This window comes from Kitasatospora sp. CB02891 (assembly GCF_002803145.1).
In the GTDB taxonomy this organism is placed as follows: Bacteria; Actinomycetota; Actinomycetes; order Streptomycetales; family Streptomycetaceae; genus Kitasatospora; species Kitasatospora griseola.
Genome location: NZ_NNBO01000004.1, coordinates 288,357 through 346,027 on the forward strand (window position 1 = coordinate 288,357; position 57,671 = coordinate 346,027).

Consider the following 57,671-nt stretch of genomic DNA (forward strand, 5'->3'; position numbering starts at 1 on the left):
GCCCTGCGCCTCGCCGACCCGTCCGCCCCCGTCGACTGGCGACTGGGCGCCACCACCCGCAGCCCGCGCACCCTGCGGGTGCTCTGGTGAGCGGCCGGCGCGCGGTTCGGCGAACGACCGGCCGGTTCGTGCGCTGTCGATCCGTCAATCATGCGAGCCGACCGATCGGGTGAGTGCCGATCAGGAAAGCGGTGCCCTCGCCGATGCCATCGCTCGGCAAAGTGATCGCCAAATAGTCGCAGACAATCTTTCCTCGCCCGGACTTGCCGGACATACCGGATCGTGACTCCGCTCACAGTGCCGCTGTGCAGGTGCGCCAATCCCTAAGGTGCCGATTGGTCCGGGGGCAGATCGCCCTCGCGCACGGAAAGATGCACGTCAATGCCTAGAAACACCTCCGGGTGGCGCGCGGTGTCGCGCACCGCCGGGGCGACCGGTTGCCTGAGCCTGCTGCTCGCCGGCACCTTCGCGTTGCCGACCGCGGTGGCCGCACCGGTCGCCCCAGGGGCGGCACCCGCCGATTCCCCGGTGACGCTCCAACAGGCCCAGACACAGGCCCACGCGACCGGGAAGGACGTTGTGGCCACCGCCGCCACCTCCGAGACCAGCACGCTGACCGCCCACGCCGACGGGACGTTCACGCAGAACCAGTCGCTGGTACCGGTGCGCAAACGGGTCGGAACCACGTGGACCGACCTCGACCCGACGTTCCGCCGGAACGCGGACGGCACCATCACGACGACCGCCACCACCAGTGAACTCACCCTCTCCGGCGGCGGCAGGGGCCCGCTCGCCACGATGGCGCACCGCGGCAACGGCCTCGCGATCGGCCTGCCCGTGAACCTGCCGGCGCCGACCCTGTCCGGAGCCACCGCGACCTACCCGGAAGTCCTTCCGGGCGTGGACCTCCGGGTGACCGCGGACACCCGGGGCAGCTTCTCCGAGGTGCTGATCGTCAAGGACGCGAAGGCGGCCGCCAACCCCGCGCTCAAGAAGCTGACCCTGTCGGCCGAGCCCTCGGCCGGCCTGCAGCTGAGCGCCGACGCGGGAGGCAACATCATCGCCGCCGACCGCTCCGGCCATCAGGCCTTCACCGCGCCCGCACCGATGATGTGGGACTCCGCGAAGGCCGCGGCGCAGCCGGCGGCCGCCGTCCGGGACCGGGTCACCGGCCTCGCGATCGGCGCGCAGTCCGGCGCACCCGTCGAGTCCTCCGCGGCGGGCCCCGGCGACGGCGCCCACGCCGCCCCGATCGCGACCGAGGTGACCGCGGACGGCATCAGCCTCGTCCCGGGGGCGATGCTCGGGGCCGCGGAGACGGCGTACCCGCTGTACATCGACCCGACGTTCTACCCGTCGGCGGCCGCCGGCAACCGGCAGGGCTGGGCGCAGACCAACTCGACCTACCCCAACCAGGCCGCCTACAACACGAACGACGTGCTGCGGGTGGGCTACAACGGCTGGGAGACCCCGTACTTCACCGCCCGGTCGTACATGCAGGTCAGCGTCGACCCGGCGCTCTGGGACTCCAACGTGCTGACCTCCGAGATCAACTTCACGGGCGCCTGGTCCGGCAGCTGCACCGCCAACAACACCGAACTGTGGCTCGCTCCCTACGGGTCCGGCCTCGGCGGCTCGACCACCTGGAACAACGCCCCCGCGCCCAAGACGTACATCGGCAGCGACAGCAAGATGTTCCACGGCGGGGCGAACTGCGACCCGCGCGGCGTCGGCTTCGACCTGCGCGGCGTGATGGCCGACGCGGCGGCCACTCACCAGCAGAGCCTGGTGTTCGTCCTCAAGGCGCAGTACGAGGACAAGAACCGGGACAGCTGGAAGAAGTTCGCCAACACCGTCACCGTGTCGACCACCTACAACCACGCGCCCGACCGCTCCACCGTCCTGAGCACCTCCCCCACCACGGCCTGCGCGGGCGGCGACTGGGTCGGCGACGGCGACGTGTGGCTCTACGGCGGGGTGTCCGACCGCAACGGCGGGACGCTCGGCGCGACCTTCCACGTCGTCAACCACAGCACCGGCGCCCTCGTCGTCCCCGACAGCGACGCCAACCTCCTCACCGCGCAGTCCGGTTCGACCCTGGCGTACAAGGTGCCCAAGGCCAGCCTCCAGGCCGCCGCCGGCGGGCAGGTGATGCAGGTCGACTGGGCGGTGACCACCACCGACTTCAACCTGACCGGCCCGATGTCCGCCACCTGCAGCTTCCGCTTCGACCCCACCCGGCCGGGCGCGCCCAGCATCACCCCGCCGACCGGCGCCGTCGTCGCCACGGCGGTGCCGATCTCGCTGTCGCCCGCCTGCGCGCCGTCCTGCACGCCCGACCGGATTCCGAGCGGCTACCAGTACCAGCTCAACGGCGGCAGCCCGCTGACCGTCGACGCCAACGGCGGCAACGCCACCATCCAGGTCAAGCCGACCAGGCGCACCAACGTCCTGACCGTCACCAGCATGTCCCCGAGCGGCAACTTCGGGCAGTCCGCGGCGGTGACCTTCAACGCCAAGGCGCCGACGCCCGCCGCCGACGGCGACCTCACCGGTGACGGCGCCCCCGACCTGCTCACCGTCGGCGGCGCCCGCACGCTGCCCTCGGGCGTCTGGCTGGCCCCGGGCGCCTTCCAGAACCCGGCCGGCGTGGTCTCCGGGGCCGTCAACCTCGGCCAGTACGGCAACGGCGTCGACACCGCCGGACTTCCGGCCGCCTTCGACGGCGCCCAGGTGATCAGCGGCCAGTTCACCGCCAACAACCTGCAGGACGTGCTCGCGTACTACCCGGCCACCGGCATGGCCGTCGTCCTGGAGGGCACCGGCGACGGCTCGCCCATACCTGCCCAGCGCAACGGCACCGAGCACACCGTGCCGGCCGGCAGCTTCCAGGACATCAACAGCCAGAACCCGCTCCAGCTCGCCGCGGCGGGCAACACCTCCGGCAGCGGCACCGGCTACCCCGACCTGCTGGGCGTCTCCGGCGACAGCGCCGACGGCTACACGCTCAACCTGTACGCGGCGACCAGCACCCTCGGCCAGTTCCAGTTCCCGGCCGCGCTGAACGTCACCACCCCCACCGGCGGAGCCGACTGGGACAAGTGGACGCTGGCGACCTGTCAACTGCCCACCCGGAACGGCCCGAGCACCGCGCTGTACCTGTGGAACAGGTCCACCGGTGAACTCGACCTGTGGCAGGACCTCGCCGCCGACCCGAACGGCAACCTCACGTACACCGCCACCAAGGTCGCCACCGGCTGGAACACCGGCCGGGACCTCGCACTCCAGGCCGCCGACGCCAACGCGGACGGCACCCCCGACCTGTGGACCGTGGCCGCCGACGGCACCGCTGCGCTCCACACCCTCAGCCGCACCGCCCACACCCTCGACCAGCCGACCAGCGCACGGCTGGTCACCGCGAGCCACTCCTGGGCGCTGAACAACGGCACCGCGGGCGCGGTCACCACCGCGACCGACGCCACCGGCGGCCTCCCGCTGAGCGGTACCGCCGACACCACCTGGAGCACCGGCGACCTGTTCAGCCCCGACGCCCGGTTCAACGGCTCGGGCACGCTGACCACCGCCACTCCGGCGGTCGACCCGACCCGTGACTTCACCGTCTCGGTCTGGGCCAAGCCGGACAGCCTCGGCGGCGTCGTGCTCAGCCAGGACGGCGCACTGGCCAGCAGCTTCACCCTCTGGTCGGAACTGTCCACCCGGAGCTGGCGGTTCCAGATGCCGCGCACCGACTCCGCCACGCCCGCCCAGGACATCGTCGCCTCCAACGCCACCCCGGCCGTTCCCGGCGTCTGGGCCCACCTGACCGCCAGCTACCAGGCCTCCACCGGCCGGGAGACGCTGTACGTCAACGGCGTGCCGGTCGGCACGTCCACCCACCCGAGCAGCAGCTGGCCGAACAACCGCGGCCTGCGGGTCGGGGCGTACCTCTACAACGGCACGCCGTCGGTCAGGTTCGCCGGACAGCTCGCCAACGTCCAGACCTGGAACCAGACCCTGACCGACAGCCAGGTCGCCGCGCTCGCCGACCTGCCGCCGTCCCCGTCCGAGTTCCAGCTCACCGCGCTGACCAGCGCCAACAGCCTGCACCACACGGTGCGCAACGCGAACGGCAACTTCACCGACTGGGCCAAGGTCACCGACATGGCCTACAACCCCGGCACCGGATTCAGCTCGGCCGCCCAGGCCGAGTACCAGGGCACCACCTACCTGGCCGCCCTCGGCGGTGCGGACCTGCAGTTCCAGGTCCGGCCGTTCGGCGCCGCCGCCTTCAGCTCGCCGACCGGCACCACCGCGCCGCTCGACACCCTCGTCCCCGGCGGTTCCGTACGGATCGCCAAGGTGAATGCCGCAGCGATCGTCAACGGCGACTTCGACCTGATCGCCACCGGCACCGACGGCCACCTCTACGAGGCGCTGCGCCACCCCAACGGCAGCTGGGTCGGCTGGTCCGACCTCACCGCGAAGATCCCCGGCGCCCCCGGCCCGCTCACCGAGGTCGCCGCGGCCACCACCACCGGTGGTGACCTCCAGCTGGTGGCGCTGTCCGGCGGCAAGCTCTGGCACACCGTGCGGGCCGCGCCCACCGCGGTCTGGGCCGGCTGGGGAGACGTGTACGCGAACGCCAGCAACCCCGGCCCCGCCACCCATGTCGCCGCCTCGGGCATGGACGGCTACCTCCAGGTGATGGCCACCACCAACAACGGCAACACCGTGGTCCACACCCTCCGGACCACCACCGGCCACTGGGGCGCCTTCGGCGACGTCGGCGCCGCCATCGGCGGCATCCCCGGCCCCGTGGTCTCCCTCGCCATGGCCTCCACCGGCACCGGCTCCGGCACCACCATGCAGTTCGCGGCCCTGACCGGCTCCGGCACCATCTACCACGCCGTCCGCTTCGGCACCGGCTCCTGGTCGGCCCTCGGCAACGTCACCGCCTACGTCCTGGGCACCGTCAACGGCACCCCGGTCCAACTCTCCGCAGCGGGCGACTGACCCCACCCCACAAAGCCCAGTGGGCCCCGCCGTCGGTACGGCGGGGCCCACTGGGCTTTCACATCAGAGCGGATCGTCGAACTCCATGGTGCCGATCCTTCCGAGGTTCTTGGCCACGGCCGGCCAGTCCTCACCGGTCTGACGTCCGATCATCCGCTCCACGTAGGCCAGCACGCGGTCGAGGCGGCAGGTCTCCACCACCACCAGCCCGTGACCCGGCACCACGCCCAAGTCCTCGATCAGCCGCGAGAGGTGACGGGGCGTGCACACCGTGAACTGGAGGGACTCGCTGCCCGGCCCGTCCTCCGGGCCGACGATGGCCTGGAGCAGGAAGGCGAACGACTCGGGATCCTCCGGAGCGAACTCGTCCAGGTCGATGTCGGGGCTGCTGAACCCCCGGACGGTGGCTCTCACGGTGCGCCTCCCAGGCCGGTGACGTTGAGGTGGATGTCGCCCTGCATGGCCTTGTCCGACTGTTTCTCGAAGCGGTACTCGAGATTGGCCTGCCAGGTGGGGCCACCATACTGTGCCGGTCGGCTCGGCTTCCAAGCCGCTGGACGGTACTGCCGGAGCCCGTCGGCGCTGATGAGGAGTCCAGGGGTTCTGTCGGACTCGCGGAAACCCGGGCCGACCCAGGCCTCGCCGACCGCCTGCGCCTCCTCCGGCGTCACCTCACCGGCCAGTGCGTTGCCGCCCTCCGCCTCGGCATTCTTGACCATGCGAACGAGCTCCATCTCCCGTTCCACGGTGATGTCGAGTCCGCCGCCGGAGTCGGCCTGGTTGAGCAGGGTGTGGATGTCGTCGCCGAGCCCGCGCGCACCGTGGACCGCGAGCTCGGCGCTGGGAACGGCGATGGCGAGCCCGCCGGCGACGGACAGCGCGCCGACCGGACACAGGACCCCGGTGCCGCACTCCGCCACGCCACTGGCGGCGAGGGTGCCGCCGCCGACGGTGCCGATCGCCCCGGCCGCGGCCTCCGTGCCGTGCGCGAGCATGTTGGCGAAGGTGCCCGCGGTGTCGGCGATCCGGGAACGCATGTGCTGGTTCGCCGCGTTGTCCCGGTCGATCTGCTCCTGAGTCCGGCAGGTCGTGCCCCTGCCGACTCCCGAGCAGTGCTTCTTGTGGGTGTAGTCCCAGTACTCCTGCATGGTTCGCCGGATGGCCGTGACGTCCCAGACGCTCAGCGGGGGCTTCGCGGTGCCGCAGGCGCCGGGCTTGCAGCCGCCGCCGTTGTTGGGGGTCAGGCCCTGGCTTGCGCCCCAGACCTGGTTCGCGGTGCTGCCGCAGCCGCCGGGGCAGCCGCCGTTGTTGGGGTTGTAGCCGTAGCAGGCGCCCTCGGTGCCGCAGCCGTCGGGGATCAGGCCGCTGGGGTCGGCCTGGCCGATGGGGTTGGCGGCGGTGTAGCCGTAGCCGTTGAGGAGTTGGGACCGGGCGGCTTCGAAGAGCGGGTCGAGGCTGACGAAGCGTCCGGTGGTGGGGTCGTACTGGCGGGCTCCGAGGGTGGTGAGGCCGGTGTCGGTGTCGGTGGGCGCGTTGAGGAAGCCCCGGTTGTCGGCCCAGCCGACGGTGGTGCCGCGCGGCGCGCCGTAGGGGGTGAACTGGCGCCAGGTCGGGTTCTGCGCGGTGGAGTCGAGCGCGAGTCCGGCGGTGCCGTGCTGGTCGGTGATCTCGAAGGTGTAGCCGGTGGCGCCGCCGGTGGTCCCGGTGCGGACGGCGGTGCCGCCGCCGGGCAGCGGGTAGTAGCGGGTGCCGCTGAGCACGCCGCCGGTGAGGGAGAGCTGCTGGCCCGGCAGGTACAGCACGGTGGTGCCGGGGTCCTTCTGCAGCAGCACCGCGCCACTGGCGTCGTAGACGTAGGAGGTGGTGCCCGCGGTGCCGCCGGTGATGGAGCCTAGGCGGCCGGCGTCGTCCCAGTTCAGGTTCTGGGTGCCGCCGGACGGGGTGGTGCGTCTGACGGTGTTCCCGGCCGGGTCGTACTGGTACGAGGTGCCGGCGCCGGCGGCGGTCAGGGTGTGCGGCTGGTGGGTTCCGTTGCCGTCGTAGGTGTAACCGGTGGTGGTGTCGGCGCCGCCGGTGGTGGAGTGTTCGACCTGCTGGGTGCGGTTGCCCAGGGCGTCGAGGCTCCACTCGGTCCAGTAGGCGCCGCCCGCGATGCCGTCACCGACGGTGGCGTGCGCGGCCGTGGTGGGGGTCGCGGCGCAGGTGTCGGTGGCCGTCCAGGCCTTGGTGAGCCGGTCGAGCGCGTCGTACCGGTAGCACTGGGTCTCGACCGTGCCGGCCGAGCCGAGCCGGGTCGAGGTCTGCCGGGTGAGGTTTCCGGCCAGGTCGTAGCTGTAGGCCTGCTCGTCGACATTGGTCGGCGTGGCCGTGGAGCGGGTGACCAGCTGGTCGGTGAGCCGGCCGGTGTGCGGGTCGTACTGGTTGGTGATCCAGGCCTCGTTGGCGCCCGAGCCGAGGGTGGCCCGCAGCACGCGCCCGTAGGCGTCGTGCTCGACGCCCTGCGCGTAGCCGTTGGTGCCGCCGAGCGTGTCGGGGAGGTCGAGGTTGCCCGCGTAGCCGTGGGTGACGGTCTCGGCGGGGAGGCCCGCACCGGCCGGGTACACGTCCTTCAGGGGGAGGCCGGTGTTGGCGGTGTAGGTGTGCTGGAAGGTGTAGGTCGTTCCGAGGGTGGAGCCCTCGGCGGCGGAGGGGATCGTCACCGTCTGGCCCATCGAGGAGCCGAAGACGTTGAAGTTCTTCTCCTGCACGGTGTACGCCGCGCCGTTGTTGAACGAGGTCGCCGTGGTCAGGTGCCCGACGGGGTACTTCATCCCGGCGACGGCGTTGTTCGAGTTGTCGTAGACCAGCGCGGAGAGCTGGTTCGCGGCGGACTGCGCGGCGGCGGGGGCGGCGTAGGAGCCGGTCTGCCGTCCGAGTGCGTCGTAGGCGAAGCTGACGGTCTTCCCGCGCGAGTCGGTGGCCTCCAGGACCAGGCCGACGGCGTCGTACCGGGTCTGGCTGTGGCCGGCGTCCGGGTCGTCCTTGGCGGTGGCGCGGCCCAGCAGGTCGTACGAGGTGGTCCAGGTGGAGCCGCCGGCGGTGACGGTCGTCCGGTTGCCCCGGTTGTCGTAGCCGTAGGCGATGCTCTGGCTGGTGCCGCCGCTGACCGTCCAGCTGCCCGTGAACCGGTCCGCGGGCGCGGTCAGGGTCGGGGCCGAGGTGTACTCGGTGAGTTGGACGGTGCGGCCCATCGGGTCGATGGTGGTGGCGCTGGTGGTGCCGCCGGTCGGCGGGATCACGGTGACGCGGTCGCCGTTGTAGACGGTGCGGGTGGAGGAGACCACCACGCCGTTCTGCTCGGAGTCGTCGAGGACGACCCGGCCCAGGCCGTCGTAGCCGTAGAAGTCCTGGTTGGGCACCTGCTTCTTCAGGTCGGCCGCGGACACCGGCGTGGTGTTCGGCAGCGTGCTGTCGTCCCACCAGCCGTTGTACTTGGCACTGACCCAGCCGTGCGTGTCGTAGAAGGCGTCCGACACCATCCGGCCGCCCTGCGGGGTGGGCGTCTGGGTCTGCCGGGGGCGCATCATCGCGTCGTAGATCTGGGTGCTGACCTGGTACTGCAGTTCGTCGTTCAGCTTCTTCGACGTGACCGCCGTGACGCCGGTCCTGGAGATCGTGTACTCGTACACGAGGTTCGCCGGGGCGCTGGTCGGCCGGGAGGCCAGCCAGACTCCGGTGAGCCGGCCGAGGGTGTCGTACTGCTTGGTGGTCTGCACGCCGTTGGCGTCGGTCGCGGTCAGCGTGGTGCCGCGGGCCGGGTCGAGCACCGTCGAGCCGGTCTGTCCCAGCGCATTGGTGGTGGTGATCCCGGTGAGCGAGCCGGCGCTGTCGGCGGTGAACGCCGTGCTGGTCCGGGCGCCCTTGGCGTTGTAGCTGTCGGTGGGGCGGCCGATGCCGTCGTACACCTGGGTGCTGGTGGTGGTGTAGGTCAGGTTGCCGCCGGTGGCGCCGGTGGCGGTCTGCAGCACCGAGACGTCGCCGAGGGTCGGGACGTTGGCCTGCGGGAACGCCGGGCCGGCGGGCTGCGGCCAGGTGGCGGCGGTGGCGGGCGCGTCGTAGAAGGTGCGGCCGGCCGAGACGACCTGGTCGGGTCGGTTCACCGAGGCCGGCGCGGTCAGGGTGTTGACCGATCCCGGTACGGAGGCGGGCGAGCCCTGGGTGAAGCCGGCGCAGGCGACCGAGTCGGTCTCGGTGGCGGACACCAGGCCGACCAGGTTGAGCGCCGTGTTCACCGGCGCGTAGCCGGTGGTGACGCACCGGTCGTATGCCGGGTCGGCCGGGACGGTGTGGCTGTACACCGCGGTGACCAGCCCGAAGGTCGGGCTCGACACGGTGCCGTCGTACGACGTGTCGGTCTGGGTGGAGCGCCAGGTGGTGCCGCCGGCCCCGGTGATCGCCTGGCGGCTCCAGGACTCCACGGGCTTCACCGTGGTCGCGGTCAGCGTGGGCAGTCCGGACCTCTCCCGGCTCGCGGTGGCCGGGGAGACCCAGTACGAGGTGATGGCGGAGTGGTCGACCGAGCCGCCCTTGCCGGTGTACGCCGTGGATTCCAGGGTGCGGCCCTGGAGTTCGGGCAGGTCCTCGTGCCGACCGCCCTGGGAGTCCGTCAGCAGCACGGCGGCGCCGCCGTTGTTCCTGGACATGCCCTGGTGGAAGACCGTCCGACCCATGGTCTGACGATCGTTCACCCCGTCACCGGTGTACGAGGTGACCGTGCCGAAGCCGCGCCACTGGCCGTAGGTGCGGTACTTGGCGCGGACCAGCTCGTTGTCGTCGTAGTGCCAGGCGGCCTGCTCGTACTCGTAGGACGACGCCTGGACGGGCGCGCCGCCGGTCGGGTCGCTCTGGGTGACCTTCTGGACCGCGTACTTGTTGAACCAGTCGGTGATCGGCGCCAGGTAGCCGGACGGGGTCCAGCTGACCGGGTAGCAGGACGACGTGTTGGCCGCCGGATCGAGCTTCACCGGTGCGGTGCACGGGCTCGGCTGGTAGTACTGCACGCCGGTGACCGAACCGGTCTCGTTGGTCACCGAGTTGATCCGGAAGCGGTACAGCGCCGGCAGTCCGTCGGCGGTGGTGTCGACGCGGTTCTGCAGGCCGGTGCCGCCGAAGCTCACCGAGGGCATGGTGAGCGGGGTGGCCGAGCCGGTGCCGCGGCCGTCGCTGCCGGTGCGGGTGATGGACGACAGCCACAGGGTGGCGCCGCCGTCACCGGCGGGCGGCATGGTCTGGTCGAGCGCCCAGCTGTCCACCGGCTGGTAGGCCGAGGTCGCCGGGGAGTACTGCCGGGTGGTGATGGAGGTGAGCCGCACCGTCGAGAAGAACGACGGCGAGTGCACCTGGCAGGGGGAAGAGGTGCATATCAGGTCGTAGGGGACGTCGGGCCAGTTGGCCTTCGTCGTGGTGTTCAGCGGGCTGCACGGCGAGGTCACGCAGCGGTCGCCGGTCGCGAAGTCCACCCGGTCCGGCACTGTGCCGTACGCGTTGCCGTCGGTGAATCCGTAGTCGACGTGGTCGACGTGGGAGTCCCGGACGTACGCGGTCGGCGCGGTGGCGTTGTTGGCGCCGTAGTTGTTGACGTCCTGCTTGTAGTAGTAGGACATCGCGTTGCCGTGCAGGTCCTTGACGTAGTCGAGGTTCCAGCGGCGCCCCATGGTGCAGACCGAGGCGGAGAACCCGGCCGCGTTGTAGCAGGGGTCGCCGGCGTGCGCGGAGTAGACCGGCAGCCAGTCCACCGAGTTGGTCGCGGCCTTGCCGCTCGACCAGCCGGGCAGGTGGTTCAGACCGAAGGAGAACACCGTGCCGGTGCGGTCGGTGACCGTCCAGTAGTCGGTGTTGTAGGTCCCCGAGCCGTTGCCGGACCCGGTGACGTGCTTGACCACCTCCCCGCTGTCCTCGGCGGGCTTGTACACCTGCTTCGCGGCGTCCCAGACCAGCGAGGTGGTCGCCCCGTTCAGCGAGAGGGTGAGGATCTCGCCGTTGTAGCAGTTGTCCGAGGTCGCCGCCGGGGAGGCGGTGCCGCCCGGGTTGTCCGAGCAGGGGACGAAGGAGCGCTCGATGAACGACTCGGCCATGCCCCAGCCGTCGCCGATCCACGAGGACTGCGCGTCGGAGGCGGCGGTCTGCCCGTCCACCGATCCGGAGTCGTAGCCCAGGGCGACCTTCGGCGCCAGCGAGGAGGCGGACGGCGGGACGGTGATCGGGTACGAGTAGCCGAACGAACCGGACGAGGAGCCGGCCGACCACGAGCCCGAGGCCGCAAGGCTCGTGGCGCCGTAGCTGCCGCTCGCGCCGCCGCCGTCGTCGCCCGCTCCGGCGAGCGCCGCCAGCACGACGGGCGCGCCCGCCGCGGCGGCGGGCTGCGTGAGGGAGGCCGGGACGGCGCCGCCGGAGCCCTTGCCGACCCCGTCCAGCCGGACCTCGGCGGACACCGACTTCGCGGCGCCGTCGTTGGCCGACCGCAGCGGGGTCTGCGTCAGGCACTCGGCCCGCTCGGGAGTGGTCAGCGCACAGGCCGGCAGCTGCACCAGCCGCAGCCGGGCGCCGTAGCCGCCGCCGAACGCCTCGGCGAAGGACGAGTAGTCCAGGCTCACCCGGGCCCGCCCGGTGCCGCCGTCCCGCGAAGTCACCGAGAACAGCACGCCGTTGACTCCGGCCCGGTCCGCTGCGCCCCGGTCCTGCACGGCGACGTCCACCGCGGACGGCCCGGTGTAGCCGGCCCCGCCGGCGATCGTGACCGGAACCCCGCTGGGAGCCGCCAGTTCGGCCGCGCCGCCGGACGGAGCGATCCGGACGGTGGCGGCCGCCGCCTTCGGGAACGCGGCTCTGGTCGGCCGGAACTGACGGTCCGCCTGGTTCTCGGGCTTCTCGAAGCGGCTCGGCAGGGCCGAAACGCCCTTCACCGCCGGGGTCCTGGCGATCTTCGGCGCGCTCGCGCCGCCCGCCCCGGTGCCGGGGTCCAGGGCGGGGGCCGCGCCGATCGAGGACAGCACAGCGGCGCTGCAGACCGCCAAGGACGTCAAAAGTCTTGTTCTGCGGCGAACTTGTCGTCCGCCACGAATTGCGCTCACGTTCCGAACTTTCGGTAGAGATGGTTCATGCAGGTCAACCGGCATGCAGGCGCCGCCCGACCAGGGGCGACCATCCCATTGGCGAGCCAAGGATCAGGTAAAGGTTCGTCAAATTCGTTGCCACCAAGCCCAATCAAGTCGGACGCGGGCCGACAAAACGGCCAGTGATCCTCGCCACAGCGCCGAGGCTTCGGGCGGAAACTACTCTTTCGGGGAATTGACGGGGCGTGTCCGGTCGAATCGCCCACAACGGTCGGTAAGGTGACGCACTGTCGGATCCCGGCGGCGGTGCCGGTGCCTTTCGTACGGATGGCAGACAGGAGGTCCTCCGTGGCCGTCCCCACCCCCGACTTGCTGCTGTTCCCGCACTCCGACCTGCACCTCGCGCTGACCGGGACGCCGCCGCTCACCGTCACGCTGGCCACCCGTGAGGTGGCAGTGCCCATGGCGAACGGATACACCGTCACCCCCGTTCCGCCGGGCCAGTGCGTGTTCGAATTCTTCGCCCCGTTCAACGACAAGGGCCACCGCTTCGACGGCCTGCCGGTGTACGACAGCGCGACCGGGCGGATCACGGCCACCACGCCGGGGGTCTTCCTCTTCCAGGCGCATGTCGGGACGCAGTACCTGGTCGGCCGGCTCCAGGTGCACCGGTCGGTGGTCGGCTGGTGGTTCGGGAACGACTCGATCACCACCGCGCTCGACAGCACCGTCGCGCACGCCCAGCCGTCGCTGTACGCGAAGTTCAGCGACGACGCCGGCGCGGGGACGGACCTGATCGGCGACATCACCGGCCACGGGTACGTCCAGCTGGTGCCCGCCGACACCCGGCAGCTCGCCGTGTCGCCGACCGGCCGCCTGCGCGGCGTGCTGCCCACCCAGCCCGGCGCCCCGTGGGTGCTGTCCGGACTGTTCCCCGGCCTCGGCGGCGCGCAGCTGCTGAACGTGTGGGTGGTCGACTACGCCGCCCAGCACGCGCTGACCTTCGAGCTCGGCGGCGGCGACCCGGCGACCGTCACCGACAAGCACAACGTGCTGTTCCTCGCCGAGGGCTTCCGCGACCAGGACCGGGCGAAGTTCGACGCGCTGGTCGCCCGGGCCATCCACGAGATGTTCGAGAAGCCCGCGCACGAGCCGTACGGCATGCTGCGCGGAGGCTTCAACGCCTTCAAGTCCTTCACCGCCTCCCAGCAGCACACCGTCACCTGCGGCTACCGGGTCGCGGCCGGCGAGGAGCGGATCGAGGCGGGCCAGGCGAAGGGCACCGGCTTCCCGATCCCGTCCAACCGGATCGGCGGGGGCCCGCTCTACACGCTGGAGGAACTGGTCCGGCTGGTCGGGCTGCCGATGCGCGGCGACCAGCGCACCAACCTGGTGGCGACCTGGCAGGCCCAGGACCTCGACATCGACCCGACCAGGATCAACGACGACCTGGTCAACGCCTGGAAGCAGCACCAGTCGGTCGGGATCCTGCACGCCCGCGACACCTTCTTCGGCCTCCGCCTCGGCCAGCGGCTCGCCGACCGGTTCTCCGGCAACGGCCCGGTGGCCAAGCCCGCCGCCGACACCGTGGGCGACCCGGGCGTCAAGGCCTTCGTCGCCCGGCTGTACGAGTTCTACCGGACCAGGTCGACCCGGAACCTCGTGCTCGACCCGCGCCGGCACCCGCCCGAGCTGTACATGGACCCCACGGAGCTCAACCCCGCCACCACGCTGATGCGGTACGTCGCCAGCCTGAAGGTCACCGGCTCGCCGGCCGCCGTCGGCGCCGTGTGGCAGCCCGACGACCAGAAGTTCCAGCCCAGCCGGGGCCTGATCGCCCTGATCGCCAACGACGGCCTGGACGGCGGCACCAACTTCAACGTCCGGACGGTGACCGCCCAGACCGTCAACACCGTGCAGGGCGTCGCCTACGTCTACGCCAATGCCACCGACAAGCGGGAGCTGCGCCGCGACCCGCCGGCCGACACCGAGGTGAACTTCGACGAGGTCATCGACACGATCTCCCACGAGTTCGGCCACAGCTTCAACCTGCTCGACGAGTACGAGGAGTTCCGGGGCGACGGCGGGCCCGACGAGGAGCAGCCCGCCGACCTGCTCGGGGACAACGTGTCGAGGCTCGGCTTCCTGCGGGTCGGCCCGGCCCCCGACGACCGCCACATCGACCCCGGCAAGGTCAAGTGGTTCCAACTGCCCCGGATCAGCACCGCCGCCGCCCTGCTCGCCGACTCGGTGCCCGTCACCAGCCCGGCCGCCGGCCTCAAACTCACCATCGGCACCCGGAACACCGCGGAGTGGCAGCAGGTCCAGAAACTCGCCGCCGAGGTGCGGCTGCGCAACTTCGGCATCGCGCCGGGCGGCCAGCAGCTCCCGCTGGACAGCACCCCCGCCCACTACCTGGAAGGGCTGAGCGTCGCCCAGGTGCTGCCGGGCGAAGGCGCGATCGTCCTCACCAAGGCCGGGACCACCACCTTCCCCACCTTCCAGAAGGGCTCGATCGTCTTCGTCCCGCTGAAGGACAAGCAGCACCAGCCGCTCATGGTGGTCGAACCCGAGGTGCTCGCCTTCCTCCGGGCCAACCACAACCCGCTCAACCAGGACCCGAACCACGACGACACCAACCCCAAGGAGGACAACCCGGTCGACATCCCGGACTTCAGCCCGCCCTGCAAGTCCGCCCGCACCATCGGGATCTACGAAGGCGCCGACACCTTCGCCGGCGCCCACTACCGGCCCACCGGCCGCTGCAAGATGCGCATGGAGACGGACTTCTGCCACGTCTGCGCCTGGCTGATCGTCAACCGGGTCGACCCCACCTTCCACGCGCTCCTCGACCGGAAGTTCTACCCGGAGTCCAAGGCGGAGAAGAAGAAGCATGAGTGAGCCGGGCACCTTCGAACGGATCCTCGCCGAGATCGGCCAGGCCCTGCTGCCGCTGCGCGACGGACTCGCCACCCCCGCCGCGTTCAGCGCGCTGCTGCGCCGCCTCGGCTGGACGGCGACGGCGATCCCGCAGCCGTTCGTCGACCTCCGGGGTGCCGTCGAGACGCTCTACGACAGCCTGCACACCCTGCTCGGCGACGGCGGGCTGAACGTCGACGGCACGGTCGGCGACGGCGGGGCCTCCGCCGCGGTCTCCTTCTCCCCGGACGACGTGAAACGGGCCCTCGGCGCCGTCCAGGCACTCGTCAAGGGCATCCGGGCGATCGCCTCCGCACCGCCCGCGTCCATCCCCGACACGCTGCGCGCGGACGGCTTCCTCGCCCTCTTCCCGGGCCAGCTCCTCGATCACCTGGTCATCACCTACCTGCAGCGCTACCACCCCAACCTCGGCTTCGTGCTGCGCAGCCTCGGCGTGGTGAAGGCCGGGTACGCCCCGCCCACCGGGAACCGCCCGCCGTACGTGCACCTCGCGCTCGACCTCGGCGACCTGCCCCGGACGCTCGCCGACCCGGCGCAGGTGCTGAAGGACGCCTTCGGCTGGGGCACCGACGCCTTCGACCAGCCCGCGCTGCTCTCCCAGCTCGACAACCTGCTGCGCACCATCGGCGCCAACGTCGACACCGAGCGGCTCGCGCCGACCACCGCGCTGGCCGTGCAGGGCGCCACGCCCGACCCGCTCGGGCCGCGGCCGCGGACGCTCGCCGCCGTGCTGTTCCAACGCGTCCAGCCCTCCGCCGAGATGGCCGCCGCGATCCGGCTGCTGCCGCTGCCCGCCACCGCCGACGGAGGCCCGCCGGGGCTCGCCCTGCTGCCCTCGTTCACCGGCCGCCAGGGCTTCCGGTTCGAGCTCGGGCCGGACATCGCCGTCACCATCCGCGGCGACCTGGACCTGCAGGGCGGCGTCGCGCTGCTGGTGCGCCCCGGCCGGGGCGTCGACATGGTCCTCGGGTTCGAGTCGTCCTCCGCGCCGGTCCACGCCAAGGGCTCGATCGACGTCCAGGTGGAGCGCTTCGGGCCGACCGACCAGCCGCGGGTGCTGTTCGGCGAGGCCGACGGCACCCGGCTCCAGGTGCGCCGGATCTCCGGCGCCGGCGGGGTCCGGCTGGTCCGGGACGCCGTCGACTTCTTCGCCGAATTCGGCCTGGAGGGGCTGGAGTTCGTCCTCTCCCCGGCCGGCGCGGACGGCTTCGTCGGCGCCGTGCTGCCCGCCGACGGCTTCACCCTCGGCGCCGACCTCACCGTCGGCCTCTCCTACCGGCAGGGCTTCTACTTCCGCGGCACCTCCAACCTGGAGATCCAGCTCCCCGCGCACCTGGAGCTCGGCCCCCTGGAGATCCAGGGCCTGACCATCTCCGCCTCGCCCGACGCGAACGGGCTGCCGATCGGCCTCGGCGTCTCCTTCCGCGCCCAACTCGGCCCGATCACGGCCGTGGTGGAGCAGGTCGGGCTCAACGCCGAGCTGGCGTTCCGCTCGGACGGCAGCGGCAACCTCGGCCCGGTCGACCTCTCCTTCGGCTTCCGACCCCCCAAGGGCGTGGGCCTCTCGGTGGACGCCGGGGCGGTCAAGGGCGGCGGGTTCCTGTCCTTCGACCCGGACCGCGGCGAGTACGCGGGCGCCCTCGACCTGGAGTTCGCCGGACTGGTCGAGCTCAAGGCGGTCGGCCTGATCAGCACCCGGATGCCCGACGGCACCGACGGCTTCTCGCTGCTCGTCGTCATCACCACCGACTTCGGCGCCACCGGCATCCAACTCGGCTACGGATTCACCCTGTTGGCCGTCGGCGGCCTGATCGGGCTGAACCGCTCGATGAACCTGCAGGCCCTGGTGGAGGGCGTGCGGACGGGCGCCGTCCAGTCGGTGATGTTCCCCAAGGACGTCATCGCCAACGCCCCGCGGATCCTCTCCGACCTGGCCCGCTACTTCCCGCCCGAGCAGGGCCGGTTCCTGATCGGGCCGATGGCGAGGATCGGCTGGGGGACGCCCACCCTGGTCAGCGTCTCGCTCGGCGTCGTCATCGAGATCCCGCCCGGCGACATCGCCGTGCTCGGCGTGCTCCAGTGCCTGCTGCCCAGCGCGGACCTGCCGCTGCTGGCCCTGCAGGTCGCCTTCGTGGGCGCGCTGGAGGTCGACAAGTCGAGGCTGTGGTTCTTCGCCACGCTGTTCGACTCGCACGTCCTGACGATGACCATCGACGGCGGGATGGGCCTGCTCGTCGCCTGGGGCGACGCACCGGACTTCGTGCTCACCGTCGGCGGCTTCCACCCGTCCTTCAAACCGCCGCCGCTGCCCTTCCCGGTGCCCGCCCGGCTCACCGTGGACATCCTCAACCGGCCCGGCCAACTGATCCGGGTCTCCGGCTACTTCGCCGTCACCAGCAACACCGTGCAGTTCGGCGCGGCCGCCGAACTCCGGCTGGGATTCGGCGGATTCGGCGTCGAGGGCCACCTCTCCTTCGACGCGCTGTTCCGGTTCTCGCCGTTCGCCTTCACCATCGCGATCTCCGCCGGGGTCACCCTGAAGGCCTTCGGCGTCGGCGTCTTCGGCATCGACCTGAACTTCGCCCTGGAAGGCCCCGCCCCCTGGCGGGCGCACGGCCGCGGCTCCATCTCGCTGCTGTTCTTCGAGATCTCCGCCGACTTCGACATCACCTGGGGCGAGGAGCACAACACCACACTGCCCCCCGTCGCCGTACTCCCGCTGCTGGCAGGCGAGTTCGGCAAGATCGAGAGCTGGCAGACCCAGCTGCCCTCGGGCGGCGTCAACCCGCTCGTCACCCTGCGGCACCTGCCCGACACCGACCAACTGGTGCTGCACCCGCTCGGCACCCTGTTCGTCCGCCAGCGCGCCGTCCCGCTGGACGTCCGACTCGACCGGATCGGCGCCCAACGGCCGAGCGACGGACGGCGGTTCGGCATCACGCCCGCACCGGACAGCGGCCTGGCCCGGGTCTCCGTCACCGGCGAGAAGTTCGCCATGGCGCAGTTCCAGGACATGGACGACGCCGCCAAGCTCTCCCGCCCGCCGTACGAGAACCAGGACTCCGGACTGGAACTCACCGCGGCCGCCGGCACCCTGCTCTCCCCGCGGGTGGTCCGCCGCAGCGCCCGCTACGAACTGCACGTCATCGACAGCGGGGTGCCCGCGACGGCCGCCGCCGCCCGCCGGGTGGTCCCGATGGCGGCCCGCTCCGCCGTCGACGCGCCGAAGCGCTTCCACGACGTCAGCCCCGCCGTGTTCAACCAACTGCTCCAGGGCAGCAGCACCAGCCGCTCGCCCATCTCGCAGCGCGAGACCCAGCTGCGCCGGCCGTTCCCGGTCGACCAGACGGTACAGCTCACCGACCGGCGCTTCGTCGTCGCGAACATCCGCAACAACGTCCAGGCGCACCCGCCGGCCGGCGGCCTCGCCGCGGCGACCTTCCGCAGCCGGGCCACCGCCGAGGACGCCCTCGCCGACTGGATCGCCCAGGACGGCGCCCTGGCGGGCCAGTTGCACGTCATTCCGGAGGAGGAAGCGGTCGGCTCGCCCGCCACGCCGGGCGGCTGGGCCTCCGTCGGCAGCCTCCCGACGCCCGCCCGCGACATCGAGGCGGTCCGGCTGACCAACGGCAAGGTGCTGATCGCCGGCGGCGCCGACGCCACCGGCACGGCCCTGGCCGCCGCCGCCCTGTTCGACCCCGTCGCCGCCGCCTGGACTGCCGTCCCGTCGCCCGCCACGGCCCGCCGCCGCCACAGCACCACCAGGCTCGGCGACGGCCGGGTGGTGCTCGCGGGCGGCCGCGGCGCCGACGGCGGGACGCTCGGCACGACCGAGGTCTACGACCCCGCCCCCGGCACCTGGTCGTCCGCCGGGGCCCTCACCACCGCCCGCCACGGACACACCGCCACCGCCCTGCCCGACGGCCGGCTCCTGGTGGCCGGCGGCACCGACGCCGACGGCAGGGCACTCGACACCGTCGAACTGCTGGACCCGACCACGGGCGCCTGGTCCGCCACCGGGCCTGCCATGACCGACGCCCGCACCGGCCACCGGGCCGTCCTGCTCCCCGACGGCCGCGTCCTGGTGGTCGGCGGCGCCCTGCCCACCGGCGGACCGGACGCCGCGACGACGTACTGCGAGCTGTACGACCCGGTCGCCAGGACCTGGACCCCGACCGGCAGCCTGCTCACCGCCCGCAAGGGCCACCGCGCCACCCTGCTGTCCGACGGCCGGGTCCTGGTCACCGGCGGCGATCCGGCGCCCGGTCCGGGCCCCTACGACCCGCGCAGCCTCGCCACCGCCGAGGTCTGGGACCGGGCCACCGGCGCCTGGACCGCCCTCGGCCCGCTCCCCGGCGGCGGCCGGCGCGGCCACCACTGCCTCGCCCTGCGCTCCGGCCAGGTCCTGCTCATCGGCGGCACCGGCACACCGTCCCTCGACACCGGCTTCCGCCACACCGCCCTCCTCGACCCCACCCTCACCACCTGGACCACCACCGGACCCCTCGCCACCGGTCGCACCGACTTCGCCGCCGTCGAACTCGCCGACGGCCGCGTCCTGGCCACCGGCGGCGCCACCCGCTCCGGCCCGGCCGCCCCGGGTCCCGACCCGGTCGAACTGGCGGCCGCCGACGAGGCGTACGTGCCGTGACGGGGGAGGGGGTCGAGACCATGGCCGGTTCCGGGGGCCGCTGCGGGGCGACGGCGCCTGCTCGGACGGGCCGTCACCACCGGTGCGCGCGGCCCGCGAGGACGGGGAGACCGGTGACCTCGGCCGGCGCGGGGCCGGTCGCACCGGGGGGTGCCGCACCGTCGCCGTCTTCGGCGACCGGCGGCCCCTCGGCCCGGGCCCGCACAGCGCGGCGGTCGACGGTGGGTTCGGCGCTGCCGCCCCGAGGGCCGGTGCGCCCGGACCGGCCGTCACCGCCGGGGCGGGCGGCTCATGACGACGGGGGGCTCCCGGGCCAGGGCCGGTGCCACGGCCGGGTACGGGGCCGATCCCGCCCGTGCGCACCGCGCGGGCTCCGGCGGCCCGTCGGTGTTTGGTCTGCGGTCTGCGCAGCGCGGCGGTGGCCGACGAGCCCGGCCCTCCGGCTGTGGTCCGACGGACCGTCATGTTCGGGTCGGGCGACCGATGATGACGGTCGGCTCGCCGGACCGACCGGTGCTGCGTCCCGAGGCCCCACAGTGGGGCGGGCTGCTGCGGCGGTGGTTCCGCGATCGTGGTCGGCTCCACCGCCGCGCGCGCCCGGCCATGTCACCCGGGCCCCGACGACCGGTGCCGCCCGGGCCCCGGCCCCAGAACGCGGCGGCCGTCGGCCGGTTCGGCTCCACCGCCGTGCGGCCCGCGGCGGTCGGCCGGGCCGGCCCGCGAGCGGTGGTGACGGGAAGTCCGGTGCGACGACCCGGTTCCACCGTCCCGGCCTGCGCAGCGCGGTGGCCGCCGACCCGCTCGGTGCCCTCCGAGACCCGCCTCCCCCGACGACGGAAGGTTCGATTCATGAGCAGTCCCACTGTGGCGGCCGCGGCGAAGTGGACCGCCGCCCACGATCTGGCTGCGGCCACGGCCTGGTTCGGGCAGCACGACGGGCCGGTCGTGCTCAAGGGCACCGGGAAGGTGCTGGTCGTCGGCGGGGTCGATGCGACCGGGGCCGCCGTCGGGCGGGCCGCCGTCTACGATCCGACGGCCGACACCTGGACGGGGACGGCCACCCAGCCGTCGCCGCGGCGGTTGCACTCGGTGACGGCGATGGCCGACGGCAAGGTGCTGGTGGCCGGCGGGATCGGGGGTTCCACCGCGCCGGGTCTGGCCTCGGCGGAGGTCTACGATCCGGCGGCGGACACCTGGACCCCGGTGGGGACGATGAGTCAGGCCCGGTGGGGGCACAGCGCCGTGCTGTTGCCGAGCGGCAAGGTGCTGGTGGCGGGTGGCAGCGCCGTCCGGGCCGGGACCACCGTCCGGGCGCTGCGGTCGGCCGAGCTGTTCGACCCGGCGACGGGTGGGTGGGCCAAGGCGGCGGATCTGACGGACGCGCGGTCCGGGCACGTCGCGGTGGCGTTGAACGGCAAGGTGCTGGTGGTCGGCGGCACCGCGTCCGTCGGGACGGACCAGGAACCGGCGCTGGCGTTCTGCGAGGTGTACGACCCGGCGACGGACAGTTGGAGTCCGACCGGCAGTCTGCTGCGCCCGCGCGCCCTGCACCAGGCGGCGGCGCTGTCGGACACCACGGTGCTGGTGACCGGCGGCCGCGCCCCGGGAGCGGGTGACGACGGCACCTTCGACCCGTTCAGCCGGCGGACGGCGGAGAAGTACGACCTGGCCACCGGCGTCTGGACGGCCGCCGCGGACATGCCGGCCGGACGCGCCCGGCACCGGGCGGTCGCGCTCGGCCCGGGCGCGGTGCTGGTGGTCGGCGGCACCGGCAGCGACGCCGACGAGGCCGGCTACCGGAGCGTCGTCCAGTACGACGCGGCCGCCGACACCTGGACCGCCCGGCCGGGTCTGCTCACCGGCCGGTGGGGGTTCGCCGCCGCGGTGCTGTCCGACGGCCGGGTGCTCGCGGCCGGCGGCGCGGCCCGCACGGGCCTGGCGGCCGCCGACCCGACCGTCACCGAACTCACCGCCGCCGCCGAGCTGTTCGACGGGAGCGGCGCATGACCGCGAACGGCTACTCGTTCCTGCCCTGGCTGCGTTCCGGCCTGTCCACCCGGATCACCCAGGACCCGGGGACGTCGGCCCGCGCCACCGTCCCCGTCAAGCTGCTGCTGAGCGGCGAGGCGCTGGACGGCACGCCGCTGAGCCAACCCGTCGAGCGGGCGGTGCAGTTGTACGGGCCGGGCGACGTCGTCGGCGTCGAGGCGCGGGCGATCTCCCGGCGGGAGCCGCTGCCGGGCACCACCAACATCGAGCCCAACTACCTGGCGCACATCGAGTTCTACGACGAGGACTTCCCCTGGCGGTACAGCCCGGCGGTGCCCGACGGCTCCACCGACCGCCTCGCGCCCTGGCTGGCGCTGGTGGTGCTGGCCGCCCGGAGCGACCCGTCGGGTGCGCCCGCCGAGTTCGCGGAGGGCGCCGGCGGCACGCCGCTGCCGTTCGTCACCGTCACGGACCCGAACGCCCTGCCGCCGGCCGAGCAGCTCGGCGCGTGGGCGCACGTCCACGTCAACGGGTTGCTGGACGACGCGGTGGCCAGGGAGCTCGGCGGGGCCGGCGACCCGGTGCTGGGGGCGCTCGCCGAGGTGCTGCGGACCGACCCGGACCGGGCCTGCTCCCGGCTGGTGTGCCCGCGGCACCTCCAGCAGGACCGGGCGTACGAGGCGTTCCTGGTACCGGCGTTCGAGACCGGGCGGCTCGCCGGGCTGGGCTTCGATCCGGCGCTGTCGCCGGGCGCGCTGTACTCCAGCTGGGGCCCGGCCTATCCGGACCGCAAGGGCGTGGGCCAACTGCCCTACTACCAGCGCTGGGCGTTCACCACCGGTGCCACCGGCGACTTCGAGTACCTGGTCCGGCTGCTGCAGCCGCGCCGCCCGGACCCGCAGGTCGGCCGGCGGGACCTGGACGTGCACCGTTCGGCGGGGCCCGGCCTGCCGCCGATCACCGCCCCGGCGGCGATCGGCGGGGTGCTGAAGCTCGGCGGCGCGCTCCAGCTGCCCGACCAGCCGGTCGACGCCTGGGAGAACTGGGACAACTGGTACGACCGGCCGCCGCCCGCCGCGCCCTACCCGCACCCCTTCGAACAGGCGATGGCCGACCTGGTCAACCTCGCCGAGGCGTACCGGAGCACCACCCCGGCGGCCGCGCACGCCGCCCTGCCCGCCGCCCGGGCGCAGTCCCTGTCGGCGGGCGTCGACCCGGTCATCACCCCGCCGCTGTACGGCCGTTGGCACGCCCTCACCGCGCACCTGCTGATCGACGACGCCGGGCAGCCGCTGCCCTCGCCCGCCAACCGCAACTGGGTGCACCGGCTGAACCTGGACCCGCGCCACCGGGTCGCCGCGAACTTCGGCACCCGGGTCGTCCAGGCCCGGCAGGACGAGTTCATGGACGCCGCGTGGGCGCAGCTCGGCGACGTCCTGCAGGCCAACGCGAAGATCCGCGCCGCCCAGTTGGCCCGTGAGGTCGGGCACCGCCTCCAGGTCAAGCACCTGTCGCCGCCGGCCGCCCCGGCGGGGGTGGCGCCGCCGCCGCCCACCGGCAAGTACCTGACGCTGACGGCGCCCGCGCACCCCCGGGTCACCTCGGCCGCGGCCGGGCCGGCCGCCCGGTCAGCCGCGGCGGACACCCCCGCGGAGCAGCTGGCGGTGGGCTTCCAGGTGGCGGCCAGTCAGGTCGCGGCGGCGCCGCTGTCCGCCACGATGCGCCGCCTGGTCCGCCCGGGCGCCCGGTTGATGCGTTCGCTGACCTTCCCTCCGGACCAGCCCGCCGAGGCGCTGGTGCCGCGGATGGACGCCGAGACCGGGGCCGTCACGGCGGCCGCGCCGAAGGTCAAACCGGCCGCCCTGGTGACCCCGGACCAGCTCGACCACGAACTGCACCCCGGGGCGGGCCTGCGAGCGGCGGCCGACCCGGTCGACGCGCTGCCGCACAGCGCGGACTTCGTCCTCAAGGACATCGGCGACCCCGTCCCGCCGACCACCGGCGGCGACGTCGACAGCCCGGAGGCCCAGCGGTACAAGGCGGCGCTGCGCGAGCTCTACGGAGGCTGGGACGCGGCCGCCGCCGTCGGGCAGGCCCCCGCCCGCGAGCGGCTGGGCGTGGCCGCGACGACGGACGCGGTGCTGCAGGGGCTGCGCCCGGACACCACCGTCCCGCGGTGCCTGCTCGGTTCGGTCGACGTGCCCGACCGGCTGCGCCCGTTCGCGGAGAGCTTCACCGAGGCGATGGCCTACCCGGTGATCGACCTGCCGATGTACCAGTCGCTGATCGACCTGTCGGCGGAGGTCTTCGCGCCCAACCTGGGCCTCCTGCCGGCGAATTCGATCACCCTGCTGGCCAACAACCGGCGCTTCATCGAGTCCTTCCTGGTCGGCCTGAACCACGAGATGGCCCGGGAGATGCTCTGGCGGGAGTACCCGACTGACCAGCGCGGCACCCCGTTCCGCCAGTTCTGGGACCCGCGGGCCGGCCTCCCGGTGCCCGGCGAGACCCCCGAGCAGCGCCGCGAACGGCTGTACGACATCAGGCCGATCCACCGCTGGGGGCCCGCCGCGCTGCTCGGCGAGAACGACAACCGGCAGCAGCCGGGCGCCGCGCAGAAGGACGACCTGGTTCTGGTCGTCCGCGGCGAGCTGCTGAAGAAGTACCCGAACACCGCCGTGTACGCGCAGCGCGCGGCCTGGCCGCTGGACGCGAACGGCAACCCGGTCACCACCGGGGAACGCATCCCCGCGCCGCTGCCCGACGAGGACCACCCGACGCCCGACCTGGTCCGGATGCCGCTGTACGAGGCCAAGGTCGAACCCGACGTCTACCTGCTGGGCTTCGACCTGGACGCCGCCGAGGCCCGCGGCAATCCGCCCGGCGACCCCGGCTGGTTCTTCGTCCTGAAGGAGCGCCCCGGCGAGCCCCGGTTCGGCGTCGACGAACCGCAGCCCGGCCCGCTGCCGCCGGTCGAGGTGTGGAACGACCTCACCTGGCAGCACGTCGACCCGGACCACCTCGGCTTCGTCGAGTTCACCGACGCCACCCACGTCCCGCTGGTGCCGCTGGACAGCACCGAGGACGACCCGCAGACGCAGCAGCAGCACGCCGAGGACGAGGCGCTGCCGCTCTGGTACTCGCGGCTGAGCTCCGCCGACATCGCGTACATCCTCTTCCAGGCGCCGGTCATGGTCGCCGTCCACGCACAGGAGATGCTCCCGGTATGGCCGACAACGCCCTGAGCGACGACTTCCCGGTCCTGCTGGGGCCGGTCCGGGTCGAGACCCGGTTCACGGCGACCGAACTGCTGGTCCGGGTCTTTCCCGACGAGTGGTCGGTGGACAGTTTCGAGCCCCGGCCCACCGAGGCCGAACTCGGCGCGCTCGACGCCTACTTCACGGCGCTGTGGCGCACCGGCGGCTCCGCCGTCGGCGACCGGGCGGCCTGGCAGGAGCTGGTCGGCCGGATCGCCGCCGGCCGGGCGACCTGGCTGCTGCGCAGCATCCAGCCGGCCGACCCGGGGGACCGGCCGATGCCGGTCCCGGCCGGCGCCACCGTGCTGGTGGTGTTCAGCGACACCGCGCTGCCCGCCGCCGACCGGCAGCCGACCGTCGACCACTGGACGGCCGTGTGGCGCGCCCACGGCGACCGCGCGAAGCTCCGGGCGGCCGACAGCGCGCTGCTGGCCGCCGTCGGCGCGACCAGGGCGGCCGTGATCACCGCCCGCCGGCCCGCCGGCATCGAGGCCGCCCCGGTGCAGAGCGGCGACGCCGTCCTGGTGGCCTTCCTGGTGGTGCCCCGGCCGCCCGCCGACGGCATCGCCCCGCAGTCCTGGACGGTCGCCGCCCGGGCCGGCCTGCTGCCCGACACGTTCCGGCTGCTGGGCTGGGCCGGCGGGAACAAGGTCCTCGACCTCGTCGGCAACCCCGTCCCCGCGACGCTGCCGGTCAGCCCCGACCCGGGCAACAGCGATCCGATGACGGTCGACGAGACCACCGGCGTGCTGACCGTCCCCGACGAACTGCGCTGGCTGACCGACTTCGACCGGGCCGTCACCGTCGGCATGGGCTTCCGGATCCCGCTGACCGCCGACCTGGCCGGCGGCCTCGACCGGCTGGTGGTGCTCGGCCTGCGCGGGCAGTCCACTCCGGCGCAGTCCGCCGCCGACCTGACCGACCTGCTGACCCGTCAACTGCGCAGCCCCGCCGGGCTCGGCCTGCTGCCCCAGGGCACCCCCACCAACAACAGCACCCAGGCGCCCGCCGGACTCGACCCCGCGCAGGAGGCCGACGCGGGCCTGCGCTCCGCCGCCGGCCTGCGGGCCGCCGTCGCCGGAACGGACTGGACCGGCCGCACCGACGGGCAGAGCTTCGCCGAACTGCTCGGCATCGACCCCGCCGACCTGGCCGGCCTGCCGGGCGCCGACGGCACCGACCAGCGCGACGCCCGCGCCGCCGGCACCGCCCTGTGGCCCGCCACCTGGGGCTACCACCTGCAGACCGCCCTGCACCCGGTGTTCTCCCGGGCCGTCGTCGAGCAGACCCGCGAGTTCCACCTGCGGCACGTCTCCGGCCGCGGCCCCGTCCCGACCGTGCGGATCGGCCGCCAGCCCTACGGGATCCTGCCGACCACCGCGTTCTCCCGGCTCGCCTGGCCGGACACCGACCCCGTCGCACCGCACCGCCGCGGCCTGTACACCGTGCTGGAGGCCGCCGCCGCCGACTGGCAGGCCGCCACCGCGAAGGTCGCCCACCTCGGCGCGCCCGCCGCCGACGCGCACCAGCACCTGCTGGACATCCTCGCGGTGCACCCCACCTCCGCCGAGTACTACCAGCGGTACGCGCAGAGCGTCGAGGACGTCTTCAACCGGGAGAACCTCGGCGCGCTCGGCTCGACCGTGCTGCCCGGCCTGGAACGGCTGAACCAGCCCGGCCCGATCCGCGCCCTGCTGACCCGCTTCGGCCACCCCGACACCGGCGCCGCCCAGGACCCGGACCTGATCCGCCGGCTGTTCGTCGACACCCAGCACCCGCTGCTCGCCCCGCCCGTCGACGACCGCCCGCTCTCCGAGACCGCCCCGATCCGGCCGTACACCGCCGACGGCGCCAACTACCTGAAGTGGCTGGCCTCGCACGCCCGCACCGACCTGGAGACCGTCCGCACCGAGGCCGGCTTCCCCGAGGACGACCTGCCGTCCGCGCTGCTGTACCTGCTGGCCCGGCACGCGCTGCTGCTCGGCTGGGCCGACGCCGCCACCGAACTCGCCATCGCCGCCGGGATCGCGAGCCCCGCCGAGAGCGCCGCCGCCGACCCGGCGTTCATCCACGTCAGGATCCCGGCGCAGGGCCGGACCCTGCCCAGCGAGAGCCGCTTCCGCCGGCTCTACTCGCCCGCGCCGGAGATCACCGGCGACCCGACCCGCCTGGTCGTCGACCACATCCCCACGGTCCTCGGCACCGCCCCCGGCACCGCCCGGCTCGCCGAACAGGCCGACGCCCTCGACCTGTTGGCCGACCTGCCCACCGCCCGACTGGAACGCGTCCTCGCCGAACACCTGGACTGCGCCACCTACCGGCTCGACGCCTGGCGGCTCGGCCTGGCCAACGAACGCCTCGCCGAGCTGCGCTACGGCCCCGACGGCACCGCCCCCGCCGTCCGCGGCGTGCACCTGGGCGCCTACGGCTGGCTGGAGGACGTCCGCCGCCGCGACACCGGCACGCTCGGCGAAGTCACCCTGACCGGGCCGCTCGCCCAGGTCTTCCAGGGCGCCGAGCCGCTGATGCACGACACGCTCAACGGCGGCCACCTGCACGCCCCGTCGCCCGGCCAGGCCCGCACCGCGGCCGTCCTGCGGGCCGGCTACCTCGCCAACGGCTCGCCGCAGAACCCCGGCTCGTTCGCCGTCGACCTCAGCTCCGGGCGGGTCCGGATCGCCCTCGGCCTGCTCGACGGCATGCGCCAGGGGCAGTCGCTCGGCGCACTGCTCGGCTACCGGCTGGAACGCGACCTGCACGACAGCCACGAACAGGCCGAGGTCGACTTCCTGATCGCCGCGCTGCGCCTGAAGTTCCCGCTGCGGGCCGGCCGGATCGCCGACACCGTCCCCGGCCAGGGCGACCGGCCGGAGCCCGCGAACCCGCTGACGATCGATCAGGTCGAGGCCCACAACGTGGTCGACGGTCTCGCCCTGGTCCGGCACCTGACCAGGGGCGACGTCCCGCAGACCTACCCGTACGGCCTGGACGGCCTGCCCGCCGTCGACCCCACCCAGCAGGCCGTCGTCGACCGGGCCGTGCAGGACCTGCTCGACGTCCACGACGCGCTCGCCGACCTCGCCGTCGCCGAGAGCACCCACCAGGCGCTGCTCGGCAACCCCGAACGCGCCTCCGCGACCCTCGACGCGTACGCCAAGGAGGGCCTGCCGCCCGAACCCGCCGTGGTCGGCACCCCGCGCAGCGGCACCACCCTGACGCACCGGCTCGGCCTGCGGCTGACACCCGGCCTGAAACCCGACAACGGCGCGCCGCCGCTCGCCCACCAGACCCCCCGCGCGCAGGCCGAACCCGCCGTCAACGCCTGGCTGCCCACCGTCCTGCCGACCGCCACCGGCGTCGTCGCCGACGTCACCTGGACGGACCCGCTCACCGGGCTGGCCCGCCACCGCGTCGTCAGCCAGTTCGACCTCGGCCTGCAGCCGATCGACCTGCTGTGGGCGGTGCGCCCGGCGGGCGCGAGCACCATGACCGACCTCGACGACCGGATCGTCGGAGCGGTGATCGCCACCGACAGCCCGCGGCCCGACGTCGAGCTGACCATCCACTACACGGACCGGGTGGCCGGGCAGCTCACCTTCTTCGAACTCTCCCCGCTGATCGCCGCGTTGCGCTCGCTGCTGACCACCGCCCGGCCGCTGCGGCCCACCGACCTGGTGCCCGCCGCCGGCCCGGTGCCCGCCGACCGGGCCGCCGACCGGGCCGTCTCGCTGCCCCGGGAACGGCCGGCCGCTGTCCGGGCCTCGCTGGACGTGCTGCGCACGAGCGTCGAGAGCTACCTCGGCACGCTGGCGCCGCTCTTCCCGGCCGGCGCCCCGCCGCAGCGGGCGCAGATCCTCGCCGCCGTCGACACCCTGCTCGCCGGGTACGCCGCGCTGGTCACCACCGCCGGCGGCTTCGGCATGGTCCGCAGCGGCTGGGGCGAACTCGCGATGTGGCGGCGCGGCGTGTTCACCGACGTGCTGGCCGCCGTGGCCGACGCGGCGGCCCGGATGACCAGGGCGCTGGCCAACGCCGACGTGCTGCTCGCCACCTACGACGCGCTGCCGGTCGCGACCTCCGCCGCCGAGCGGTTCCGGCTGCTGCAGCAGGCGGAACGGCTGATCGCCACCAGGCCGACCTCCCCGCTGCCCGCCCAGCCGTCCGCGCTGCGGGCGATCGTGGCGAGCCGCCGCCAGGCCTTCGCCGGCAAGCTGCAGTCGCTGCGGGCGGAGGCCAGGACCGTCCGCAACACGCTCAGCGGGCTGCTGGCGGAGGTGGCCGGCAAGCTCCCGCTGACCGACTTCGACCCGACCGACCTCAGCCTCCAGCCGTTCCAGGACCGGGTGGTGCTGTTCTGCCGCGACCTGCTGGACCGCGCGGGCGCGCTGCACACCGAGGTGCTCGCCCGGCTGGCCGGCGCGGACCAGGCGCTCGCCGTGTACGACGCGGCGGTCGCCGGGCCGGACCAGGTCGCGGCGGGGCTCGACGCGCTGAAGGCGCTGCTCGGCCAGGACGCCCTCGCCGTACCGGAGTTCACGCCCGACCCGCAGCTCGCCGCGGACTGGGCGAACGCCCTCGCGGGCAGCGGCGCACTCGTCCAGCACCTCACCCGGCCGCCGTTCGGCCGGGACTTCCCGATCGACGACTGGGTGCACGGCGTCGCCCGGGTCCGCGAGAAGCCCCGGCTGTGGGAGCTGGTCGTCGAACTGAGCGACGCGCTGCGCGGGCCCGGCGGCGTCCTCGGCGGCCTGCTGGGGTCCGCCGAACCGCAGCTGACGCCGATCCAGCTGCCGCTGCGGCCGGGCGACCACTGGCTGGCCATGGAGTTCGCCCCCGGTACGAGCATCACCGAGGACAAGGTGCTGTTCACCGCCCACTACGCGCCCGACCCGCCGATCCCCACCGCCACCCGGGTCGGCCTGCTGCTCGACGAGTGGACGGAGGTGATTCCCGCCGAGCGCGAGACCACCGGGATCGCCCTGCACTACGACGGGCCGGACTCCCAACCGCCGCAGGCCATGCTGCTGGTGGTGCCGCCGGTCCGCACCGGCGCCTGGAACACCGACGACCTGGTCGCCGCGATCGGCGAGACCCTCGACCTGGCGAAGTCCCGCGGCGTCGAACCCGAGCACCTCGACAACACCGCCTACGCCCAACTGCTGCCCGCCACCGTGATGTCCGCGACCCGGCAGCCGATCACGATCTCCACCGACCTGGCGATCGCCAACCAGCGCTGGAAGGCCGCCCATGCCTGAGCCCCGCATCGCCGACCTGCCCGAGGCGCTGGCCGGCCGGTCGAACCCGGCCGTCGGCATCTGGAACCGGCTGGAGGGCCGGCCCCGCACCACCGACTTCCAGCGCGCCCTGCGGGCCGAAGTGCGGGACGCCCTCTGGCTGTTGACCCGGCAGTGGCAGCTCGGCGAGTTCCGCGCCACCGACGCCGGCTCGCCCGTCACCGCGACGTACTCGATCGCCGGCACCCGGCCCAGCCGGTTCCGCCCGTCCGGCGGCGCCGTCGAGCCGCTGCCGGACGACCGGCCGCTGGAGGCGCTGGCCGAGCGGCGGCCGCCCGCGTTCACGGCGGGGAGCGACCCGATCGCCTTCGACCTGCGGCTGGCGATCGGCCGGCGGTGGCTCAAACTGCTGGCCCGCGACCCGGTGCTGGCCAACATCGCGTTCGACTTCCGCGGCCAGTACGTCCGGCTGTACCCGATCGCGCTGCCCGATCCCACCACCGACGCGGACGCCGCGCGGGTCTCCGACCCGGAGACCTGGGCGAGCCTGCAGGCCGTCGCCGGCCGCCGGATGGACGGCTACCTGCTGTACCGGCACCTCAAGGACGGCGGCCGCGCCTCCGACGGCATCAACGACATCCTGCACCTGCACTACCCCGCGCTGGACGCCCTCGGCGCCCGCCTGGTCGCCTGGTTCGACGACCTGATCGACCGGCCCGACGCCGACGCCACCTGGGACCCGCGCCACCTGGAGCACCGCTTCTCGGTGGCCGGCACCGCCCCGGACGGCACCGAGAAGGTGCTCACCGCGCAGGAGTTCCCCGGCGGCCGACTGGACTGGCACGCCTTCTCGGTGGACCCGGACCACCCCGTCGGCGGCGCCGAGCCGCCGCTCCCGCCGATCAACCGCACGGTGTTCCCCACACAGCTGCGGTACGCGGGCATGCCGCTGCCGCGCTGGTGGGCGGTGGAGGACGGCGGCACCAACTTCGCCGCCGTGTCGCCGGACAGCACCGACCTGGCCCGGCTGATCTTCCTGGAGTTCGCGCTGGTCTACAGCAACGACTGGTACCAACTCCCGTGCGAACTGCCGGTCGGCACCCTGGCGTCGATCCAGGGCCTCGCCGTCACCGACGTGTTCGGGCAGCGGCTGTGGATCACCCCGGCGGGCGCCGGCCCGGACCAGGACTGGCAGCGCTGGTCGATGTACACCCTCGACACCCTCGACAGCGGCCCCGACACCCCCGCGGACACCAGCCTGTACCTGCCCGCCAGTGTGCCGAAGGTCGCCGACGGCCCCGCGCTGGAGGAGGTGTCGCTGATCCGCGACGAGAACGCCGACCTGGTCTGGGGCATCGAACTGACCGTCCCCCGCCCCACCGGCGAGGGCCGCCGGGGCAGCGAGGTCGCCGCCGAGATCCGGGCCCGGCACCTGCGGCTGCACCCGCCCGTCCCGCCGGACGCGCCGCTCGCGCCGATCGCCTACGAGGCGATGAACTCCGTCCCCGAGAACTGGATCCCGTTCATCCCGGTGCACGTCCCCGGCGACAACCGCACCGTCCAGCTGCAGCGCGCGGCGATGCCGAACGTGGTCGACGGGCTGCCGCCGGTGCAGCCGAGGACCTCGCTGCTGCGCGAAGGGCTGGACGCGACGCCCCCGCACGGATACTTCGTCAACCAGGAGGAGGTCCCGCAGACCGGCACCCGCCTCGCCGTCGCCTACCACCGCACCCGCTGGCAGAGCGGCCGGGTCTGCGTCTGGCTGAGCGCCGCCCGCGGCGTCGGCCGCGGCGAGGGCGCCAGCGGACTCGGCTTCGACCTGCTGATCGACACCCCGGCGCCGCCCGCGAACTGACTCCGCATCGGAGCCGGGCGGCGGCGGTTCGCGGGCCGGGGGTTCGTAGGATGGGACGCAGCTCCTCCGGGAGGGAGTCACACCGGAGGGGACATGCCGGAACACGCGAAGCCTCGGCTGCTCGGGCGGGACCGCGAGGCGGCGGAGCTGGAGCGGCTGCTTCGGGAGGTCCGCGAGGGGCGCAGCCGGGTGCTGGTGCTGCGCGGCGAGGCCGGCGTCGGCAAGTCCGCGCTGCTCGACCGACTGGCGGCGCTGGCCGGGCAGTTGCAGGTGGTGCGGGCGGCCGGGGTGGAGGCCGAGGCGGAGTTCGCGTACTCGGCGCTGCAACGGCTGTGCGCCCCGCTGCTGTCCGGGCTGGACCGGTTGCCGCCGGTGCAGCAGGACGCCCTGCGGGTGGCGTTCGGGCTGAGCGCGGGCGCGGCGCCCGAGATGCTGCTGGTCGGGATGGCGGTGCTCGGCCTGTTCGCGGAGGCGGCGGCCGACGCCCCGCTGGTGTGCCTGGTCGACGACGCGCAGTGGCTGGACCTGATGTCGCAGCGGATCCTGGCGTTCGTCGGGCGGCGGCTGGACTCCGAGTCGGTGGCGCTGGTCTTCGCCGAGCGGGTCGTCGACGGGACGGGCGACGAGGGCTTCGCCGGGCTGCCGGACCTCGCGCTGCGCGGGCTGTCCGACGCCGAGGCCCGGACCCTGCTCGACCGAGTGCTGCTCGGGCCGGTCGACGCCCGGGTGCGGGACCGGATCGTCGCCGAGACCGGCGGGAACCCGCTGGCGCTGCTGGAACTGCCCCGGGGCCTGTCGCCCGCGGAGCTGGCGTTCGGCTTCGGCGGGCCCGGCGCCGGCCCGCTGGCGACCCGGGTCGAGGACGGCTTCCGCCGCCGGGTGGCGGCGCTGCCCGCCGACACCCGCGCCCTGCTGCTGGTCGCCGCGGTCGAACCGGTCGGCGACGGGCCGCTGCTGTGGCAGGCGCTGCGCCTGCTGGGCGTAGGGCCGGAGGCGGCGGCCCCGGCCGAGGCCGCGGAGCTGATCTCGCTGGGCGCCTCGGTGCGGTTCCGGCACCCGCTGGTGCGCTCCGCGGTCTGGCGCGGCGCGGACGCCGGCGCCCTGCGCGCCGCGCACCACGCGCTGGCCGGGGCCACCGACGGCGGGCGCGACCCCGACCGGCAGGCCTGGCACCGGGCGCACGCCGCGCCCGGGCCGGACGAGGAGGTCGCGCTCGCGCTGGAGCGCTCCGCCGACCGGGCGCTGGCCCGCGGCGGCCGGGCGGCCGCCGCGTCCTTCCTGGAGCGGGCCGCCGCGCTCACCCCCGACCCGAAGGGCCGGGCGCGGCGCGCGCTGGCGGCCGCGGCGGCGTACCTCGCCGCCGGCCTGACCGGCAAGGTGCCGGACCTGCTGGCCGCCGCCGAACTCGGGGCGCTGAACCCGCTGCAGCAGGCCGACGTCCACCGGCTGCGGGCCAGGGCGGCAGCCCAGACCGGCCGGGAACTCGGCGTGGTGCGGCCACTGCTGGACGCGGCGGACCGGCTCGGCGCACTCGACCCGGCCGCCGCGCGGGAGACCTGCCTGATGGCGTTCGGCGCCGCGATCTGGGCCGGCCGGCACGACGACGGGGCGCTGCGGCAGGTCGCGGAGGCGGCCCGCGCGCTGCCGCCCGGCGACGAGCCGGCGGGCGCCCTGCTGCGCGCCCTCGCCGCCTGGACGGTGGACGGGCCGGCCGTCGCGCACCCGCTGCTGGCCCGGGCGCTGCGCGCCGTCCCCGACGTCGACGACCCGGCCCTGCTGTGGGCGGCCGCGAACGCCGCCGCCGAACTGGGCGACCTCGGGGCCTGGCTGGACGTCACCGACCGGGCGGTCCGTACCGCCCGGACCACGGGCGCGCTGTCGATCCTCGCCACGGCGCTGCCGCACCGGGCGGTCGCGCTGGGCTTCGCCGGGCGCTTCGCCGAGGCCCGCGAGCTGCTGGCCGGGGCGACCGCCGTCGAGAACGCCGCCGGCCCGGCGGCGCGGCTGGCCGCGACGGCCGTCATCGGCGCGTACCGGGGCCGGGAGCGGCCGGCCCTGGCCGCGATCGAGGCGGCCGAACGGGAAGGCGGGCGGAGCGGCCTCGGCCGGCTCACCGCCACCGCGGCCTGGGCGCGGGCAGTGCTCCACAACGGGCTGGGCAACTATCCGCTCGCGCTGGACGCCGCACTGAAGGCCGCGGAGTACCGGGACCTGGCCGTGCACCACTGGACGTGCGGCGAACTCGTCGAGGCGGCCGTCCGGGCCGGCGACCCGGACGCGGCGGCCCGGGCCCGCGAGCGGCTCGCCGACCACGCCTCGGCCGGCACGCCCTGGGCGCTCGGCGCGCTGGCCGTCGCCGACGCCCTCGCCGGGGCGCCCGAACAGGCCGAGGACCGCTACCGCGCGGCCGTCGACCAGTTCGCCCGCGGCGCCCTCGCCGGGGCCGAGGCCCGGGCCCGGCTGCTGCTCGGCGAATGGCTGCGCCGCCAGCACCGCCGGGCCCAGGCCCGCGGCGAACTGCGCGCCGCGCACGAGGCGTTCACCCGGATGGGACTGGAGGCGTTCGCCGAACGGACCCGGCGCGAACTGCTGGCCACCGGCGAGACGGTGCGCAAGCGCACCGTCGAGGGCCCGGTCCTCACCCCGCAGGAGGCGCAGATCGCCCGCCTCGCCGCGACCGGCCACCCGAACGCGGAGATCGGCGCGCAGCTGTTCCTCAGCCCGCGCACCGTCGAGTGGCACCTGCGGAAGGTGTTCGCCAAGCTCGGCGTCTCCAACCGCCGCGAGCTCGACGGGGCACTGACCGGGCGTTGACGGGGCCCGGTCGGAGGCTCACCGGGCTTTTCCTCAACGTTGATTGACGAGTGATCAGCGGGGTTCGGGCGCTCATTCTCTCCTGCGTCCGGTCCGGCCGCATCCGTCGAACGACTGCCTCCTCGATCGGCGTCGGATGACGGATGCGCCGCAGTCGGCGGGTCGGTGACAGTGGTCGCGCGATTCCCGAAATTCGAGGAGAGACACATGAATCGACGGCTTCTGAGGCTCGCGGCGGCAGGATTCTCGCTGGCGGCGGCCGCGGCCGTCAACGCACCGGCGAGCGCCTCGGCCGGCCAGGCGGTCGGCGCGACGCCGACCGCCGCCGGTTCCGTACCGTTCGCCTGTACCCCGTTCCAGCCCTCGGCGCCGGAGGGCGCCTCGGTGGAGTCGGTGACGGCGACGGCCGTGCCGGCGGGCACGTTCCAGGTGCCGGGCAGTCCGCCGCTGGGCGGCGGCCAGGTCCCCGACGTGCCGGCGCACTGCGAGGTGACGGTCACGCTGACCCACCCGGGGGCGAACGACCACGCCAAGGTGCAGGTGTGGCTGCCGGAGTCCGGGTGGAACGGGCGCTTCCAGGCGGCGGGCGGCGCCGCGTACGCGGCCGGGAGCATCGGCTCGGTGGCCGCGGCCGTCAAGCAGGGCTACGCGGCCGCCACCACCGACGCGGGCGTGGACACCAGTGGCCTGGACAGCAGTTGGGCGCTGAACGGGCAGGGCGGGATCAACGCCGCGCTGCTGGAGAACTTCGCCTCGCGTTCGGTCCACGAGATGGCGCTGGTCGGCAAGCAGATCGTCGTCGGCGTCTACGGCCACACCGCGTTCCGCTCGTACTTCAACGGCTGCTCCACCGGCGGCCGCCAGGGCTACCTGGAGGCGCAGAGGTACCCGACCGACTTCGACGGCATCAACGCGGCCTCGCCCGCCGTCAACTGGAACCAGTTCGAGGTGGCCACGCTGTGGCCGCAGGTGGTGATGAGCGAGCAGCACACCTACCCCACCGCCTGCGAGTTCAACGAGTTCAACAAGGCCGCGCTGAAGGCCTGCGACAAGCTCGACGGCATCGCGGACGGCCTGATCAGCGACCCGAACCGGTGCGACTTCGACCCGCGGCGGCTGATCGGCGCCAAGGTGGTGTGCGACGGCAAGGAGTACACGATCGGCGCCGCCGACGCCGAGGTGGTCCGCAGGATCTGGGACGGCCCGCGCGACGGCAGCGGCAGGCGGCTCTGGTACGGGCTGCCGGTCGGCGCCGACTTCGGCCCCCTCGCGTCCAGCACCACCACGGACGGCGTCACCACCGGCGCGCCGTTCATCGTCCCCGCCGAGTGGGTCGCCAACTTCGTCAAGAAGCAGCCCGGGTTCAGCTCGGCGAACCTGACGTACCCGCAGTTCGAGGAGATCTTCCGCACGGCCCGCGCCGAGTTCGACCCGGCCATCGGCACCCGCGACGCGGACCTCTCCGCGTTCCGCGACGCCGGCGGCAAGCTGCTCACCTGGCACGGCGACGCCGACCCGGTGATCCCCACCGCGGGCACGGTCGACTACCGCAAGCGCGTCGAGGCCCGGATGGGCGGCAGCGCGAAGGTCGACGACTTCTACCGGGTCTTCCTGGCCCCCGGCGTCGCGCACTGCTCGCTGAACGGCGCCGACGACCTGGCCGCGCTGACCGCCTGGGTCGAGCAGGGCCGGGCCCCGGGCGTGCTGCACGCCACCCTGCCCACCGCCGACGGGCGGAACGTCGCCCGCGAGGTGTGCCGGTACCCGATGGTCTCCCGCTACGCCCACGGCGACCCGAACGCCGCGAGCAGCTTCCGCTGCGTCAAGCCCTGACGCGACCGGGCGGGCCGGTGCTGCGGCCGCCGGCCCGCCCCTTCCCAACTGCGGACAAGGAGTGGAAGTGGACAGAAGCGATCTCTTCAACGGCTCCGTGGACTCCGGACCCCGGGCGCCCGTCCGATCCTCGTCGCCCCTTCGGGACTACGTCCTGCACCGGCTCCCGCAGGACCTCTCCGAGGTGGCGAGCGGCGACCTGTCGTACCGGCAACTGGCCGACCAGCAGCGGGAGTTGCTGGCTTCGGTCGGTCCGCTCGGGGACGATCCGGGGGCGGCCCGGGTCACCCAGCTCGACCTGCTGTTCATGCTCGGCGGGTTCGTTCCCGCCGGGCCGCAGGCCGCGCCGCGCGAGCTGACGGAGCTGATCTCCGCGCAGTGCGCGCGGTTCCGGTCGCTGGACCCGTACCTGAGCTACGAGCTGCTGATCGACGTGAACTGCGAGGAGTACCGGCGCAGCGGTGACATCCGGGTGTTCTCGCCCGGGCGACTCGGCGCCCTGGAGCGGGACTTCTACCTCGGCCACCACCTGTCCGAGCCGTGGATCAGGTCCGCCGCGTACGGCCTGCGGACGCTGGTCACCGCGCCGGACGCGGTGAAGCCGGCGGCGGTGCTGGACGACGCCGCCCGCTGCGTAGCGGAGTTCACCTCGCACATGGCGAGCTACCGTCGGCTGTCCGGGGAGGCGTTCGGCCGGTTCCGGCACTTCCACCTGGGCCACCCCGGCGGTCCGCGCGGCGCGAGCGGGGCGTTCATGCCCAGCGTGCAGCTGCTCGAACTGGTCCTGCTGCCGCCGACCACGGAGTACGGCAGCTACCTGGACCTGGCGATGTCCTACTTCCCGTCCTGGGCCCGGCCGGTCCTCGCCCGGTGGCGCAGCGCCTCCAGCCTGGGCGTGAACGTGCGGCAGTCGCTGCGGGACGGCAGGCTCGCGCTCGACGGCGACGGGATCGACCGGCTGGTCCGACTCGTCGACAGGTTCGTCGACTTCCGCATGGTGCACCTGGGCATCACCCGGCGCATGCTGCCGGAGGCGTTCGAGGACCGCACCGGGCTGACCCGCCGGGAGATCGGCGCGCAGGCCGGCGAGCGCGACGTCCTGAACGCCGAGCACCCCGGCACCTCGGGCTTCGGCGTGCGCCACGTCCTCACCAACGGCGTCCACCGGCTGCTCGAACTCCGCCGGGACGTCCTTTCGCTCAAGGCCGTTCCGACCGACCGGTGAGGAGACGACATGTCAGCGTTCCGGGTGGCCGTCGTCGATGCGTTCGGCGCGGCCCACGGCCACGTCGATGCCTTCGGCGCGGTGGGCGGCGAGGTCGTCCAGGTGCAGAGCACGCCCGAACTCCCGTTCGGCGTCGACCCGGTGGACGAGGCGAGGTTCAGTCGGGTGCTGGTCCACGACGGCGATGTCGACGCCCTGGCCGCGAGGCTGGCGGCGCTGCGGCCCGTCGCGGTGCTGCCGGGCCGGGAGACCGGGGTGGAGCTCGCCGACGCGCTCTCCGAGCGGCTCGAACTGCCCACCAACGGCACCCGGCTGAGTGCCGCGCGCCGCGACAAGTACGTGCAGATCGAGACGCTCAGGGCGCACGGGGTGCCCGTCATGCGCCAGTTCCGCACCGCCGACGAGGCCGAACTGCGCGCCTGGCACGAGCAGTTGGCCGGCGTGGCGGTGGTCAAGCCGCTGCGCGGCTACTGGGGCGACGGGGTGTCGTTCTGCGACACCCCGGAGGAGTCGGTCGCGGCGCTGCGGCGGCTGCGCAGCCGGGGGACGGTCCACGGCGAGCCGATCGAGGAGGTGGTGGCGCAGGAGTACCTGGTCGGCGCCGAGTACATCCTGAACACCGTCAGCAGTGCGGGCCTCCACCAGCTGACCGACGCCTGGCGGACCGACCGGATCACCGCCAACGGGGTGCGGGACCTGGTGGTGGCCCAGGTGCTGATGCGCTCCGACGAGCAGCCCGTCCCCGAACTCGCCGCGTACGGACGCCGGGTGCTGGACGCGCTCGGCATCCGGCACGGCGCGGCCCACCTGGAGATCAAGCTGACGCCGGACGGCCCGCGGCTGGTCGAGGCGGGCGCCCGGATGTCCGGACTCCCGTACTACACGGCCGAGTTGCTGGGCGAGGGCCAGCTGGAGTGGATCGTCGACGCCTACGCCCGCCCGGAGCGGTTCCGGGCCCGGGCCGGCCGGGGCTACCGGCGGCGGCACGCGTTCGCCTGGGCCGCCCTGGTCGCCCCCGCCGCCGGACGGCTGGTCCGCTACCGGGCGCTCGACCGGGTCCGCGAGCTGGAGAGCTTCCGCGACCTCACCGTGCTGGTCGAACCCGGCAGCCCGATCGGCCCGACCACGTACGACCGGGGCTACCCGGCCACCTTGACGCTGGCGCACCCGGTGGACGCGGTGCTCCAGCGCGACCTCAACACGGTGCGGTACCTCGACGGCGCCGGCATGTACGAGATCGAGTGACGGGCCGCCGGGTGTCACAGGCCCAGGTCCGCCGCCAGGCAGGCGAACCGGACCGCGAGGGCGTCGGGGTCGTACCCGGCCGCCGGCCGATCCGTGGGCGGGCGCTCCTCGACCATGTCGGCGAAGGCGATCCGGTGCGGGAGCGCGCCGAACCGGGCCCGGCGGGCCTCCGCCGCCGGCTCCCGGCCGGTCACTGGCGCACCGCCAGGCGCTCGGCGTCCAGCACCGCCCGGGCGAACGCCGTCGGGGCCTCCTGCGGCGCGTTGTGGCCGACGCCGGCCAGCACCCGGTGCTCGTACGGGCCGGTGAAGAACCGCCGGTACCCGCTGCCGTCGGTGGAGGCCAGGAACGGGTCGAGGGCCGGGTCCAGGGCGATGGTCGGCACCGCGATGGCCGGCCGGGCAGCGAGCCGCTGCTCGTACGGGTCGTAGCGGCGTTCCCCGTCGGCCAGGCCCAGGCGCCAGCGGTAGTTGTGGATCACGATGGCGGCGTAGTCGGGGTTCTCGAAGGCCGCGGCGGTGCGTTCGAAGGTGGCGTCGTCGAAGTCCCAGGTGGGGGAGACCTCGTCCCAGACCAGTCGGCACAGGTCGTGCCGGTTCTGCCTGGTCTCCATGGCGACGCGGCCGCGGTCGGTGGCGAAGTAGTACTGGTACCACCAGGTGTGCTCGGCCTTCGGCGGCAGCGGGTCGCGCTGGGAAGCGACGTCGGTGATCAGGTAGCCGCTCACCGACACCAGGGCCCTGACCCGCTCCGGCCACAGCGCCGCGATGATGTCGGCGGTCCGCGAGCCCCAGTCGAAGCCGGCCAGCACCGCCTGACGGATCCCCAGGGCGTCCATCAGGGCGACGACGTCCAGCGCGATCGCGGACTGCTGCGCATTGCGGGGCGTGGTGGGCGACAGGAACGCGGTGGTGCCGTGGCCGCGCAGGTACGGCACGATCACCCGGTGGCCGGCGTCCGCCAGCAGCGGGGCCACGTCCACGAAGCTGTGGATGTCGTACGGCCAGCCGTGCAGCAGCACGACCGCCGGCCCGTGCTTCGGCCCGAGCTCGGCGTAGCCGATGTCGAGCACGCCGGCCCGGACCCGCTTCAGGTCGGCGAACGCGGTGTGGGCGCCGGGGGCGATGCCCGGGACGGTCGTCGCCGGTGCGGCGGCCGATGCGTCGGCCGGCAGGGCGGTGGCGCCGAGGCCGAGGCCGACCGCCGTGGTGAAGGTGCGCCTGCTGATCATGTCCAGTTCCTTTCCGGAGAAATGTGGGGAGGCGTCATCCCGCGGCGCGGCTGAGCGCGTCGCGCAGGGCCGCCCGGCTGGTGACGCCCAGCTTGGGGAAGACGCGGTAGAGGTGCGAGCCGACGGTGCGCGGCGACAGGTGCATCCGCACGCCGATCTGCTTGTTCGTCAGGCCACCGGCCGCCAGGTCGGCGACGCGGCGCTCCTGCCAGGTCAGCGCACCCGGCTCCGCGGCAGAGGCTCGGCGCGCCGCCCGGGCGGCGAGCAGTTCGGCCGGGGTCGGCGCGTCCCCGTCGGGGCGGGCGGCGAGCGGCAGTTCGGGCAGGGCGGCGGCGTCGAAACGCGACGGGAGGCCGTCGCGGACCGCGACCAGCAGCTGCACCGGGCGGCCGGTCAGGCGCCGGCCGACGAAACCGCAGACGTCGGCGCTGGCGTCGTCCAGCCACTGCCCGTCGTCGAGGACCAGCAGCAGGGGCTGCTGCTCGGTGGCCAGCGCCAGCAGGCGCAGCACGGCGATGCCGAGCGTCATCGCCGACGGCGGGTCGCCCCGCCGCCCGCCGAAGACGGCGTCGAACACCGCCCCGGTCCCGTCGTCCAGGCGGGCGGCGTCGGCGAGCAGCGGGTGGAGCAGCTGGTGCAGCCCCGCCCAGGGCAGTGCGGACTCCACCTCGACGCCGACCGCCCGGACGACGGTCCGGCCCTCCTGTTCGGCGAGCGCGGCGGCGTGCCGCAGCAGCGCGCTCCGGCCGGCGCCCGCCTCCCCGCGCAGCAGCAGGGCCCCGCCCGCGGCGGACCGGACGAACGCCGCGAGCTCCGCCTGCTCGTCCTCGCGGCCGATCGCCGTCGCGCCGCCGCACTGTCCCCACCCGGTCATGGCCGCCCCGTTCCCGTTCGTCGTCGTCAGCTGTCCAGGCCGGCCGCGCGGGCCATGTGCGCGGCGTACCACGCGGGCCAGTCGGCGTCGGCGTGGCCGAGCTCCTCCTCGTACGTGCCGTGGGCGGCCGCCGCGTCGCGCAGCGCCGACTCGAGGGCGGCGGCGGAGCGGTGGACCACGTGGCTGATCCGGCCGGGGCCCCGCACGGTGACCTCCTGGAGGACGAAGAGGTTGCCGTCCGGGTCGGCGAACGAGGCGAACGAGCCGTACGAGCGCCGCTCCGGGTGCGGGCCGGCGACCCGACCGGCGGTGCCGGCGTGGTGGAAGACGCCGCCGGCGTCGTGGAACACCTCGCCGACCTCGACCCCGGCCGCCACCAGCTCGGCGCGGGCCGCGACCACGTCGTCCACGACCAGGTGCACGCCGCGCTCGGAGCCCGGCGCGGCGTCGGTCACGCCGCTGCCGATGATGAGCGACGCCGCCGAGCCGGGCGGGGTGAAGTGCACGAGCCGGAAGCCGCCGGGGCCGGAGAAGTCGACGTCCTCGCGGAAGCCGATCCGGGCGTAGAACTCCTTGGCCCGGTCCACGTCCGAGACCGGGAGGACCAGAACCTCGAGCTTGAATTCCACCATCGTGGGCTCCTCTGTCGTTCGGGAGGCCGCCCTTCGGCCTCCACCGCCGACGATCCCCGGATCGCGCGCCGGTCGAGCCCGTGCCGAGCACTGGCCCCGACACGGGCCCGGGGCCCGGGGGCGCCGTCCGGGCCCCGGGGGCGGGGGCCGTTCCGGCCCGGGGTCGGAGTGGCGGGGAGCGATAACATGACGGAACGTCAACATGATCACTGCGGGGAGGACGCGCTGGAGCTGCACTTCACCACTCTCGGCCCCCTGAAGGCCCGGCGCGCGGACCAGGAGCTGCGCATCAACCGGGCCCGGGACCGGGCGGTGCTCGCCGTGCTCCTCGCGCACGCGGGACGGCCGGTGACGGTGAGTGAGATCATCGACGGGGTCTGGGGCGAGGAGGGGGACGAGGCGCCCGACCGGGCCGGGGCGCTCCCGGGCAACATGTACCGGCTGCGCAGCGCGCTGGGCGGCGACGGGAACGTCCTGCGGCACGTCGGCAAGGGGTACTGCCTGGACGTCGATCCGGCCCGCATCGACCGGACGGTCTTCCTGTCCGCGCTCGCCGACGCCGCCACCGCCCGCCTGAACTGGCAGCCCCGGCGCGCCCGCGACCTGCTGACCGACGCGCTCGGCCTCTGGCACGGGCCGACGGCGCTGGACGGCGTCCCCGGCCCCTTCGCCGAGCACGAACGCCGGATGCTGGCCGGGCGGCGTGAGGAGGCGCTGCGCGAACTCGACGCGCCGGGGCCGGTCGAGCTCAGGGCCGGCGCCGCCAGGTCGGTGCTGCGCCCCTTCCAACTGCCGCCCGACCCGGGCGACTTCACCGGACGCGGCGGCCAACTCGCCAGGATCGCCGAGCTGTTGGCCGCCCCGGACCGGACCGGCCCGCCGATCGTCACCGTCACCGGCCCGCCCGGCGCCGGGAAGAGTGCGCTGGCGGTCCGCGCCGCCCACCTCGCGGGCCCCGCCCACCCCGACGGGCAGCTGTACGCCGACCTGCACGGCGTGGACGACCGGGCCGCAGCCGACTTCCTGGCGCCGTTCCTGCGCGCCCTGGGCGTCGAGGAACAGGCCGTGCCGGCGGGCGCCGCCGAGCGCCGCGCCCTGTACCTCCGGCTGCTCGCCGACCGCCGGATCCTGGTCGTGCTCGACGGCGCCGCCGGCGTCGACGGCATCCGGCCGCTGCTGCCCGCCGGGCCCGGAAGCGCTGCCCTCGTCGTCCTCAACGGCCATTCGGGGGAGGGGAGTTCGAGCACCGTTCCGGTCGGTCCGCTGACCCCGGAGGAGGCGCTGGAACTGCTCGGCCGGGTGCTCGGCCGGGACCGGTCGGACCGCGAACCGGAGGCCGCCCGGGCGCTGGCCGCCGCCTGCGGCCACCTGCCCCGCGCGCTGCGGGACGCCGCCGACCGACTGGTGCGCCGCCCCGCCTGGCCGATCTCCGCGGTGCTCCCCGCGCCCGCGCTCCCCGCGCCCGCGCTCCCCGGGTCCGTGCTCCCCGGGTCCGTGCTCCCCGGGTCCGTGCGCCCCACGACGGGGCCGTCCGGCGAGGCGTAAACGCCACCGTTCATCGGGCGTCAATCCGTGCCGCCCAGAATCCGGACTGCGACGTGATCACCGGCCCGGAGACGCAGGTCACGGGCCTCGCCACCCGTCGTGGACAGCACCATCGAGAGGACCGAGAAGTTGAGCCGCACCACCGTACGAGCCACCCGGGGCCCGGTCGCGCTCGCCGCCCTGGCGCTGGCGGCAGCGAGCGTGCTGACCGCCCAGGGCACCGCCCACGCCGCCTACGACCGGGCGACCGTCAGCATCTGGGACGGCGAACAGCTGCCGAACACCGACGCGCACATCGACAACAAGGGCCAGTTCGGCACCGCGCGGCTCATCATGCAGAGCGACGGCAACCTCGTCGCCTACTACGCGCCGGACAACGACTTCTCCCGCCAGCAGCCGACCTGGGCGACCGGCACCGTCGGCTGCGGCGCCAAGGCCGTCGTCCGCACCGACGGCAACCTGGTGGTCCTCGACGCGAGCGGCGGCCTGTGCTGGGAGAGCGGCACCGCCGGGCACCCGCACGCGCGGGTGACGCTCTGGCGCAACGCGGACGTGCTGATCACCGACACCTGCAACCGCACCCTGTTCGAGCGGCAGCCCGGCATCACGTACGTCCCCGGCCAGACCCACGGCGGCCTCGTCAGCCCCAGCTCGGTCGAGAGCCCCTACGTCGTGCTGCCGCCGCCGACCGGCTGCTGAGCACCGGCAGGGCCCTTCCCGACCGGCCGGTCGCACCACGCACCACCCCGGGCCGCCCCGACATCGCGGGGGCGCGGCCGCGTCCGGCTCCGTCCGGCGACCCGGGGGCGATGAACCCAGGGAGACCTGACATGGAGACAGCCGCCGCCCCGCAGGGCCTGCGCTTCCGACTCCTCGGCCCGCTCGCCGGGTGGGCGGGCGAACAGCGGCTGGAGCTCGGCCGCCGCCAGCAGCAGGCGTTCCTCGCCATGCTGCTCGCCGCGCCCGGGCGGGCGCTGACCGTCGAACGGCTCGCGAGCGGGGTCTTCGACGAGGACAACCCCCCGGGCAACCCCAGGTCCGCCCTCGCCACCCACGCCTACCGGGTGCGCAGGGAGCTCAGGAACCACGCCGCCGGGCACCTGCTGGTCACCGTCGACGGCGGCTACCGCCTCGACCTGCCCGCCGAGGCGGTCGACGCCGTCGCCTTCGACCGGCTGGTCGCCCGGGCCGCCGAGGCCCTCGCCGCCGGTGAACGCCCCGGCGCGCGCGACCTGCTGGCCCGGGCGCTGGACCTGCACCGGGGCGAGCCGCTGGCCGGCCTGCCCGGCCCGCACGCCGCCGAGCTGCGGCGGCATCTGACGGAGCGCCGGTTGGACGCCCTGGAGACCAGGCTCGGCCTGGACGTCGAACTCGGCAGCGGCCCGTCCTGCCTGGTCGAGCTCGACCAGGCGGTCTTCGCGCACCCCTACCGGGAGCGGTTCCGCGCCCTGCTGATGCTGGAGTACCACCTGTCCGCCCGGCCCGAGGAGGCCCGGGCGGTGTACGAGGACGCCCGGCGGTTCTACCTCGCCGAGGGCCTGAGCTGCGAGGAACTCGACGCCCTGGACCGGCGGATCCGCCGCGCCGACCCGTCCCTCGCCACCGCCGCCCGGCCCGTCGCCGACCGGCGGCCCACCGGCCCGGCGCCCGCCGCCGTTCCCGAGCAACTGCCCGCAGGGCTCCCGGACTTCACCGGCCGCCGGGCCGACGTCACCCGGCTGACCGAGGCCCTCTCCCACCCGGACCCGGGAGCCGTCGTCATCTCGGCGATCAACGGCCTCGGCGGCGTCGGCAAGACCAGCCTGGCCGTGCACGTCGGCCACGCCCTGCGCGGGCACTTCCCCGACGGCCGGCTGCACGCCGACCTGCGCGGCGCGCGGGCCGCCCCGCTCGACCCGGCCGAGGCGCTCGCCGCCTTCCTGACCGCGCTGGGCGTGGCCGACCGCGACATCCCCGCCGACCTCGCGGAGCGCGCCGCGCTCTACCGCACCACGGTGACGGGCCGCCGGCTGCTGATCCTGCTGGACAACGCGGCCGGCCCCGAACAGGTCGCCCCGCTGCTGCCGGGCTCCCGGACCTGCGCGGTGCTGGTCACCAGCCGCGCCTGGCTCAGCACCCTGCCCGGCGCCCGCCACCTGCCGCTCGACGCGATGGCCGACGACGAGGCGCTCGACCTGCTCGCCGCCGTCGTCGGGCGGGCCCGGACCGACGCCGAACCCGGGGCGGCGGCCGCGATCGTCACCGCCTGCGGCCGGCTGCCGCTGGCCGTGCGGGTGGCGGGCTCCCGGCTGGCCGCCGACCCCGGGCAGTCGCTGGCCGACCTGGCCGCCAGCCTCGCCGACGAACGCACCCGCCTCGGCGAACTCGCCCACGAGCAGGCCGCGGTGGAGCCCGTCCTCGCCCTCTCCTACGCCCGGCTCACCGAGGAACAGGCCCGCGCCCTGCGGCTGCTCGCCCTGCCCGACGCCCCCGAGCTCGGCCCCGCGGACGCCGCCGCCCTGCTCGACCGCGGCCCCGAGCAGGCCCGCGACCTGCTGGAGGCGCTGGTCGACCTCAACCTGCTGCAGTCGCCCGCCGCCGACCGGTACGGCTTCCACGACCTGCTGAAGGTGTTCGCCCGGCAGCGCAGCGCCGAACAGGACACCCCCGCGTCGGTGACCGCCGCGTTCGCCCGGCTGCTGGACCTCTGCGCCGCCGGCGCCCGCGACGCCGAGCGGACCGCGCACCGCGACCCGGACGGTCACGGCTTCGCCAGCATCGAGGAGGCCGCCGCCTGGCTGCGGGAGCGGACCGCGCTGCACCGCGCGGTGATCCAACGGGCCTGCCGGGACGACGGGTTGTCACTGGCCCGGACGGTCGACCTGCTGGACAGGATGAGCTCGATCCTGTTCGGCCGCGGCTACGTGACGACCGTCGCCGACCTGGCCGCGCAGGTCGCCGCCGCGGCCAGGGCCCGCGGCGAGCGGGACGCCGAGGCACTGGCCCGCTCGGTGCGCGGCGGCATGCTCTGGCACGCCAACTCCTACGCGGAGGCGGGCGGGGAACTGCGCGGCTGCCTGGCACTGTGCGACGGCCCGGACCGGCTCGCGCTGCGGGCCGACACCCTGAAACTGCTCGGCGCGAACGCCCGCGCGCTGCGGGACTTCGAGCAGGCCGTCGGCTTCCTGGAGGAGGCGGCGGAACTCTTCCGCCGCCAGGGGGACGAGAGCGCCGAAGGGCTCGTCCTCGGCGAACTGGCCTTCAACCACGCCCACTGCGGGCGCCTGGAGCAGGCCCGCGCCGCCGCCGAGCGGTGCGTCGAACTGACGGGCCGCCAGGTGTCGATCCCGGAGTCCATCGGCCGGTACTACCTGGCCAGGGTGCTGCACCTGTGCGGCGACCTCGGCCCCGCGCTGGAGCAGGCCGAGCACGTGGTGGAGCGGTTCCGTTCCTTCGGCATGCTGGCCTTCGAGGCGGCCACCGGCAGCCTGATCGCACGCATCCACCTGTCGGCCGGCCGTGACCGGGCCACCGTCCGGGCAGCCGAGGAAGCGCTGCCGAAGGCCCGCCAGGTCGGCGGCCTGCTGGAGGGCGGGCTGCTGCGGGCCCTCGGGGAGGCGCTGACCCGGCTGGGCCACTCCGACCGGGCCCGGATCTGCCTCCAGCAGGCGCTGGGCCACTACCGGCAGCTGGAGCTGGCCGGCGACGCGGCGGAGGTCGAAGAACTGCTTCGCGGCCTGTCCTGAGACCGTCCCCGTCTCGGCATGCCCATGCTCATCGGATGTCCATCGCGGTCGACGAACCTCTCCCACGTGCCCGGCATCCCGGCCGGGCCGTCCGACAGAGGGGAACGACCATGCACATCAAGGGACTTCGGAAGGCCACGCTGGCCCTGGCGACGATGGCGACGGCCGGCGGCATCGCACTGACGGGCGCCGGATCCGCCTCGGCGTCGGTCGGTGGCGGTTGCGCGGGGCCGGGATACCAGCAGGTTTGCATCAGTGACGGGTGGACCCAGATCAACACCTCGGTCACCACCGACTTCGCCAGCAACAACTGCACCGAGCAGGTCATCATCTGGGACTACACCACCAACACCCAGGCCATCTCCACCTCCTTCCCCTGCCGCTCCGGCCAGTTCACCTTCACCTGGGCCCTCGCCAACCCGACCTACGGCCACGACTACAAGGCCGAGGCCCGCTTCTACTGGCAGCCCGGCACCGGCTACACCTACCAGACCAGCCCCGACCTGCACTTCTGAGCCCGATAGCCCGACCTGACGCTTCCCTCCCCCGGATGCCGCCTCCGCCTCACCCCGCTCACCACCGGCGGTGGGGCGGAGCCGTTGCACGACGGCCCGAGCGCAGCACCAGGGCGAACCCGCAGGCGAAGGCGGCGAGTGCGAGAGCGGCCGGGCGCCCGGACGGGGCGAAACCGTTGACGGCCAGCCAGGCCAGGGCGGGGAGGACGGCGGCGAGGCCGCCGAGCAGTAGCGCGGGGGACCGGTTCGTGCCCGGCGCCGATCGTGCGGTCAGGGTGAGCAGCGGGCGCTGCACCCGTTGCAGGACGGCGACCAGGGCGACGAGGAGTGCGGTCAGGACGGCGAACCAGGCCGGCCTGAGGGCGAACCACTGCCAGGAGCCGACGGACGGCTGCGGAGCGAGCCCCACCGGGTAGAGCGTGACGGCGACCAGGAGCACCGGGACGGGGTGCCACAGGTAGACGGTCATCGCCGCCCGGTTGAGGCGGGCGAGGCGGTCCCGTCGAGGGGCGGCGGCGAGCAGGCGACGCCCGGCGGGCTCGGCCGCCAGCAGGAGGCCGCACTGGGCGGCGGCGAAGGCGAGCAGGGCGATCGACGGGGGAGTGGTGTTGCCGGCGTGCAGGCCCGCTCCGACCATGTCCACCGGGAACGGGCCCCAGGTCAGCAGACCCACGAGCAGGAGTGCCCCCGCGAGTGCGAGCCCGAGCGGGCGCCGCCCCCGGGTGAGGCTGCCGTCGTGCCAGGCGAACCCCCACTGGTGCATGGCGCCCCACACCAGCAGGTAGTTGGCGAACCCGACCAGCGGCAGCCGCGGACCCAGGATCGCGACGTCCACCAGGGCCGCGCCGACCGCCATCGCGGCGGGCACGGCGAGCCCCCAGCGGGTGTGCGCGGCATGCAGCGCGGGAGTCAGTGCGATCAGCAACAGGTAGACCGGCAGGAACCACAGGTGCAGCGCCAAGTACCAACCGGCCTGCGCCAGTTCGCCCGGGTCCGCGCCGCCCGCCCAGGCCGCGGCGGCGGCCAGCGCGACCGTGCCGACGTACACCGCGGTCGGCCACAGCAACCGCAAGGCGCGGCGCCGCACCCAGTCCGCCCACCCCTCGCCGCGGTCCCGGTGCCCCGTCCAGGAGACGGCGTTGGCGTAGCCGCCGACCAGGAAGACCACCGGCATCACCTGGAACAGCAGGGTGATCCAGCGCCCCCAGCCGACGACGTCCAGCGCGTCCTGCCCCGAGACCCGCCCGTTGCGGTAGGTCACATCGGTCAGCAGCCAGTGACCCAGGACGACGGCGCAGATCGCGGCCACTCGCAGGAGATCCGCGTAGTGGTTGCGGTCGGGGGAGCGGAGGGGCATGAGATGTCGGATCGGGAGTTTCTGGCCTGTATCTCCCATTATCCAGGGCTGCCCAACAGGGGCGGGGGCTGCGCGATGGCAGGCGGGAGCGAAATCGGGGGCGCCGGGGGTACCCCCCAGGCGAAGCCGAGGGGGGCGGAACTGCACGACAAGCGCACGCCACGTCCGCAAGGCTGCGATCAAGTGCAGGTCATCGTCCTGCGTCGCGATCTTGCGGTGGAGCGCCTTCCACTGCGCGCAGTTCCCAGTAGGCGCGAAGGTCCTGCAGCGCCTACTCGGAGCGGGCCGACCCCGCATCTCTGAGGGGTTCGCCCATGTCGACCGCCACCATCGCCCGCCCTGCCCGGAACCGTTCGCTCCCCACGGCGGGTGGCAAGGCCGCCGCCCGCCTGATGAACGTCCTCGCCGGCTGACCCCGTGAGACCACAAAGGCCCCGCCCCTTCCTCCCTCTTCGGGTGGTCGGGATGGGGCCTTTGTTGTTTGGCTTCCGTTAGCCGAGATAAGGGGTTGCTCGATTCTCCAGGAAGTGGTGGAGTCGCAGTTGCTGGGTGTGGTGCATCGGCAGGTCTCCGATGTCTTCGGGTGTCACGAACCGGAGATCGGTCGACTCATTGGAGATCCGGAGTGTCCCGCCCGTGATGCGCGCGGTGAAGCAGACATTGAACTGCTGTCGTACCTCACCGTCCGAGTAGGAGATCACGTGTCGTGGGTCGGTGTATGTTCCGACGAGTCCAGTGATCTCCACGTCAAGGCCGGTCTCCTCGCGGACTTCCCGGACGGCCGCCCCCGGAAGCGACTCGCCGAGATCCATCGTGCCGCCCGGCAGTGCGTACAGGCCGTTGTCGGTACGCCGCTGAAGCAGGATGTGCCCTTCACCATCGGTCACCACTGCGGACGCCGCCACCACCAGACGGTTCGGCTCCGGCGCGTCGGGATCGTCGTAGAACTCGGTGCGCACCACGTGATCAGTTCTCCTCAACCGGCAGGGCCGCGTTCCACACTGCATCGAAGCTTGCAGCGTAGGTGTCGAACAGCCTGCCTGCGCCGGTCCGCCGCAGATGCCAAACCGGGGCGCCGAAGGCGTTGACCCCCCACACATGAGCGTTCACCAGCACCTGGTCATCTGCCCGGTAGAGGCTGTTGTACAGCGTGGTCCCGTGGGCCCGGATCTCGATCCCTCGCGTGCCGAGCAACGATCGGTAGTGCATGAGGGCGAGCCTGCAACGGGATTGGATGCCGTGACCGAACTTCTCCTCCTCCCCGCGTTGTCTCACGTTCTCGCTGTTGGGGTCGCCAACCGCGATCCGAATCGCGCATCCCTCGGCGGCGCGCTCCCGAAGTAGATCGTTCAGACGTGGGTACGCCTCATGAAGGAAGACGGCGGCATAGACCAGCACGTCAATGCGCTCTGTGGCCTTCGCCATCAGGTCTACGTACACGGACACCGGTAGGTCGGCGCGCTGCTCGTAGAGTGCCACCAGCTCGGGGCTTATCGCCCTGGCGGCGCGTGGCTGCCGCAGACTTGGCCACAGGCCGAACATGTCTTCTCCTAGCGCTTCGGCAGCCAGACGAGCTGTCCTCAACCGGGGCGTCCGGTTCTGATTCGCCCACCGCTCAACCGACTTGGTGTCCACGCCGGCCTTCTCCGCAAGGGCGGCGCACGTCCAACCCCCCAATTCCATGACGGCTTTCAGTCTGTCGTTCGGCACTTCGCCTGCCTCCCCGCAAGCCCGGACTCTTGTAGGGACGTTCTACCGCGTGAGGGACGTTCTGGAGTGTCCTTTGCAGGAGGTTTCACCGTCCTGGGCGGCTGCCAGATCCTGGTGACAACCTGGCGGGAGGAACTACCAATGGCAGCGAAGGTACGCGACGCAAGGGTGCTGTCCGGCGTCTTGGGGAGGTTGGTCCCGGACACCGGCAGCGACGTCGAATCGCCCACCTGCACCTTGATATGTCAGGGGGAGCCCGAGGACGGCGCACGGTGTGCAGTGGCGTCTGTCGAGTTCAACGACCTTGATGCGGTGCATGGTTGGGCGTGTGTGCACATGACGCGCCACCCTGACCACCGGTCGTACCTCGTGATCGCGGACGTGCCGATGGTGCTGGTGCCGGAGGTGGAGCCGACGTGACACGGGTGACCCTGGTGACGGGCGTGATGGCGCTCGGCTCTGCCGTGGCGGCGGGCGTGGTACTCGCGTTCGCCATGCTGGCACCGGATGACGGGGCGCGGTGGGTGGCGTGCTCCGTCGCCCTGGCGCTCGCCATGATCGGCGGCGCGTACGGCCCGGATTGGCTCGAAGCGTGGCAGCGCCGCAGACGAGCCCGCGTTGCCGCAGGGACCGGACGGTGAGTGCCGAGGCCGAGACATCGCACGAACTCGCCAGCACTGTCCAGCGGGCAGGTGTCCCGACCTGCCCCACCGAGTAGCCCCAACAACCCCCATTTGGGTCGCGTGCCAACCCCGCGAGCGGGACGGGTGCACCACCCGGCCGGTCACCCGATCGGCCGGACACTCGATCACCCCTGGGAGGGGAAATGACGACCAACCTGTACGCGCTGCCGACCGAGGGCCTGGCGCTGGCCAAGGCGTGCGGCGGCAACAGCGGCGACGGCGAGTCCGAGTCGTGCGCGACCATCGGTGCCATCCCGGGCGCGGTGGACGCCTACGCGCTCGGTGACAGCAAGTTGGGCGACGGTTCGCCGCTGCTCCGCTTCACCGGGGCCGAGCTGGACGCCCTCGCCGACCGGATCACCGCCATCCGGGGAACGGCGGCCTGAGTTCCAGGCTGACGCACCACTGAATCACACGGGGTCGCTGGTCTGAGTCTCAGTCAGACCAGCGACCCCGCTCCGTGGAGGATACCCTTGACGATTCTCGCCCACTTCCATGGCTACGGCCCGTGGATCGGTAGGCCCGACCAGTACCACGCCGAGTACCTGCGGCGGCCCGGCACGCTCTCCCAAGAATGGCGCGACGAGCGGACCAAACAACGGAAGAGCCTCGACATGGAGGCGTACCTCCCATTCGAGAAACGGGCTATCCCGCCCATGCGGACAGGACATTGGCTGCTGCGCCGGCCGGACCCCCTCGCCCGCCGGACGTGGAGGGAACCGAAGGAAGCTGCGGAGTGGCTGGCCCGCATGTACGAGGGCGACCCGCCGGTGCCGCTTCAGGACGTCCGCCCGATCCACCCGGGGCTCTCCGCCAAGGTGGAGTACGCGGCTGCCGCGCTCACCAACGGGACGGACGTGGTGTGGATGCACTACCTGCCCGGGGACTACATGTTCAACGCGTGCGTGGTCGTGTGCCCGAACCGGCACTTGCCCGACCTCCCCTGTCCGCTTCCCCCCTCGTGATCGGAGAAGACTGCATGGCGCTGGCAACCCTGGTCGGCTCGGAAGCGGCTGAGGCACTGTTACGTGCCTGCCCTGTCGAACCGGCGGTGTACCGCCGTGACGGGTCCGAGCTGGACGAGCGAATCACGCTGCCGTTCATGGGGGCGTACATCGACCACGGGCTGACGGACCCCGCGTTCACGGCCGCTGTGAAGGACGGGAAAGCCGTTCACCCGGGACGGTTCTCACGGGACGGCAGGATGCGTCCCGGGAAGCTGCGGGAGCTGTTCGAAAGCGGGCACACACGGTCAACCTGCGGTATCTGCAGACGCGAGTGCCGTACGCGGCCGAGCTGTGCCGCGAGATCGAAGCGGAGACCGGGTACACGCTGTTCGTCTCGGGCTTCGTCACCCCGCCCGGAGCGCAGGGGCTCAGGCATCACTGGGATCAGTTCCTCGCCGTGGTGACACAGCTCCACGGCCGCAAGCGCTGGCCGATCTGGCGTCCGGAAGTGGAGTTCCCGGTGGACGAGTACCTGCCGTCTCCCACCACGTGGACGGTAGAGATGCAAGAGCGGTGGAACACCACTGAGCCGTACGCAGTGTTCGACCTGAACCCTGGTGACACGCTGGTCATACCGCGCGGGTGGGTCCACAGCCCGCACTGCCTCCCGGACGATCCTGATCCGTCGCTGCACCTGACTTTCGCTCTGCGGGAGCGCGTGCCGCTCGACTTGGCGAAAGCCCTGGTGCATACCGCGCTCGAACGTCCCGAGTTCCGGGCCGGGATCGCACCTTGTCGGCTCACCCCCGAGAACCTGCCTGAGACGCTGACAGACGTGCTGGCGCAGACAGTTCGACACCTGGCTACCACTGATCCGGCGGACGTTACGGACGCCGTCCGTGCGGCACTGTTCCCGAAACCCGCCGGACAGGGCCACCGGCCGGGGCGCGGCCGTTAGCGAATTCACTTGGCATGCAAATGAAAGCGGCACCGGTCCATGCCTACCCGCACCGCTAACCAGTCCCGTCCGCATGAGCAGTCGCGGACGGGGCCGGGTCGTCAGCCCCGCTCGTCCTGGTCTGCCACGAAGCCACCCATGCCGAACTCGGTCCGGACCAGCTTCCACCGCCGAAGTTCCGTGAACACCTTCGCCGAGGTTGCTTTCGCAAGACCGAACTCGGCCTGCACCATCGGGCCGGTGATCATCGAACCGGGCGTAAAGCGGGAGTCTCCGCGTTCGACGCGGCAGCAAACCGCCCACACATCGACCGCCACAGGTGGCTCGCCGAGCTGGACGAAATGCAGCGCGAGTACGAAGAGATGCAACGCCAGCGAGTACGGCGCGAAGCACTCCGCGCGGTCGTGCTGAGGCTCCCGGACACCGGCTATAAATACCTGGTGCGCTGGCCCCGGCTGGCTCCGGTCCGGTGCGTCCGGTGCCGCAGGGGAGCCGTCCGCTCCGCCCCGTGAGCCACGAGGAAGCCGCAAGCGGCCCCGGGTGCACCCGGTTGGGCGTGCTCACCCGACTGCCCAGGGTAGAAGCGCCATGAAGCCCCGTCCGGCATGGTCCCGGACGGGGCTCCTTCTGTTCCGATCAGGCACTCTCACGACTTGCCAGGATGGAGGGTCCACCCCGCGCCCCTGTTTTCGCGCCCGCCTTGGGTTCGTACGGAGTCTTCCCGCGCCCTCCCGGGGCAGGTCAGCCGTCGAGCTCCGCCGAAGGGAGGGTCGCGCCGGGAACGTCCGCCGGGGCGAGCAGGTCCTGCTCGCCGGGGTAGGGGGTGTTCCAGTCGTGGGCCTCGTACCAGGTGAGGTGGTTCATCTGGGTGGGGTTGGCGCGGTCGGGGGCGGCGTCGGTGCCGGTGAGGTGTTGCTGCTGCTTCCAGTCGGACCACTTCTGGACCAGGTCGGTCCGTTCGGCCGGGACGACCCCGGTCGCGGCGCGGGCGGCGGTCGGGGACTGCGGCGCCGGGACGTCGAGGCCGCAGGAGGGCGCGGTGGCCAGGCCGTTGGTGAGGGAGGTGCGGTTCGGCAGGGCCGAGAACGGGGTGTAGTCGGGGGTGCCGGTGAACGCCGAGGTCATCGGGGTGGCCGCGGTGTCCTTCTGGTTCATGGGCTTGATGCCGAGGATCTGCTCGATGGTGCGGATCATGTTGATCTGCGAGTAGTACTGGCTGTCGACGACGCCGTGCCGGGAGTACGGGCTGATGATCTGGATCGGGGCCCGGTGGCCGTCGACGTGGTCCAGGCCGGCCTGGGAGTCGTCCTCGACGACGAAGATCGCCGAGTCCTTCCAGTACCGGCTGTGGGTGATCTCGTCGACGATCCGGCCGACCGCGAGGTCGTTGTCGGCGACCTGGGCGGCCGCGTTGGCCGGGCCGCCGGTGTGGTCGCTGGAGAGCCAGAGCATGTTCAGGTTCGCGGGGCCGTTCTGCTCGAAGTCCTGCTTCCAGATCTGCGCCCGGTAGATGTCCGGCACGCTGGTGTCGAACATCGGGAAGGCCGGCACCGAGACGTCGTTCAGCGACGGGATCGGGGAGGAGGACGTCAGCTTGTAGGCGGAGCCGTTGCCGGTGGCCTGCATGGTCCTGGCGTCGCAGTACAGGTTCTGCCAGGTCGCGTCGGCCGGCTTGGTGAGGAACTGGTGGAACTCGCCGAAGTCCCGCACGGTCCTGCCGGACGCCTGGGCGCCGCTCCACAGGGTGCCGCTGACCTGGTGGCCGAGGGCGTCGTTCTCGGTGTCGTAGCTGCGGAGGTACTCGCCGGCCGAGGACTCGGTGTACTCCGGGTTGTCCGCCTGCATCAGCCAGTTGTGGCCCTCGGCGGAGTTGGTGCCGATGTCGTACGTGTTGTCGTACAGCCCGAACTGCTCGGCCAGCGCGTGCTGGTTGGGCGTCACGTTGCGGCCGAACTGGGCGAGCGACGCGTCGCCGTTGCCCTGCGGCAGGTCGCCGTAGACCTGGTCGTAGGTCCGGTTCTCCTTGACGATCAGGAACACGTGCTTGATCGTCGACGGGTCGCCGATCCTGTTCGGGACGGGCACGGCGTGCGCCTTGTTGCCGGTGGCGGGCTTGGCCGCGTTGTTGGTCCAGTTGTTCTGCGCGAAGACCTTGCGGGTCTGCTCCCGGATCACCTTGTCGCTCGGCAGGGTGAACCGCACCACGCTGGAGGTGGTGTCGTGGGTGCCGTGCGCGCCGTCCACCCGGCGGGCGTCGATGCCGCGGGTGTTGGAGACCAGGACCTGGTTGCCGGACGAGGAGATCTCGGCGGGGAAGTAGTCCGTCGGCAGCAGACCGACGTAGCTCGCCGGCTCCTGCGGGCCCGCGTACCGGTAGACGGCGATCGCGTTGGCGCGGCCCAGGGTGACCAGCAGCCGGCCGTCGTCGGTGAGGGTCACCGCGTTGGGCTCGTAGCCGATCGAGGCCTCGGACCAGGGCCGGGTGGCGATGGTCTGGACGACCTTGTCCCGCTTGCTGTCGATCACCGAGACGCTGTTGGTGGCGGTGTTGGTGACGAACACCGCGCCGTTCTTGGCGTACACGGCGGTCGGGTGCAGGCCGACGTCGATGCTGCCCGGCGCCGCGGACGGGTCGGCCAGGTCGATCACGCTGACCGTGCCGGTGGTGGTGGCGGCGGTGTCCGGGTCGGCGGGCACCGGGGTGCCGTACGAGTTGAGGGTGGACTCGCCGGGCTTCGCCGGGCGGCCGCCCTCGTTGCTGACGTACAGCTTTCCGCCGACCTGGACCAGGCTGCGCGGGGCGATGCCCACCGCCCAGCTCTGCGTGACGGCGCCGGCCGCGGTGTCGATCGCCACCACCCGGTTCTGGCCGTTGACCGCCGCGTACGCGGTCGCGCCGTCGGCGGAGAACACCAGTCCGGCCACCAGCGCCTGCTGCGAGCCGACCTTGGCGATCTTGACGACCTTCGGGTTGGCGACGCTGCCGTCCGGGTTCACGTCGAACCGGGTGTACCCGTCCGGCTGGCCCAGCCACAGCTGCTTGCCGTCGGGCGAGTACGTCGGGCCCTCCTGGCCCACGCTGTTGGTGCTGATCCTCGGGACGGAGGTCGCGGCGTTGGAGACCAGCTGCTGCACCTGCCAGTTCCGCACGTCCACGATCGCCAGCGCCGCGCCGCCGTCGGCGACCGCGGCCGCCAGATGGGTGCCGTCCGGGCTCACCGCGGACGACATGATCTTGCCGTTCTTGATCACCAGCCGCTCGCCGTACGGAGCGATGTACTGGTTGCTGGAGACCAGCTCGCCCCGGTCGTAGACCTGGCCGACCCGGTCGGTGCCGAAGGCGTCCGACTTGGCCCAGCCGACGCCGGCGCCGGCCGCGACGACCACCGCGGTGGCGGCGGCGGTGACCAGCGTCCGGCGGCGGGTGCTGCGGCCGGCCGGGGGCGGGGTGTCCCCGGTACGGCGACGTGTGACCTGCATCGTTGCTATCCCTTCGAAGGTGCCGGAAGCAGCTCGACGTTGCCGTCGAACTGCCAGAGCGGGTTCGGCGCGTCGCCGGTGGAGGTACGCACCAGGAAGTAGCCGTTCACTTCCTTCGGCCCGTCGCCGTCGGCGACGAACCGCCCGTCGGGGGCGATGTCGAGCTGGTAGACGGCCGTCCCGGTGGCCTCGACGCCGGGCAGGCGCCAGGACACGACGCAGCGCCAGTCGTTGCCCGGCCCTTCCGGCTCGACCCGGTCGCTGCCCTTGTCGCACGCCGCCGTGACCTGCAGCTGCGCCTCGGTGACGTCGGGACGGTTCAGCTCGGCGGTCTGCAGCCGGTACAGGTGGGCGAAAGCCGTGGCGACCGAGCGCTGCACCTTGTCCTGCCCGATCCCGGAACCGGCGGCCCCGGCCGTCGGGGTGAGGACGCCGACCGTGACGGCCAGCAGGGCGGCCGGCAGCAGGGCGCCGAGGACGAGCGCGCGGCGCCCGGAGCCGTCGTGCGCCGGGCCGGTGAAGTCCCGCCGCAGGAACAGGAACCGGGCCAGCGCCGTCGCGGCGACCGCCCACACCAGGGCGACCGCCACGCCGATCAGCAGCGGGCCGGCCTGCACCGGCCCCGTGAACAGGCCGTTCCAGGAGAGGAACGCGTAGCCGGGCAGGGCGAGCCGCACGGCGACGGGCAGCGGCATCAGCTGGGCCAGCTGCATCGCCAGGGCGACCAGCGCGGGCAGCAGCAGCCCCATCGGGGAGCGGCCCAGAGCGACCGAACCGAGCAGGCCGATGCCGGCCAGCGCCAGGGTCGGGGCCAGCGCGCACAGCCAGGCCAGCAGGACCTTCAGCGCGGCGTCGCCCGGCGACAGC

General features: G+C 73.5%; 32 protein-coding genes and 2 pseudogenes (2 of these 34 cut by a window edge). 21 read left to right on the forward strand and 13 right to left on the reverse strand.

The features are described from left to right. Positions 1 to 90, forward strand: the 3' portion of a protein-coding gene (locus CG736_RS12260; RefSeq protein ID WP_100586212.1) for a cytochrome P450. Its footprint begins 1,068 nt before the window's first position; only the last 90 of its 1,158 coding nucleotides appear in the window; the start codon falls outside the window, past its left edge; its stop codon occupies positions 88 to 90. 291 nt (positions 91 to 381) lie between these two features. Next, on the forward strand, positions 382 to 5,013 hold the full coding sequence (locus CG736_RS12265; RefSeq protein ID WP_157815540.1) for a LamG-like jellyroll fold domain-containing protein: 4,632 nt from the start codon (positions 382 to 384) through the stop codon (positions 5,011 to 5,013). Between the two features lie 63 nt (positions 5,014 to 5,076). Here CG736_RS12265 and CG736_RS36130 read toward each other — a convergent pair whose 3' ends face one another. Together CG736_RS36130 and CG736_RS38365 are read right to left on the reverse strand one after the other, a co-directional pair. Then, positions 5,077 to 5,427, reverse strand: coding sequence for an Imm8 family immunity protein (locus tag CG736_RS36130; protein ID WP_157815541.1), 351 nt, complete (start codon positions 5,425 to 5,427; stop codon positions 5,077 to 5,079). Then, a complete protein-coding gene (locus CG736_RS38365) occupies positions 5,424 to 12,065 on the reverse strand; it encodes an RHS repeat domain-containing protein (RefSeq protein ID WP_157815542.1) in 6,642 nt (2,213 codons plus the stop codon). Before CG736_RS38365 ends, CG736_RS36130 begins: the two co-directional genes overlap by 4 nt. Before the next feature lie 387 nt (positions 12,066 to 12,452). Between CG736_RS38365 and CG736_RS12280 the strand changes: the two genes are divergently transcribed. The 10 genes from CG736_RS12280 (at position 12,453) to CG736_RS12330 (ending at position 39,147) form a co-directional block, all read left to right on the forward strand. Further along, positions 12,453 to 15,005, forward strand: a complete 2,553-nt coding sequence (locus CG736_RS12280) for a M64 family metallopeptidase (RefSeq protein ID WP_157815543.1) — start codon at positions 12,453 to 12,455, stop codon at positions 15,003 to 15,005. Continuing rightward, complete coding sequence (locus tag CG736_RS38575) at positions 14,998 to 19,695, forward strand: kelch repeat-containing protein (RefSeq protein ID WP_100586217.1); 4,698 nt, start codon at positions 14,998 to 15,000, stop codon at positions 19,693 to 19,695. Before CG736_RS12280 ends, CG736_RS38575 begins: the two co-directional genes overlap by 8 nt. A gap of 849 nt (positions 19,696 to 20,544) precedes the next feature. Continuing rightward, positions 20,545 to 21,702, forward strand: coding sequence for a kelch repeat-containing protein (locus CG736_RS12295; RefSeq protein WP_100586219.1), 1,158 nt, complete (start codon positions 20,545 to 20,547; stop codon positions 21,700 to 21,702). Continuing rightward, entirely contained in the window at positions 21,699 to 24,929 is a 3,231-nt protein-coding gene (locus CG736_RS12300) for a hypothetical protein (protein ID WP_100586220.1), read from the forward strand. Before CG736_RS12295 ends, CG736_RS12300 begins: the two co-directional genes overlap by 4 nt. After that, complete coding sequence (locus CG736_RS12305) at positions 24,911 to 30,196, forward strand: hypothetical protein (protein ID WP_100586221.1); 5,286 nt, start codon at positions 24,911 to 24,913, stop codon at positions 30,194 to 30,196. The genes CG736_RS12300 and CG736_RS12305 overlap by 19 nt, the downstream gene beginning before the upstream one ends. Next, complete coding sequence (locus CG736_RS12310) at positions 30,189 to 32,030, forward strand: hypothetical protein (protein ID WP_100586222.1); 1,842 nt, start codon at positions 30,189 to 30,191, stop codon at positions 32,028 to 32,030. The genes CG736_RS12305 and CG736_RS12310 overlap by 8 nt, the downstream gene beginning before the upstream one ends. Before the next feature lie 93 nt (positions 32,031 to 32,123). Beyond that, positions 32,124 to 34,844: an AAA family ATPase gene (locus CG736_RS12315; protein ID WP_100586223.1), complete on the forward strand. Its 2,721-nt coding sequence runs from the start codon at positions 32,124 to 32,126 to the stop codon at positions 34,842 to 34,844. A 207-nt stretch (positions 34,845 to 35,051) separates the two neighbouring features. After that, entirely contained in the window at positions 35,052 to 36,677 is a 1,626-nt protein-coding gene (locus CG736_RS12320) for a tannase/feruloyl esterase family alpha/beta hydrolase (RefSeq protein ID WP_100586224.1), read from the forward strand. A 67-nt stretch (positions 36,678 to 36,744) separates the two neighbouring features. Further along, the gene (locus CG736_RS12325; RefSeq protein WP_100586225.1) at positions 36,745 to 37,902 is read left to right on the forward strand and encodes a hypothetical protein; all 1,158 of its coding nucleotides are present in this window, start codon (positions 36,745 to 36,747) and stop codon (positions 37,900 to 37,902) included. Between the two features lie 9 nt (positions 37,903 to 37,911). After that, the gene (locus CG736_RS12330; protein ID WP_100586226.1) at positions 37,912 to 39,147 is read left to right on the forward strand and encodes an ATP-grasp domain-containing protein; all 1,236 of its coding nucleotides are present in this window, start codon (positions 37,912 to 37,914) and stop codon (positions 39,145 to 39,147) included. 14 nt (positions 39,148 to 39,161) lie between these two features. Here the strand turns inward: CG736_RS12330 and CG736_RS12335 are convergent, their stop codons facing one another. The 5 genes and pseudogenes from CG736_RS12335 to CG736_RS12350 form a co-directional block, all read right to left on the reverse strand. Beyond that, positions 39,162 to 39,341, reverse strand: coding sequence for a hypothetical protein (locus CG736_RS12335; RefSeq protein ID WP_100586227.1), 180 nt, complete (start codon positions 39,339 to 39,341; stop codon positions 39,162 to 39,164). After that, the gene (locus tag CG736_RS12340) at positions 39,338 to 40,378 is read right to left on the reverse strand and encodes an alpha/beta fold hydrolase (protein ID WP_100586228.1); all 1,041 of its coding nucleotides are present in this window, start codon (positions 40,376 to 40,378) and stop codon (positions 39,338 to 39,340) included. The genes CG736_RS12335 and CG736_RS12340 overlap by 4 nt, the downstream gene beginning before the upstream one ends. 34 nt (positions 40,379 to 40,412) lie before the next feature. Next, a pseudogene (locus CG736_RS38885) lies at positions 40,413 to 40,604 on the reverse strand (helix-turn-helix transcriptional regulator); the annotation flags it as partial. A gap of 165 nt (positions 40,605 to 40,769) precedes the next feature. Beyond that, a pseudogene (locus CG736_RS38890) lies at positions 40,770 to 41,252 on the reverse strand (ATP-binding protein); the annotation flags it as partial. A gap of 26 nt (positions 41,253 to 41,278) precedes the next feature. After that, entirely contained in the window at positions 41,279 to 41,884 is a 606-nt protein-coding gene (locus CG736_RS12350) for a VOC family protein (RefSeq protein WP_100586230.1), read from the reverse strand. Between the two features lie 186 nt (positions 41,885 to 42,070). Between CG736_RS12350 and CG736_RS12355 the strand changes: the two genes are divergently transcribed. The 4 genes from CG736_RS12355 (at position 42,071) to CG736_RS12370 (ending at position 47,669) form a co-directional block, all read left to right on the forward strand. Further along, a complete protein-coding gene (locus tag CG736_RS12355; protein WP_100586231.1) occupies positions 42,071 to 43,429 on the forward strand; it encodes an AAA family ATPase in 1,359 nt (452 codons plus the stop codon). Between the two features lie 99 nt (positions 43,430 to 43,528). After that, positions 43,529 to 44,128 carry a hypothetical protein gene (locus CG736_RS12360; protein ID WP_100586232.1) on the forward strand — a complete coding sequence of 200 codons (600 nt, stop codon included), beginning with the start codon at positions 43,529 to 43,531 and terminating at the stop codon, positions 44,126 to 44,128. A gap of 131 nt (positions 44,129 to 44,259) precedes the next feature. Further along, positions 44,260 to 47,154, forward strand: a complete 2,895-nt coding sequence (locus CG736_RS12365) for a BTAD domain-containing putative transcriptional regulator (protein ID WP_198520465.1) — start codon at positions 44,260 to 44,262, stop codon at positions 47,152 to 47,154. A 110-nt stretch (positions 47,155 to 47,264) separates the two neighbouring features. Further along, entirely contained in the window at positions 47,265 to 47,669 is a 405-nt protein-coding gene (locus CG736_RS12370) for a hypothetical protein (protein WP_100586234.1), read from the forward strand. A gap of 58 nt (positions 47,670 to 47,727) precedes the next feature. Here CG736_RS12370 and CG736_RS12375 read toward each other — a convergent pair whose 3' ends face one another. The 3 genes from CG736_RS12375 to CG736_RS12385 all read right to left on the reverse strand — a co-directional run bounded on the left by CG736_RS12375 (position 47,728) and on the right by CG736_RS12385 (position 50,709). Further along, entirely contained in the window at positions 47,728 to 49,026 is a 1,299-nt protein-coding gene (locus CG736_RS12375; protein WP_100586235.1) for an acyltransferase, read from the reverse strand. Positions 49,027 to 49,517: 491 nt separating this feature from the next. Then, positions 49,518 to 49,988 (reverse strand): NUDIX hydrolase, encoded by a 471-nt coding sequence (locus CG736_RS12380; RefSeq protein ID WP_100586236.1) that lies wholly within the window; start codon positions 49,986 to 49,988, stop codon positions 49,518 to 49,520. 4 nt (positions 49,989 to 49,992) lie between these two features. Continuing rightward, on the reverse strand, positions 49,993 to 50,709 hold the full coding sequence (locus CG736_RS12385) for a helix-turn-helix domain-containing protein (protein WP_232733971.1): 717 nt from the start codon (positions 50,707 to 50,709) through the stop codon (positions 49,993 to 49,995). Positions 50,710 to 50,877: 168 nt separating this feature from the next. On the opposite strand from CG736_RS12385, the gene CG736_RS12390 reads away from it, so the two are divergent. The 5 genes from CG736_RS12390 (at position 50,878) to CG736_RS12410 (ending at position 53,324) form a co-directional block, all read left to right on the forward strand. Then, the gene (locus tag CG736_RS12390) at positions 50,878 to 51,156 is read left to right on the forward strand and encodes a hypothetical protein (protein ID WP_100586238.1); all 279 of its coding nucleotides are present in this window, start codon (positions 50,878 to 50,880) and stop codon (positions 51,154 to 51,156) included. Then, on the forward strand, positions 51,153 to 51,377 hold the full coding sequence (locus CG736_RS12395; protein ID WP_100586239.1) for a hypothetical protein: 225 nt from the start codon (positions 51,153 to 51,155) through the stop codon (positions 51,375 to 51,377). Before CG736_RS12390 ends, CG736_RS12395 begins: the two co-directional genes overlap by 4 nt. Before the next feature lie 185 nt (positions 51,378 to 51,562). After that, positions 51,563 to 51,805 (forward strand): DUF397 domain-containing protein, encoded by a 243-nt coding sequence (locus CG736_RS12400; RefSeq protein WP_100586240.1) that lies wholly within the window; start codon positions 51,563 to 51,565, stop codon positions 51,803 to 51,805. An 87-nt stretch (positions 51,806 to 51,892) separates the two neighbouring features. After that, a complete protein-coding gene (locus CG736_RS12405) occupies positions 51,893 to 52,384 on the forward strand; it encodes a hypothetical protein (protein WP_100586241.1) in 492 nt (163 codons plus the stop codon). 313 nt (positions 52,385 to 52,697) lie between these two features. Beyond that, positions 52,698 to 53,324, forward strand: coding sequence for a JmjC domain-containing protein (locus CG736_RS12410; protein ID WP_157815544.1), 627 nt, complete (start codon positions 52,698 to 52,700; stop codon positions 53,322 to 53,324). Positions 53,325 to 53,425: 101 nt separating this feature from the next. On the opposite strand, the gene CG736_RS12415 is transcribed toward CG736_RS12410, so the two are convergent. The 3 genes from CG736_RS12415 to CG736_RS12425 form a co-directional block, all read right to left on the reverse strand. Next, on the reverse strand, positions 53,426 to 53,692 hold the full coding sequence (locus CG736_RS12415) for a hypothetical protein (protein WP_100586243.1): 267 nt from the start codon (positions 53,690 to 53,692) through the stop codon (positions 53,426 to 53,428). A gap of 373 nt (positions 53,693 to 54,065) precedes the next feature. Continuing rightward, on the reverse strand, positions 54,066 to 56,804 hold the full coding sequence (locus CG736_RS12420; RefSeq protein WP_100586244.1) for a bifunctional YncE family protein/alkaline phosphatase family protein: 2,739 nt from the start codon (positions 56,802 to 56,804) through the stop codon (positions 54,066 to 54,068). 5 nt (positions 56,805 to 56,809) lie between these two features. Next, on the reverse strand, positions 56,810 to 57,671 hold the 3' portion of the coding sequence (locus tag CG736_RS12425; RefSeq protein WP_100586245.1) for an ABC transporter permease. Its footprint extends 488 nt past the window's final position; the window shows 862 of its 1,350 coding nt (coding positions 489-1,350); its start codon lies beyond the right edge, outside the window — the gene reads right to left on this strand; it ends in the stop codon at positions 56,810 to 56,812.

Coding starts and splice junctions, on each gene's coding strand:
- CG736_RS12375 (WP_100586235.1), bottom strand. CDS start 49,026: ATGCCCCTCCGCTCCCCCGACCGCAACCACTACGCGGATCTCCTGCGA.
- CG736_RS12330 (WP_100586226.1), top strand. CDS start 37,912: ATGTCAGCGTTCCGGGTGGCCGTCGTCGATGCGTTCGGCGCGGCCCAC.
- CG736_RS12265 (WP_157815540.1), top strand. CDS start 382: ATGCCTAGAAACACCTCCGGGTGGCGCGCGGTGTCGCGCACCGCCGGG.
- CG736_RS12350 (WP_100586230.1), bottom strand. CDS start 41,884: ATGGTGGAATTCAAGCTCGAGGTTCTGGTCCTCCCGGTCTCGGACGTG.
- CG736_RS12340 (WP_100586228.1), bottom strand. CDS start 40,378: ATGATCAGCAGGCGCACCTTCACCACGGCGGTCGGCCTCGGCCTCGGC.
- CG736_RS12315 (WP_100586223.1), top strand. CDS start 32,124: ATGCCGGAACACGCGAAGCCTCGGCTGCTCGGGCGGGACCGCGAGGCG.
- CG736_RS12370 (WP_100586234.1), top strand. CDS start 47,265: ATGCACATCAAGGGACTTCGGAAGGCCACGCTGGCCCTGGCGACGATG.
- CG736_RS12295 (WP_100586219.1), top strand. CDS start 20,545: ATGAGCAGTCCCACTGTGGCGGCCGCGGCGAAGTGGACCGCCGCCCAC.
- CG736_RS12365 (WP_198520465.1), top strand. CDS start 44,260: ATGGAGACAGCCGCCGCCCCGCAGGGCCTGCGCTTCCGACTCCTCGGC.
- CG736_RS12355 (WP_100586231.1), top strand. CDS start 42,071: ATGACGGAACGTCAACATGATCACTGCGGGGAGGACGCGCTGGAGCTG.
- CG736_RS12305 (WP_100586221.1), top strand. CDS start 24,911: ATGGCCGACAACGCCCTGAGCGACGACTTCCCGGTCCTGCTGGGGCCG.
- CG736_RS12385 (WP_232733971.1), bottom strand. CDS start 50,709: ATGGAATTGGGGGGTTGGACGTGCGCCGCCCTTGCGGAGAAGGCCGGC.
- CG736_RS12320 (WP_100586224.1), top strand. CDS start 35,052: ATGAATCGACGGCTTCTGAGGCTCGCGGCGGCAGGATTCTCGCTGGCG.
- CG736_RS12390 (WP_100586238.1), top strand. CDS start 50,878: ATGGCAGCGAAGGTACGCGACGCAAGGGTGCTGTCCGGCGTCTTGGGG.
- CG736_RS38575 (WP_100586217.1), top strand. CDS start 14,998: ATGAGTGAGCCGGGCACCTTCGAACGGATCCTCGCCGAGATCGGCCAG.
- CG736_RS12400 (WP_100586240.1), top strand. CDS start 51,563: ATGACGACCAACCTGTACGCGCTGCCGACCGAGGGCCTGGCGCTGGCC.
- CG736_RS12300 (WP_100586220.1), top strand. CDS start 21,699: ATGACCGCGAACGGCTACTCGTTCCTGCCCTGGCTGCGTTCCGGCCTG.
- CG736_RS12420 (WP_100586244.1), bottom strand. CDS start 56,804: ATGCAGGTCACACGTCGCCGTACCGGGGACACCCCGCCCCCGGCCGGC.
- CG736_RS12310 (WP_100586222.1), top strand. CDS start 30,189: ATGCCTGAGCCCCGCATCGCCGACCTGCCCGAGGCGCTGGCCGGCCGG.